Source organism: Nocardia sp. NPDC059236 (assembly GCF_042754085.1).
Lineage (GTDB): Bacteria > Actinomycetota > Actinomycetes > Mycobacteriales > Mycobacteriaceae > Nocardia.
The window spans coordinates 115,343-173,013 of the sequence record NZ_JBHZAF010000019.1 but is presented as its reverse complement, the minus strand read 5'-3'; the positions used below and the strand labels follow the sequence as shown (position 1 = coordinate 173,013).

Here is a 57,671-nt window from a genome sequence, read left to right as displayed (position 1 = left end):
ATCGGCATCGGCCCGACCCAGTCTGCCCAGGTGGTCCGGCGTTGCAACCGTGGGTGCAGTCGGTTCCATGCCAGCGCGGTCGCCGTGCCGTAAAGCCTTGTGTCAGTGCGGGTTGTGACATCTTCAGCACCCCAGGTGGCCGGGTCTTTGAAGATGAACTCCCCGCCATGGCGAGCGGGCCGGCCACCTTGGGGCGGATGCTGATATTTCGGAGCCGGGCGGCGGAACACCCGATCCGAGCGCAGTCGCACCAGGATCTGCACAGGCAGATCCGACAGCAGGTAGGCCAGACGCGGACCCTCGTATCCGGCATCGAGCACGAACAGCATGTCCGGGTCGTTCTCGTGCCACTGCCCCGCGGCGACGAGCCGTTCCACGAGGTCACGGATCTGGGAGGCAGTCACCGCGAGAATATCCGCGCCGGGGCGGAGTCGTTGCGCGTCCAGCGGCGCGGTCCAGGAACTGCGGCCGGTCTCGAGCGCGGCGATGATCGAGTACGGCCGGCCCGGGATCATCCGATGCTCGTTCTTGCCGCGACCATAGGTATGGCAGAACAATCGATCCGGGCACGTCGCGCCATCCGGACGCAACCACGGCGACACATCGACGGCCATCACCAAGCGGCCGTCGGCCGCCCTCGGCAACCGCGCGTCGGCCAAAACAGTTCTCAGACGGTCGATCTCGACACGGCCGCTGTTCACCGCGTCATACAGCGCCCCGTGGCCGCGGCGATGCTCCGGAGCCAGGGACAACCCGACCAGCGACCGCACCGGACCGTCGGTGCACAGCAGAGCTTCGCACAGCTCGAACAAGGCATCCGCCCGCCTGGTCAGGCATTCGTAGAAGCCTTGCCGGAACGCCGCCAGGTCCCCGAGCGCGCCGCCCGACCCGCCATCGGTCATACTTATCACCGCAGCCCTTGTATGAAATTGCTTGTGTCGCAACAGCAATCATCAGACAAGGGCTGCTTGCATGATCAACCGGGGTCACACCACCGGCCGCGGAGGTTAAATTTCAAGCTGAGCCCCTGCGAACCAGCCCACGGGCCGTCCGTTTCCGTTCAAAACCGACGAGGACAGCATTCGCGTCGAACTACTTCGAGACGACTGGTTCGGTGATCGCGCCGTCTACAGCCCGCGCACCACCCGGATCCGGCACCGGTTCTCCAGCACCGCCATCGATGATTGCGCCGGCGCGGTCATCGGCCTTGCCGCGGCAGCGCTGCTGCGTCAGGCGGGTACCGGCGGTCGCGGTTGTGCTGTCCGACCGAGAACAGAACACCCCGGACGGATACTTCTTGCGCACCTTGGGACTGCCCAGGACCACCTGTGGGGCGCTTCGAGGCCGACCCTTCGGTCAGGAGCTTTCGTCGTGGGCGCGCTCCACGACCCATGATGCGACCTGGGCTCGTGAGGTGAATCCGAGTTTGGTGAGGATGTGCTCGACATGCCCCTGCGCGGTGCGTGGTGAGATCGTCAATCGGGCGGCGATTGCGTTGTTGGTGAGGCCCTCAGCGATCAGGCCGGCAACCTGGCGCTCACGCTTGGTCAGTTCCGTCGCAGGACGAGCCGCGGGGGTGGTGGTCTCAGGTTCTTCGTCGAGGCAGAAGCTGATGGCTGCGTCGAAGCTCATGGCGCCTCCTGCATGTAGAGCCGTCTCGAATGCTCGCGTGCCGAGCGTCTCGCGGGCGCGCTGTGTGCATGCCTCGTGGTAGACCAGCAGGTTCGGGAACAGGACAGTCGGGCTGCCCACCGCTCGACTCAGGGTTTCGGCGGCGCCCAGCAATACGGCGGCGCGTCGGACCTCATGTCGCTCGGCGGCAATCCAAGCCAGTGCCTCCGAACTGAGTGCGGCGGTGAGCGGATCGTCCATCGGACGAGCCAGGCGCAGGCTCTCGTTCAACAGTTGCGTGGCGCGCTCGACCTCACCCTGCCGCCACACCTTGATGCCCGTAGACCATAATGCCCACGACCGAAAGACCTTCTCCCCGTGCGCTTCCGCGAGAGTGAGCACCTGCGCATGGCAGGCGAGTCCACGACGGAAATCCCCCTGAAATTCGCAGGCCCATCCGAGGAAAAACAGCGCCGCCAAGTGCAAAGCAAGTTCATCGCATGTTTCGAAGACTTCGGCGGCACCGGTAAGGTGAGCAATCCCGCGAGCCGGATCACCGCACATAAGGGCGATCATGCCCTCGGCGAGATCGGCTAATGCGGCAGTCTTCGAGTCGTCCATCTGCTCGGCCAGTGCGCGAAGCTCCGCCGCCTGGCCGGCCGCCGCCGGTAGGTCACCCTGAAACGCGGCCAAACTACTGGACGAGTAGAGGCCCTTGGCGCGCAATCGGCCCGGCGCATCTACCGAATGAGCCAGCGCACGGTCGGTCCACGTGCGCCCCTCGCTGCCTCGTCCACCCAGGGTCCAGAATAGGTACAGCGCAGCAACGAGCCGCAACTCGCCCTTACTCGCCTCGGACAGCCCGAATTCCAGGGCCTGACGCAGATTCGGCAGCTCTCGCTTCAGCCGGGAAATCCAATCGAGCTGGCGCGGACTGATCCAGTCGGTCTCCGCATCACACGCCAGTCGCTCGTACCAGTCGTGATGCCGGCGACACAGTTCCGGGTATTCACCGGCCTGCTCGAGTGCGTTCCTGCCGTAATCCTGCACCGTCTCGAGCATCCGGAACCGTACCGCGCCATCGGATTCCTCGCGGAGCAGGATCGATTTGTCCACCAGCGCCGACAGAGCATCCAGCAGGTCCGGCCCGGTCAGGTCAGCGCCGCAGACATTCTCAGCGGCATCGAGGTCGAAACTGCCTGCGAACACCGACAGCCGTCCCCACAATCGCTGCTCGGTAGGTGTGCACAGGTCATAGCTCCAGCCGATGCACCATCGCAGCGTCTGTTGCCGGGTCGGCGCGCTGCGGCTGCCGCGGGTCAACAACGCATACCGGTCGTCGAGCCGCAGGAGGATCTGAGTGGCAGACATGGTCCGTAGCCGCGCCGCTGCCAGCTCGATCGCCAACGGCAACCCGTCGAGCCGGGCGCAGATCCGGGCCACGGGCAGCCGGTTGCCCTGGGTCATCTCGAAGCCCGGCACCGCCGCTGTCGCGCGGTCTGCGAACAGTGCCACCGCCTCGCAATGGGCCAGCTCGCGCGGCGTGGGCTCGACTGCAGGGTCCGGAAACTCCAGGGGCGCCACAGGCAGTACCGATTCACCACCGATTCCCAGAGCCTCGCGGCTGGTCGCCAGAATCGACAGGTAAGGGCAGGCCCGCAAAAGCGAGTCGGCCAGCTCCGCGACCGCCTCAACCATGTGCTCGCAGTTGTCGAGCACCAGTAGGAGTCTGCGCGTCGAGAGGAATTCCACCAACGCCTCCGGCATCGGCCTGCCGACCAGGTTGCGTACGCCAACGGCGGCAGCCACCACGTCCGCTAGTAACGCGGCGTCGTGGAGCTCACCCATCTCGACCAGCCGTACCCCGTCGGGGAAGTCCCGTCGCATCTTGCTCGCGGCTCGCAGCGCAAGTCGTGTTTTTCCGACCCCGCCGATCCCTGTCAACGTGACCAGGCGGGAGCCTGACAGCGCGCTTTTCACCTTGGCCAACTGCGTGCGGCGACCGACGAAGCTGGTCAGCTCCAGCGGCAGGTCACCCGCATCTCCTCGGACGACACCGATCTGCGGCACGGCTGCCGGTGCCGCCGCCAGCGCTTGCTGAGCGTGATCCGGTGGGGTGCGGAGTGCCATCGTTTCGACAGGGTAACGATGGTCGATCTGGATCTGCTGCAGCTGTTCGCCCAACCCGGCAGCGGTGGGCCGCTCCGATGGGCTGCGTGCCATTGCTGCCTCGATGGCCGCGCAGACGTTCTCGGCGATACCGCTCTCGCGCAGATTCGGGACCGGTTGTGTGGTGATTCGCAGGAACTGCGCCACCACCTGTTCCCCACTGCGGCGCTCGAATGCGGCGTGCCCGGTGAGTGCACAAAACAGCGTGGCACCAAGCCCATACACGTCCGATGCGGGGGTGGGCGAATCTCCGCCGAGAACCTCCGGCGCGGTAAAGGCCGGCGAACCGGTGATACTGCCGGTCGCGGTTTCGAACCCGCCGGTGATGTGGGCGATGCCGAAGTCGGTCAATGCCGGCTGGTCGTAATCAGTAAGCAAGATATTCGCCGGCTTGACGTCGCGGTGCACAACGTCGGCGCGGTGCGCGGACTCCAACGCACCGGCCATCAGCACGCCGAGGCGCAGTACGTCCCGCACATGCAGAGGGCCATCTCGTCGGATCCGTGCATCCAGCGAACCTCGCTGGTGGTACTCCATCACCAGGTACGGGTGGCCGCCCGAGGTCTGACCGACGTGCAGAACGCCGACGATATTCGGGTGCCCCGTCAACCGGCCCATCGCCCGTTGTTCGCGAAAGAACCGTTCCCGGTTCTCCGCCAAATCGCCGGTCAGCACCTTCACGGCCACCGTGCGGTCCAAGTCGAACTGTGTGCAGCGGTATACGACACCGAATCCGCCACGCCCGATCTCAACGGCATCCTCGAGCCCGACCGCACTCAATTCCGTGACGGCACTACCTCCGATATCACGCTGTGTTTCGAATGGTTCGATCTCGGCCATCGGCTACCCGCAATTCACCCGTCGCCGTACATCAGCCAGAATATCCCCGCCAACCCCTGCGCCGGTTGCTCGCGATTGCTCGACCGTGAGCGGGGAGTCCCTGCCCTATACGCAGTCGACGAGACGCGAGTGCTTGCCAAAAAAAGGGTATGCTCCCGGGCCATTCGATGGTCGCCGGAACACCCCGGATGGAAGACGCTGAAGCGAGATCCATCAGCACCACTCCGAGGAGGTTTCCATGTACCCACCCAACTCAGACCGGGCCGAGAATGCCAGCGCCGACAGTCCACGCGCCGAAGACAGGTTGATGGTCCGGCGGTGCGCGTCCTGCGACGGCCCTGGGATCCTGAAGCTGTCAGCAAGTGCAAAGTAGCTCGGGGTCAGGCTGATTCGTGGTTGATGTACCGGTAGATGGTGGCGCGGGAAACTCCGAGTGCCTTTGCTATCTGGGTGGGGGTTTGGCCGTTGGCTTGGCGGGCGCGGGCGGCGGCGAGGGTGTCGGGGTCCATGACGGTGGGGCGTCCACCGCGGCGGCCTTTGGCGCGGGCGGCTTGCAGGCCGGCCATGGTGCGCTGGTGGATGAGGTGGCGTTCGAGTTCGGCGAAGGCGTCCATCATGGTGAAGAAGATTTTGCCTTCCCCGGTGGGGTGGTAGCTGCCGGCGAGCGTTCCGGCGAGGATTCGGACGCCGATGCCGCGTTCGCACAGGTCTTCGGCGATAGTGAGGACGTCTTTGCCGATCGGCCGAGGCGGTCGAGTTCCACACACAGGGTGTCGCCTGGGCGCAAGTAGTTCAGTGCGGCGGTCAGGCCGGGCCGTTCGGTGGAGCGGGTGGAGACCTTACTCTTCGAAGATGCGGGCGCATCCGGCGTCGGTGAGTGCGTCGCGTTGGAGTTGGAGGTCTTGGGTATCGGTGGAGACGCGGGCCAGTCCGACAAGGTTGTGTTGTGTGGATGCCACGACTCATTGTGTCGCACAACCCGTCTCACAATCCTCGTTCGTTCGGGGAGCGGGTTGTGAGACGGGTTGTGGACGCGAATCCGGCTTCCCTCAAGCCGACCGGACCGGACGAGGGTCTCGAATTCGGTCGTTTATGAGACCCTTCCGTCTCCTCGGATCGGGCCGCGCAGGAGTGAAGGCTCAGCCGATCGTGTCGGGTTTGGGTTGCCAGCGGTGTTCGACCTTGGCCAGTTTCCAGTAGCCGACGGCGATCGCCCAGACGGCCACGAACAGGCCGACGATGATGAAGCCGACGTTGTTGAGGTCGATTTCGGAGACCCACGCGCTGACCGGGTCGGTGAGGTCGAGCTGGTCGTGCAGGATGCTGACGAGTTCGATGCTGCCGATCAGGAACGCGACCGCGATCGAGAGTCCGGTGATGGTGAGGTTGTAGTACACCTTGCGGACGGGGTTGGAGAACGCCCAGTGGTAGGCGAAGTTCATGAAGGTGCCGTCGAGGGTGTCGAACAGGCTCATGCCCGCGGCGAACAGCAGCGGCAGGCAGACGATGGCGTACCAGGGCAGACCGGCCGCGGCGCCGGATCCGGCCATCACCATCAGCGTGACCTCGGTGGCGGTGTCGAAGCCGATGCCGAACAGCAGCCCGATCGGGTACATCTGGCTGGGGCGGGTGATCGAGCGGGTCAGCCGCCCGAGGATCCGGTTGAGGAAGCCCCGGTTGTCCAGGTGCCGCTCGAGTTCGTGCTCGTCGAACTGGCCCGCGCGCATGGCCTTGAATACTCGCCAGATACCGGCAAGGGCGACCAGGTTGAGCGCGGCGATCAGGTAGAGGAACCCGCCCGACACCACAGTCGAGACCACGCGCAAATCCTGGCGGGCGGTTGAGTCGTCGCTGGTGAGGCTGGTGGTCAGTTTCGCGCCGCCTGCGATGCCCGCCGCGAGCAGCACCACCACGGTGGAATGCCCGAGCGCGAACCAGAAGCCCACAGAGACGGGGCGTTTGCCGTCGGCCATGAGTTTGCGGGTGGTGTTGTCGATGGCGGCGATATGGTCGGCGTCGAAGGCGTGGCGCATGCCCAGGGTGTAGGCGGTCACCCCCAGGCCCAGGCCGAAGACCTGGGTGCCGACCGTGTATTGGTGGGGCACGACCAGCGCGATCAGGATACCGAACGCGGCCAAGTGCAGAACGGCGATGACGGCGAACAGGCCGCCGGTGCGCAACCAGTCGCGGCGCTCCCAGCGCAAGGCTGGCATCGCCGATCCAGAGCCGGCGGTTACCGGTGTGGGGGAAGAGTTTTCGGGCAGGGTCATTTCTCGGTCGGCCTTTCCAGCACCTCGTGGACGGGTTCGCAGGTGCCGTGGCCGGTCTCCTGGCTGACGGGTCGAGCGCAGGCAAACCAGACCTTCCAGGACGAGGTGTCCCGTGGCCTTCCCACCCCTGGAGGGCGGGTGTGACGACGTGCCGACTAACCGATCACAGTGGCGAGGGCCGCTCCGGACTTGCACCGGTCTTCCCGAACACCACGGCGAGGGACACCGTAATTCCCCCTCCCGATAACCTGCAAGACTGCGCAGGTATTCACAATTCTTTCGGCAGTAGTCGACCGATCACGGTCACGAGCGGGCAGGATGGAGGCCATGCATCTGGTACCGGCCGATCGGGCTCACCGGCACACCATCGACGCACACACGGTCTGCGATGCTATCGAGGGCATCGGCGACCAGGAACAGGTCGAGTTCTGGGCGCAGCGGTTCTCGTTGCTGTCCGATCCCGGGCGGCTGTCGATGCTGCTCGCCATTCACCGTGCCGGACAGATCGCGGTCACCGATCTGGCGACAGCGACGGGAATCAGCGATACCGCGGTCTCACAGGCCCTGCGGCTGTTGCGCGCCGCCGGCACGGTCGGTGCGGTCAAGACCGGCCGCGTGGTTCGCTACCACCTGTGCGACGACGAGATCGCCCAGCTACTCGACGCCGTTGCCCGCCACGAGGTGAGGTCATCGTCGTGACACGCCGGCGGATCTCAGGCGCTGAGATCGAGGCGGGTGTTCATGTCGAGCCGGAACCGGCCGTAGGGGTTGATGTTGGACCAGAACAATGGGCTCAGCGCGCGGCGTTCGTTATTTCGTTATCCCCGATCAGGTCGTGGAACTGCGGGTCGGGTCTCGGCCGCGAAGGCGGTCGGGAGTTGCAACGTGCGGTAGTGCTCGACCACTGCTCCCTCGACCGCATCGACGGACAGGTACGGAAGGTCGCACAGTTCCTCTTTGCTTCTACGGCATTTGAAGTACGCGTACTTGGTCCCGTTGCGGCTGGTAGACACACTGTAGACGAGCCGTGGATGTCTGCCCATCGCTGTGGCATCGGGAGCAGAACAGGAAGCCTTTGAGGTAGTGACTGTGCACTCGGTCGCGGTTTCCGTTGGCGCTGGGCGCTCGACATGGGAGTGTGCGATGGGCCTGAACCGGACAACGGCACACTGGAAGCGTTCGGCCGGGGGATCCCCGAGGCTTAGGACCGCCGGTGGTAGCCATCGCGCCGCTGATGAGAGCGAGGACCAAATGACGACGTCGGACAAGGAGACTGCAGCCCAGCAGCTCGTCGGCGATTTCCTGCCCAAGATGGTGTCTCTGACCGATGACCTGCTATTCGGTGACATCTGGGCGCGGCCCGAGCTGTCACCGCGGGATCGCAGTCTGATCACCGTGGCGGGGCTGATCGCCGGCGGCCACGGCGAGCAGTTACGCGCGCACCTGGCGTTGGCGAAGCAGAACGGCGTAACCGAGACCGAACTCAAGGAAGTCTTTCTGCACATGGCCTTCTATGCCGGCTGGCCGAGGGCGATGTCCGCGATCACGGTGGCCAAACAGGTCTTCGACACCTAGTCGTCGGAACCTCGCGCATGATCGTCTGGGCGGCAGCGGACTTGGGCTCGATGTGTGACCCGGCGCCGGGACTACGCTCACAAAGCGTGGACCCCAACTGCTCGTCGGCTTTCATCGGCTTGGCCGAGGGCTTGCCGTACGTGCCCAGCGGCGAGCCAGTCGACGATCTCGGTGCGCTTGTCCCGGTGCAACGTCCGGTGCGGCGGGTTGTGTCGCTGGTTCCCTCGCTGACCGAGGCGATCGCAATAACTTGCCCTGATCTCCTGGTCGGCGCCACCGATTGGTGTACGCATCCGCAAGAACTGCGGGTCGAGCGGGTGAGGGGAACCAAGAACCCGAACGTGCGGCGAATCGTCGAGATCGCGCCTGATCTGGTGGTGTGCAACCAGGAGGAGAACCGCCGCATCGATGTCGAGCGACTGCGTAGCGCGGGCATCGCGGTGTGGGTGACCAGGATCCGGACTTTAGAGGAAGCGCTCACATCACTGGCCCGGCTGTTCGCCGTGGCACTCGGTGTCGGAACGCCGGACTGGTTGGGTCATGCTGCGGCGCAGTGGGCCACACCGCCGACCGAAGCGGTTCGTAATGCGGTCATTCCGGTCTGGCGCGATCCTTGGATGGTCGTCGGCCGGGACACCTTCACCGCTGATCTCGCCCAGAAGCTGGGCCTGCGGCTCGTGCACTCAGGCCGGGCGGAACGGTATCCGACAGTGTCTCAGCAGGAACTGCTGACCGGCGTGGACCTCGCCGTGCTCCCCGACGAGCCCTATGTTTTCACCGAAACCGATGGGCCCGAGGTCTTTCCGAATATCGCGGTGGTCTTGGTCGACGGGCGCAGCCTGACCTGGTACGGCCCATCGCTGCTCGGGGCGCGTGCGCTGCTGACCCGTCAACTGGCGCAGCCTTTCCGCGCCTGATCGGCATCGAAGTCGGGCCCGTCGATATCTCGGAACGCGTCGACGTCGGTTGAGGCCCGCGGGTCGGAATAACCATAAGAATGGCCTGAATGCCACGTTAACTCAAATTTGCGATGAGTATCCGGTAATGCTTGACACCCCGTAACGCCACCCATAGCGTCGACGATGCGTTCGGATGTACGCAACGTATTTTTGATTCGGGAACCCGTCTATTGTGTGCCATGGCGGCGCCCGAGAATGGAGTTGCTGTGCCAATACCCAAATCGTCGAAACGGGTGGTCGCTGCCGTCCATGCGGCGCCGGTGTTCATGGACACCGAGGGAACGATCGGAAAAGTCATCGATATTGGCTCTTCACGCGGCGCAAACTAGATCCACACGACTAACGCCAGACTTGGTTCAATTAATTATTTTGGTTAACGGGAGATGAGTGTACTGATGAGGAACAAGACTCGCGCAGTTGCCACCGCGGCAATTGCCATGAGCGCTGTAGCGATGACGGGTGGGACCGCTTTCGCGACGCCCGCCGAACAGGCACCTGCGGTTTCTCCGGCGCCGGTGCCGGACAGGCTCAGTTTCGACCTGCTTCCGGGTGTGCGCTACACCAGTGACACGTCCGATCAATCGGTTTTCATCAGCAGTCCGGTTGGCTCGCTGAGCACGCAGGGCCTCCGATTCGAAGTGAAGGACTCTCAGGGCGGCACTGTCCTCGGTACTCCGTTGGAGGCCGCGGCGCAGGCGAATCAGGATCCGAACAATCCGGCGACCTCGGCTCAGGTGTACAAAGCCCCGCCTACGGCGGAACCAGTTGTGGCGCCGGTCGAGAACATCGACGCTCAAGCTGACTTCAACGCCGCTCTGGGTGTCGCGGCGACACAGTTCGGATTGGCCGTCGGAATAGGCAGTCTGGCCGGCAGCCTCATCGGTGCTCCGGTCGGTTGCCTGGTCGGTGCCACGATCGGTGCCGCCACGTTGCCCGCGTTCTTCATAGCCAGCGGTCCCGCTGGTTGCCTGGTGGGCATGGGGCTGGGCGCGACGATCGGCCCGGTCATCGGTGCTGCCGCGCTCGGCATCCCTGTCGGCATCGCCAGCGCGGTGCAGATGTACAACACACTGAATGCCCCGCAGCAGCAGGCGCCGGAGTCGGGTTCGCCCGGCGTAACAGCAGGCTGATTCACACGGATCCGGTGTTGCCGGGTCGCAGCTCGAGAGCACGGCTCGGCAGCACTGACCGACACATGTGGGATCTACCTGACAACTGAAATTTGCCAAATCGACGACACCGTAATTCGACCACTCAGGAGGTACGCCGATGGACGGCTCACCTACTTCCGAACCGTATCCGTGGCTGAGGCTCGGCCGCGCGTGTTCCCCCGCCGGTGCTAGCCATGGGGGCAAGTTCGATGGATGAGAACCCAACGGTCGGTCGGCCGCGAGTGATCGACTCGGCGTCGGTATTTCCTATGGCGGAAGAATTGTTGGCGGCGATCCACGGTCACGGCATGGCACATCATTCGGTTGTCCGATGGGGTAAGGAACTCGCGGACCTGCACCTGGACGCTCAGGTCGCCGGGGAGGACGAACTCGATGACATCAACCTTCGCCGGAGCGAGCTGATCCACGAGATCGACCTGTGGACTAACCGCAACGTGCCGCAACACCGCAGTGGTGTGCGGATGCATACGGAGACCATCGGCTCGGTTGTCGATAAAATCGCCGAGGCATGTATCCGGCTGGTTCACGGCATGATCACCTGGGATATCGCCGGCGCGGAGGTGCGTGGCGCCTGTAATCATTTGGCCGAAGTCGTCCTCGGATACAGAGATTTGGTCGCTGAGGTTGTCCAGGGGCAGCGGCGGTTGCCGATGCTTGGAGGGCACTGAGATGGCGCTGTCGGACAATGATCGCAGGATCCCCGGAAAGAACGTTCTGTTGGCGGCGTTGAGGGGATGGGAGTCCTTCGATCACTTATTCCTCGATGCCGCCGCCGACCTGGTGGAACTGCACTATCGTCTGCTGACAGACCAGGATCGGTACGGGACCGGCGCTGGTGCGGAGCGGGTTGGATTAGTGCACGATATCGATTGCTGGGTCGTGCTGGCCGCCCCGCTCCCTTATATGGCTGCTCGCTTGCATACCGAGTCCATAGGCGTGGTGATCGATCGGCTGGCCCGGCTGTCCGCTCAGCTGTGGGTTACCGCCGACGATCCATCGGACACCCAGTTCGAGGAGATCTGGATCGAGCTGGATGAACTCGCCACGGCTTACCAGCAGCTCGCTGATGACGTGCTGGCCGGAATATGCCGCCTTCCCGACAACAGTGCGATATCGCAGCCGAACGAGCAGAGCCCCCGCGCATCGCTACTCCTGGATGCGGCGTCTTCCGGACTACCGGCGCTGCCAACCCGCCACCGGACAGCGAACGGTGCGAACAAGACGCCCGTAGGTGCCAACGATCTTCAGCGACGAACTCTGCACAGCTACCTTGCGGTAGCGATCAGCCACGACTGGCGCGTCGAGGCTGTCACCGATTCCACCGCAGTGCTGACCCTCCTCGGGCGTCCCCGCCGCAAGCTCGGCAAACTGGTGAAAGCCGTCCCCGGTTTGAGCATTTTCGGGGTAGGGGCGCTATGGATGGCGCTGACAGCACGAAGGCCTGCGACCGTGACGGTGAGCGTGGATCCCGATGGTCGTAAGAACGTTTGCGTCGCTCCCGAGAGCCTGCCTTGGCCGAGGCGGCCGTCATGATTCCGGGCGCTCGAAGATTCGAATCTACTCGCAGACGATCTATGCGAGCACGCCGCGGCGTCTGCTCGTAGCACTTAAGACAGGTACAGAAATGATCAGAGGGAAATCACGCCAGGGACGGTTCCCGGCAGACGAACGTGCACAGGGTTCGGCCGTGTCGACCGTGGACGACATGGTTTTCGTCCTAGCGGTCAAGTGGTTGCCGTTCGGGGGACCGCCGGCTGAGGATATCTGGATGCAGTTCGGGGTCGCTCCAGGCCAGTTCTGGCTCCGTCTTCTCGACCAACTTACCCGGCACCCGCGCCATCCATCGCTGGCCAACACCGCAGTGGCTGAACTCAGAAAACTGGCTGTTACCAATCTGCGTCACACACAAGAATTCGACTCCGCCGGGCAACATGGTCCTGATCATTCGGCAATGATCGAACGTAATTGACAAACAGTCTTGATGTCGGCAGGCGCATGAGTGGTCGACAGTGAAATGCGATGAGTCAGCTGTTGTCTATATGCGGCACGGAGCGCTAGCGTAATTCGGGTGACAACCTGCGTATCGAGGACCATCGCTCGTCGAGGCTGTTGTCGAACAAGGCGATAAACAGGACCTCGTTATTTGATGCATTTGCGGCACTCGGCCGTATTTGTTTTCAATGCGTACATCTACCAAGCGAAGCCGTGGACGAGTGGCTAATTCGTGCCTGGTTGCGGCGGTGCGAGCACCCCAAAGGAGAGTCATATGGCATCGATACATTCCGCCGATCAGTGTTGAGCGACCCGGTTCGGCGGCTCGCCGCGCATGGGCCGCTGGACCGGGGGGCGTTCACGAACCGTGGCATCGCTGTAGCCGGAAGAACATCGGTCGGCGCAGGCTGCCAGGTAGTACCATTGGAGCGCAATGACACAATCAGATCCCGACGATTCCGACGATCTTGCGCGTCCTGCAGCGAGACGTCGCCGGTTCGATCCACATCGACGCTCTCGGATTGTGCGGGCTGCGATCGATGTGATCGGCGAGGTCGGAGTTGAGCGGCTTACGCTGCGGGGAGTCGCCGCCGTGGCGGACGTGCCGCTTGGGTCGATGACCTACCACTTCGAGAGCGTTGATGAATTACTGGTCAGTGCCCTGGAGATCACAATTCAGGAGAGCATAGAAACGTGGCGAAAATGGGGCGCAGATTTGCCGGCCGGAGCGGATCTACCCGCTGAACTCGCTGCGTTGCTGCAACGTCTCACTACTGGTCAGGCGAGGCGTGTAACTGCCGCAGCGCTCGATCTTTATCTGGCGGCTATACGCCGGCCCCATCTACAGTCTTCGACGAGTTCATGGGCGGGTGTTATTTTTGAAACACTCGCCGAGCGCGTCGACCCGGCGACGGCACGTGCTCTGGCACTAATGGTTAATGGACTTATTCTTGAGGCGCTGGCCAATGATGTACCAGTGAATCAGGAAGACGGAGAAGAGGTATTGCGACGATTGCTGACCTAAGCCTGAATCCGTGGATGGGGGTTGTCCCGTGGTGGGGGGGGGGCCCGCCCCCCCCCCCCCCCCCGGGCGGGGGGGGGGGGGGGGGGGGCGGGGGGGGCCCCCCGCGCCCCCCCCCCCCACCACGGGATTGTGGGTAGGGCGTAGCCGCTGGTCTGCCCAGCTTTTCCACTTTGGTGTCGGCGCGGGCCCGGGTTGGGGGCGGGTGGTCAGGCGGTCAGGGATTGCGGCGGAGCGTGACCGATTGTGTTGCGCCACAGGACAAGCCAGGATTCGGTCCATGGCCAGTGGGTGGGTAGGTGCAGGATCGGGTGGCGTTGCGGGCGCGCGAGCCGGGCGGGAATGTTGACGAATTTGCGGCGCAGAGTGGTGCCGCGGGCGCGGGCGTGCGGGCCGCCGGCGAGAGTGCCGGCGGCGCGCAGCAGGTTGTGGGCGATCGCGGCGCACAACGCCCATGCGGAGTTCGCGGCGAAGCGTCCGGAGGGCATGTGGGCCAGGGGTCCATCGATCAAGTCGGCGAAGACGGTTTCGATGACAGCGTGTTTGCGGTGGGTGATGTCGGCGTCGACGGTGGTCTCGGTGGAGTTGGTGAAGAACGGGTGATACCGCCAGACCGGGAACAGCGCGTCGGGGTAGCGGGCGTCTTTGACGCGGCGCACGATCAACCTTGCGGTGGTGCGATCTTTGGTGGAAGCGAAAGCGGTATAGGAGATTTCGGCGACTTCGGCATCGGAGATCCACTCTCCGGTATCGGGGTCACGAACCGCGCCGGGATATTTCACCGGTGTCCACGCGTCGTCGCCGATCGCGGCGATGGCGGTGTTCACCGAGGTGTTGCGGGTCAATACGAGTGAGAAGTGGGCGCCGGCGCCCACGGCGGCCCGCACGACCTTGCGGGTGCCGTAGGCCGAATCGCCGCGCACCAGGATGGTGCCGGTGGCTCCGGCAGCGCGGGCGGTGCCGATGGTTGCGGTGACCATCGAGGCGGCGCCTTTGCCGGACCCGGTTTTCCCGGCGCGCAAACGCATCCCGGCGACCACCGGTGCGGCCAGGTCGGTGGACAGCGTGGCGGCCAGCGGTGAAAGCCCTTTGCGCAGTACCTGTTTCCCGGCGATCTTGGTGTGTCCATATGAGGCGCCCTGCTTGGCGTGGCCGTAGACCGGGCGCAGCAGCGAGTCGATGTCCACGAACACTCTCGCTGCGGCACCGGGCAGCAGATCGGCTCGCGCGATGAGCGCGAGCAGATGCTGGCGCATCACCGACTCCAGCTGCTTGGCATGTCCGAAAGTGAACTCCCGCAACAGGATACCCACCGTGGAGGGCGCATACACGGCGTCGAACAACTCGCCCATCCCGCCGCTGCGCAGCAGATCGATGTCATCGATGCTGTCGGCTCCGGCAGCCATTCCCGCGATCAACGTGGCCAGCTTCGGTGCCGGGTTGGCCGCCCCGGATTCGATTCGCGGCGAGTCGATCGCGACCTTGTCGGCCAACATGCTGGTCAAGCCGGTCTGCTCGGCCAGCGTCATCACCGGCACCAGCCCGGCCACCGCCACAAGGTTGTCATCGTCGAACCGCGCCGAGTCCCCGGCGAAGGTGTGAAACAATCGCACTGAAAGTGTCTTCCCGAACTTGCCATGGTTGTTGCGTGAGAACACCAATCATCGCAGTTCGGAAGGCACTTTTGCCATTCCGGGGCGACCTACTCACCGGTCACGTCCACGGATCGAGGCTAAGGGATGTCCCGTAAGTGTGGGTCGGTGACGGCGATCGGTCCGCCGACTGGGAATCAGTAGGCGTGGGCGAGGTTGGCCAGAGTCGCCACCCCTGCCATCGCGACACCCACCCCGTCGCCGCGTAAGCGGCAGTCGCGCAGGATCTTCCAGGTCTTCATCCGGGCAAAAGCGTGTTCGATACGGGCACGGACCCTGCGGTGGGATTTGTTGTGAGCCTGTTTCCATTCCGGTAGCTCGGCACCGGGCACCCGGCGGTGCGGGATGATCAGACCGGTGCCCTGGTAACCGCCATCAGCGATCACCACCGCGTTGCGACAGGCGTGGGCGGCACCGGATTCGGTCCAGGCGCGAGGGTCGTTGCGGTTGCCCGGTAACGGCTTTCCGAGCGCGACGACGAGTTCGGTGTCGGCGTCGATCACGACTTGATGGTTGGTGGAGTACCGGTAGTTCTTACTCTGGGCGGCGACCTTGTGATCCCGGGTCGGGACCAGGGTCCCGTCCACGATCAACACCGCGCCACGCGGGAACCGGGCCCGAGGCCGCAGCGCCAGCGCCAACGCCGGTCCAAGGTCGTCGATCACTCGGGCCGCGGCCGACTTCGAGACCCCGAACACCGCCGCGAGTTGACGCATCGTCAGGTTCGTCCGCCAGTAGGTGGCCACCAGTAACACCCGGTCTTCGAAACACAACCCCCACGGTCGGCCCCGCAACGGCCGGTCGATGCCCTCGCGCCGCAACCCGGTGATCAGGCGAGCGAACGTGCGTGGCCGCAGCCCAGAGAACAACTCCACCATCACCGGATCTGTCGCCGAGATCACCACCGGAGAAACGATACCCGTTGCCGCTCAACGACTTACGGGACATACCTTAGCGGTTCGATGTGCTGGGCTGGCCGACCGGGGCAGCAAATTTTCGCCCGGCCGCTGTCTCACGGCCATCCTCTGGGATCTGCGCCCATGGGAACCGATTCGACGCAGGCCTGCGGTGCTGCAACGTTACGGGGCCTCGGATTCCGTGATCGGCCACTGCGCTCCGGCGGGCTTCCTCCACCGCATTGTCGAGTTGGTCCATGAGACCTTGAACGCGCCGGTATAGAATTCCTCCGGCAGTGGTCAATTCAACTTTGCGAGTCGTCCGTTCGAAGAGCTTGACGCCGAGTTGCTTTTCCAGAATACGGATCTGGGTGCTCAGTGCTTGCTGGGTCATATGTAAGCAGGCCGCAGCGCGAGTAAAATGCAATTGTTCTGCGGTCGTAGCGAAAGCGCGGAGATGGCGCATTTCAATATCTGTGGTCATCTTCGTTTCGCTCTCTCATCGAGATCACGCCGACGACCGGTTCTGTTCCCGGTTAACTGCATTTGTTCGACGTGCTGGCTTCGCTGGCTAGACGGCCTCTCGATGTGTGCTCCGGAAGTGCCCTCTCGGCTCGGCGCTGTCGTCGCCGGTTCAGTGAGAGAGCATCGGAGCCTCACGGCCGATGCGTACATGTGAACGCATAGACAAAAGTAGGCGTGTCGGCCTGCTATGTCAACTGTCACATCGAGGTCTCCGCACTGTTACGACAGAGGTGGTTGCCCTCGGCCGTCGACGCTCGAGCGGTGTCTCCGCTCGAGCGTCGGTTGTGGTCGGTGCAGCAGGCGCCGCGTCTGCCCGGGCAGCGGCGGGCACGGCAGGTATCGAAGCTATGTGAGAGTATGTCCGACGAGTTTGACGTCGAGATACTCGTCTATGCCCTGGGGCGCCTCCGCGGCCGATGCCGCTGTCGCCGATCCCGCCGAACGGCGTTGTGGCCGCTGTTGGGTTGGTGTCGTTGATTCCGACGATCCCGAAACGGAGCTCCTCCGATACCCGCACGGCGCGCGAGAGGTAGTTGGTGTAGAGATAAGAAGCCAGGCCGTATGCGGTGTCGTTGGCCTCGCCGTTACCTCTTCTTCGGTGTCGAAGACGATGACGGGCGCGATGGGGCCGAACGTCTCTTCCTGATAGATCGACATATGGGCCGTGACGTCGGTCAAGACCGTCGGGGCAAAGTAGGTATCCACCGTCGAGTCCGTTGTCCGTGAGCCGTTTGCCGCCGGTCAATACCCGAGCGTCCTTTTCGACGGCATCGCTGACCTGGGCTTCCAAGCCGGTAGCGAAAGTGCATCATCGGGTAAGCAGGTGCTGGTATCGCACTCATCAAATATTCGTGTGGATACAAATCCGCGGGGTCGTAGACGATGACGAAGTGCTTTGATAGTTCTATAGAAACTCATCGTGAAAAGGTCTCACGCCGAGAAACGGATATTGCGGTATGACAATCAGCTACATTACGCCCGAGATGGAGGAGTGTGTCGGACGTGTCTTCGAGCGAGTTGTCTCGTTCCCGATCAGCTCCTCCGACATTCGCAGGTGGGCTCTTGCCGTCTACTACCCGGAGCCTCCGCCCCGCGAATTCTGGGACGCCGAGTACGCGTCGAGGACGCGGCACGGCGGAATCGTTGCTCCCCATGAGTTCAATCCATTTGCCTGGATGACAGCCGAACCTCTGGGTCAGCGACGTGTCGCACATGCCGACGCCATCCACCGAACTGAGGCGCTACTAGGTGTTGAACCACCGCCGCTGACACAAGGTTTGAATGGTGCCCTCGAAGTCGAGTATCACGCAAGAATGCGACCGGGCGACGTGATCACGAATGAAACCAAGCTGGTGTCGTACGACGAACGTACCGGCCGACTCGGTCGAATGCTCTTCAGTCGAGTCGGATCGACCTGGACGAATCAAGAAGGCCGACTGGTCAAATCGTCGTACTTCACGCTCATCCGGTACTGAGGACGGAGATTGCAATGACTGAACTGTTGAAGCTCGACGGAGTCGGCATCGGTGGTGATCTCGTGACCTTTACCAGGACAACCGATCTGGCGAACTGGAACCGGTACGCCGCGGTGAACGACGAGTTCGTGGATATGCACATGGACGACGACGCAGGCGTTGCGGCCGGCTACCCTGGTGCCTTTGGAATGGGTAATTTACAGTGGGCGTACCTGCATAATGTACTCCGCACTTGGCTCGGCACAGATGGTGAAATCCGGCAGTTGTCGTGCCAGTTCCGGTCCCCGAATCTCAAGGGGCAGACTGTATCTGCGCGGGCTCGCGTGACTGCTATCGATGTCGTCGCCGATGAAACGTATGTGGCATTGGATGTCTGGACCGAGAACCAGGATGGGGAGAAACTCGCACCCGGCAGCTGTGTCGTTTCATTCCCTTCGTCGGGTTCTTCCAGGCTCTCGGCTCCGTAGTTCGACGCTGGTCTCAAATCTCGTAGGGCCTACGACGCTGTGGGGACGAAGATCTCTGGTCCACCAACGGAAGAGTCGGTACGCACTGGGCTGGCCGAAATCCGTGGTGCCCGTGCGGTTCTCATCGAGTACCGCTTCGAATCGCTCGGCGGCAGCATGGGAGCGGTCGCGGGCGGGAGGATCGTGCGTGCCTTCGCCCGCGCGACGAGTATGCGGTTGCCTGTGGTGGCCGTCATCCGGACGGGCGGTGCCCGGATGCAGGAGGGAATGATCTCGCTCGTTCAGATGGCTCGGACGGCGGACGCGGTAGTCCGCCACTCACGCGCTGGGCTGATGTCTATCGGCGTCCTGAGATCGCCGACCACGGGCGGCGTATTCGCGTCCTGGGCTTCCCTGCTGGACCTCACGATTGCCGAGGCCGGGGCAACGATCGGGTTCGGTGGTCCACGAGTAGTGGAACAGGTGACGGGTCAGGCGCCACCTCCGTCTTCGCACACCGCCGAGTCGGCATTTCAGGCGCGGTTGGTCGATGCGATCGCACTCGGGCCGGCAGAAATAACGGATTGGGTCGCGATGGTGCTCGGCGTGACGTCGCGATGGCTGCCGATGCCCGATGATCGCCCCGGAATCAGTTGCTCGAAACCAGTTCGGCCGACGACAGCGATGGGACGAGTCGAGCGCGCCCGAGCCTCGACGCGTGCCTCGGGGCTGGAATGGGCGGCAGCTCTGACAACATCCTGGGTCGAGATCGGCGGCCGGCCTTCGGCGGTTCGTGCCGGGCTGGCTTCGCTCGGTTGGCAACGAGTCGTGATCATCGCGATGGACAGACACTATGAATCCGGCAGTTCGGCTCTGCTGCAACCGAATGACTTCAGGCTCGCACGGCGTGCGGTCCGGATGGCGGGCCGGTGGAGGCTGCCGATCCTGACCTTTGTCGACACCAATGGTGCGGACCCGGGACCCGATTCGGAGGCCGACGGCATAGCCGGCGAAATCGCACGTTTGTTCAGGGCTTTCGCGGAAGCTCCGGTTCCGACGGTCTCGGTGTGTGTCGGTGAAGGAGGCAGTGGCGGTGCGATGGCCTTCTGCCACACCGATACCTTCCTCATGCTCGCCGACGCGGTTTTCAGCGTCATCAGACCCCGAGGGCGCTGCGGCAATCCTCTTCCGGGACACCGGTAGAGCAGCCGAGGTCGCCGAGCATCTGTGCCTGACCGCAGAGCAGCTGAGCCGGCTAGGGGTGATCGACGGTGTAGTCGACACCCATCATGGTATCAACTATGCCGTGGAATCGATGTCCAGCGCCCTGACCACCGCGGTGATCGGCGACCGATCACGCAGAACGGCTGCCCTCATGGAAATCGCCTTGCGGGGATCAGCAGCAGTCTCGAACCGATCGACCACAGGCTCTCCAGAATAGGAATCCCTCGATGCATCGAATGTTTGAGTTAGTGGCCCGAGTGATGGATCAACAATAATTCGCGATCAATGAATTATTGTCGACTTCCAATGCCTGGCGATAGCGTGTGCGAGGTGACGGATATTGTCAGCGGAACACGACCGCTTCTGGTGGCCATCGTCGGAGCCGGACCGGCGGGGATCTATACGGCCGAAACTCTGGTCGATTCGGGCGTCGACGTGCGGGTGGATATTCTCGAGCGACTGCCCGCACCATACGGTCTGACGCGCTATGGAGTCGCACCCGATCATCCGAGCGTCAAACGTATCGTCGGTGCATTGCACAAGGTGCTCGACAACGGACGGATCCGCCTGCTGGGCAACGTCGAGTTCGGCGTCGATATCGACCTGCCGACGTTGCGCTCGCACTATGACGCCGTGATATTCGCGACCGGCGCCGACCGGGATCGCTCGCTGGATATACCCGGGGTCTCGTTGGCTGGTTCATACGGCGCCGCCGACTTCGTGTCCTGGTACAACGGTCATCCGGATGTCGATCGAACCTGGCCCCTCACCGCACAGAAAATTGCGGTGCTCGGGGTCGGCAACGTGGCGCTGGATGTGTCGCGCGTGCTCGCGAAGGGCTGCGATGAGCTGCTCTCGACGGACATCCCACCGAACGTCTACTCCGGATTACGTGCGAGTACGGCTCTGGAGGTGCACGTATTCGGCCGCCGCGGCCCGGCGCAGGCGAAGTTCACTCCGGTCGAGCTGCGCGAGCTCGATCGCTCGCCAGGTATCGAAGTGATTGTCAGTCCAGACGATATCGACTACGACGACGCGTCGCGGGCTGCGCGCAGCCGATCGAAACAGGTCGACATGGTCGCCAAGGTCCTCGAAGGCTGGGTGGGGAGAGATCCGATCGACCGCCCTCGCAAACTGTTCCTGCACTTCTTCGAGTCCCCGGTGGAAATCATCGGGCGCGACGGCGCCGTGGCCGCCTTGCGGACCGAGCGCACCGAACTCGACGGGACCGGCAATGTCCGGGGTACCGGCCGTTTCCGTGAGTGGGACGTGCAAGCCGTCTACCGTGCGGTCGGCTATCGGCCTCGTCCGATGCCCGGACTGTCTATCGATGAGGCCGACGGCACGATCCTCCACGAAGCCGGGCGCGTGCTCGACCATGCAGGCGAACATATGGCCGGAATCTACGCGACGGGCTGGGCGAAGCGCGGGCCGATCGGCCTGATCGGGCACACCCGCAGCTGTGCCGCCGAGACGGTGGCCAGCCTGATGGACGATCGAGCTTCGGGTGCGCTCGGCACGTCGGTCGGCACCGCACCGGCTGATATCTCGACATACCTGGCGGACAGAGGTGTCGCCGTCACCACCTGGCAAGGCTGGCAGCGACTGGACGCGCACGAGCGCGCGCTGGGCGAGGCCGAGGGCCGTGACCGGATCAAGGTCGTCGAACGCGACGAAATGATCGATATCTCCGCGAGCGCCTGAATTGACCCCGGCACACCGTTACCCGAACCTGTTGTCGGAGACCGTGATCGGGTCGCTCACACTGAAGAACCGCATGATCATGGGTTCGATGCATACCCGCGTCGAGGGTCTCGACAGGACACTGGACCGCGAGATCGCGTTCTATCGGCGACGCGCTGAATCGAACATCGCGTTGATCATCTCCGGTGGTTTCTCCCCGAATCCCGAGGGGCGGATGGAGATCGATGCGCTTGTGATGAGCCCGGCAGCGGACCTCGGATATCAGCGGGAGCTGTGCCGGGAGGTCGCGGCAACGGGAGTTCCGTTCTTCGCTCAGATTCTGCACGCAGGCCGGTATGCCAAGGTGGACAGTTGCGTTGGACCATCCGCCAGGCGGTCGTCGGTGAGCACTCGGAGTCCGCGCCGGATGGGACGCGACGATGTCCGGGCAACGATTCGCGACTACGCGATCGCCGCGGAAACCGCACGTGATGTCGGGTACGCGGGCGTGGAGCTGATGGGCTCGGAAGGGTATCTCATCAATCAATTCCTGGCCGCGCGCACCAATGACCGTGACGACGAGTTCGGCGGCACCGCACGCCGCAGGATGCGGTTCGCGATCGAGGTGGTTCGCGCCGTCCGCGCGGCTGTCGGTCGCGAATTCCCCCTGATCTACAGAATCTCGGCTCTGGAACTCGTCGAGGAGGGCATGTCGCAGTCCGAGATCATCGACCTCGCTCAGTGGCTGGAGTCCGAGGGAGTGGACTGCCTGAACACCGGTATCGGCTGGCATGAGGCGCGCGTTCCGACCGTGGCGTATCCCGTGCCGAGAATAGCGTGGGCCGAAGCAGCTGCGGCGCTCAAGCATTCGGTCGGCATTCCTGTGGTCGCGTCCAACCGCATCAACAATCCGGACGACGCCGAGCACCTCATCGCCACCCACATGTGCGACATGGTGTCGCTCGCTCGTCCGCTGCTGGCAGACCCCGAGTTCGCCAAGAAGGTGGCCGAGGGTGTCCCGGAGGCAATCAATACCTGCATCGCGTGCAATCAATCCTGTATCGACAGGATCTTTCTCGCGCAGTCGGCGTCCTGTGTCGTCAACCCGCGTGCGCTCCACGAGGTCGAGTTCGAACCGGTGTTGCCAGCGAAACAGAAGCGGATCGCGGTGGTCGGCGGTGGCGTCGCCGGCATGACCTTCGCCTTCGAGGCTGCGGCCAGAGGGCACAAGATCACACTGTACGAACGGGATTCCTGCCTGGGCGGTCAGCTGCAGCTCGCCCGCAGGGTGCCGGACAAGTATGAGTTCGACGAGTTTCTTCGATATCTCGAGTACCGGCTGTCCGCTGAAGGTGTCAAAGTTCGTACGAGGTCGACACCCGGCGTCGTGGAGCTGGGCGGGTTCGACGACATCATCATCGCGACTGGAACACGTCCACGGGTGCCTGATATCCCGGGGATCCGCCGGGCCAACGTCACCGGGTATCAAGAGGTACTGAGCGGCAGGGTCGTACCTGGCCAACGCGTCGTCATACTCGGGACCGGCGGAATCGCCTTCGACGTCGCGGAGTATCTGCTGCGCCCGGATCCGCCCAAGCCTGAAGTCGGTCGGTTCCATCGCGAATATGGCGTTGAGATCGGCTCGGTAGCCGCCGGCGGGATCGGCCGGCGCATGAACCAGACTCACGAAGGCGGGCTGCCGAGGACCGTAGTCATGACCCAGCGCTCGGGAGCCAAGCCCGGGCGAAACCTCGGTGTCACCACGATGTGGATCAAGCGCGAGAGGCTCCGTGCCGCCGGGCTCGAGATTCTGACCGGTGTGTCGTACTCGAAGGTGGGGGAGGACGGATTACATATTGAGCAGGGCGGCGTGGATCGGACGATCGAGGCCGACACCGTCATCAACTGCACTGGTCAGGAACCGCGTACCGACCTGGTCGAGATGCTCGCTACGGCTCGTATCCGGTGTTCATTGATCGGTGGTGCGCGTGATTCGTCGGGTGTGGACATCGGACGGGCCGTCGACGAGGCCACACGCCTTGCTGTTCGGATTTAGCGCGGGGTCATGTCTGCGTATTTCCCGTATTTCCGTGCTCCAGGAAGAATACCGCGATCTGCGCTCTGGAATGGAAACCGAGCTTGTTCAGTACGCGCTGCACATGTGATTCGGCCGTGCGTGGAGATATGAAGAGACGTTTCGCGATCTCCTTGTTCGATAGGCCGCTCGTGATCAACTCGCAGATCTCCGTTTCCCGCGGGGTGAGGAGGCTGCTGAGCTGGGAGCTCGTGTTTGCTCCGATGGCGCTGGACTTCCGCGGCAATGCTGCCGGGTCGACTCGAGCCGCAGCGAACGCAATCGAGTCCGGAATCGTCATTTGTGATCCGTAATCGAAGGACCGTCGAAATGTATCTTCTCCCAACATGTGTCGGGCTACTCCGAGAGATTTCTCGCGCAGGGAGCCGAACTGACTGTTTCCGAACAGATCGCGGACGCTGAAAGTTATCCAGTGCCGACTTGCTGCACCCAGCAGGATCGCAGTTCGCTCGGCATCTCCTCTTTCCTGCGCAATCCATGCGGCGGTCTCGATGACCACTGCCATCCCGAGTGGATCTCGGAATACGGACTTGATCTCGAGCGATTTGCGGACGTTCTCGGCCGCAAGATCGATCTCACCGTGGTGAAGATTGATGAGCCCGGTTCCCCACAGCGCATATGAGCGGAGCCAGTCCTCTCCTTTGCCCTCGCATATCGATCGACTGATTTCGTACTGCTCGCGGGCGAGTTCATCGTGACCTGCGAAGAGATACGCCAGGCCCAGTTCGAATCTGAGATTTACCTCGAGGTCGGGCTCCGCGCCGACCTCGAGGTATCGACACAGTGCGCTTTCCATGAGTGCGGTCGCCTCGACCAGTCTGCCGCCGAAAAGCGCGCTGCATCCGAGTTGATGATCGCCCATGGCAGCGACCTTCGTGTCTCCGAGTTCAGCGCCGAGTTCCGCACACTCCCGCGCCCTTGCCGCCGCGTGTTCGTATTGTCCCTGTGTATTGGCGATGAACGCGTTCGTCCAGAGCGCCCGCGCGCGGTCCACGGACGGGCGGTGCGTGAGTGACAGTGCAGTGTCCAGCCATTGGCGGCCCTCCGCGAGAGAACCGAATGCCATCCACAAGAAGTAGGGTCCGGCAAGGCGGAGGCCCGCTTCGTAGGCGCTCGGGGTTCGCCGACAGTAGTTGAAGGCAGCCCGGAGGTTCGGGTGCTCGGCCCGCAGGGTGCTCGACCAGTAGCTTTGCCGAGGACCGAACCAGTCATCGGCGGCCCTTGAAACCAGATCCAGGCACCAGTCCAAGTGCCGTCGCTGTGACTCATCGGCGGCGGCGGGGTCGTCGACGATCAGTTCGCCGTATTGCCGAATCACCTCCAGTATTCGGAAGCGAACCGCGCCGGCGCTCTCTGTGCGAATGAGGATCGATTTGTCGATGAGACCCGTGATGGCGTCGATGATTCCTCGGGAATCCTTCTCATCACAGACTGCTTCGGCCGCGGCCAGAGAGAACGTACCGGCGAACACGGATGCCTTCGACCACAGTGATCGTTCGGCGGGAGTGCAGAGGGAGTAGCTCCAATCGAGTGTCGCCCGGAGGGTCTGATGGCGCTCCTCCGCAGCGCTCGATCCGCCCGTCAGGAGCGAGAAGTTCTTATTCAGACGGCTGGCGAGCTCACCGGTGGACAATATTCGAAGCCGAGCCGCGGCAAGTTCGATCGCGAGCGGTATGCCGTCGAGCTGCCGGCAGATCTGGACGATGTCGACTTCGTTCTGCGATGTCAGCGTGAAGCTGGGCACCACGGCCTTGGCGCGTTCGACGAACAGCGCTACCGCGGCGCTGGACAAGATCGTCTCGGTGTCGTCCTCGCCTTCGTCGGGGACCGGTAGTGGATCGACCATGATGCGGTGTTCGCCTGGAACATTCAGGGCTGTCCGGCTGGTCGCGAGTATTTTCAGCCGAGGCGAGCGCCGGAGCATCTCCGTGGTCAGCCGGGCAATCGAGTCGAGGAGGTGTTCGCAATTATCGAGCACCAGCAACGTATCCCGTTGCGCGACATGGCTGATGATCAGATCCACCTGGGCGCCACTGCTGGGTTCGGGCAGGCCGAGGGTGTCGATGATCGCTTGCAGGACCTGCTGCTCCTCGGTGAGGCTTGCCAGTTCGACGAGCCAGACCCCTCCTTCGAAATCGTCGGATACTGCCGCGGCAACATTGACCGAGAGACGTGACTTTCCCACGCCGCCAACGCCGACGAAGGTCACGAGACGTGCCGTCCGGAGAAGCTCACACCCCTGATGGATTTCCTCGGTCCTCCCCACAAATGTGGTCAGCTCCGACCTTGCTGCCTCGCGAGTTACGAGTGCATCACGTTTGCGCTGAGATTCTTGGCTGTTAGTCATGCCCTGCTGGCCTCTCGAGCGCCGAACCCGGTCGGACAACGACGCGGTTCTACTGATGCATAGCGTTGTATCAAAGACTAGAGACAAGGGCTGCGGGTTGCGGCTTTCCTTGCCGAGTGGCGAAAGAATACACCTCCGTACAAGCTGCCGCTGTCGGTTGAAAATCGCGAAGTGGCCCGGTCGCGGTCAGGTTCGGACGTTGCTGCGGACCGCACGGTTTTGAAGCTGCCGCATTGACACATATGTGTTGTGAATCTTGACTTCCTTGATCGAATGAACGAACGTTCACACCAGATGAACAACCATTCGATTGAGAGGTTCTCTTATGTCTCGGACGTGGCGTGAATCCAAGTGGGAAGACATCAGGTACGAGGTCGACGGCCCCGCTGCGGTGGTGACCATCGCTCGGCCCGAACGGTACAACGCCTTTCGCGGCCAGACCGTCGAAGAGCTGATCGCGGCCTTCCGACTGGCCTGGGCGGACCACAGCGTGCGCGCGGTCATCCTTACCGGCGAGGGCGAGAAGGCGTTCTGCACGGGCGGGGATGTCAAGCAGCGGGCGGAGACCGGTGACTACGGGCCCACCGAGAGCGGCATGTTCGAGATCGGCTATCTGCATCGGCTGATCCGTGAGATCCCCAAGCCGGTCATCGCAGCGGTCAACGGCGTGGCGATCGGTGGCGGTCACGTCCTGCATGTGTTGTGCGACATCACGATTGCGAGCTCGACCGCGCGATTCGGCCAGGCCGGCCCTCGTGTCGGGTCATTCGACGCAGGCTTCGGGTCGGCCTACCTCGCACGAGTTGTCGGGGAGAAGCGCGCCCGCGAGATCTGGTACTTCTGCCAGCAGTACGACGCTGTGACCGCAGAGCGGTGGGGGCTGGTCAACGCGGTCGTCGAACCGGGTGAACTGCTGCCCGAGGCGCTGAAGCGGGTCCACCAGATCGCCGCGATGAGCCCGACGGCGTTGAAGTTCCTCAAGCAGTCGTTCAATGCCGATACCGACCACCACGGTGGCCTGAGCAACCTGGCGATGTCGGCACTGGATCTGTTCACGAGTACGCCTGAAGGACTCGAGGGAGCCGCCGCGTTCGCCGAAAAGCGCAGTCCGGATTTCAACAAATACGTCAAATGATGTCCGCGGATCCGGCGGCCGCCACGAAGCGGCGCTCGGATTCTCGCTGAAAGAAAGTGAATTCGTCTTGAGCAAGCTCAGCACTCCCGTCGTGGTGGTCACCGGCGCAGCCCGAGGAATCGGCAGAGCGATCGCCACCAGCTTCTCCCAGGCCGGAGCAGCAGTCGTCGTGACCGACGTTGATCTGGCCGCCGCTCAGCAGACCGCCATGGATCTGGGTGGCACGACAATCGCCGTCCACACCGACGTCACCTCCCTGGAGTCCGTCGAGAACATGGCCGCCGAAGTCCGAAAGGCGTTCGGCCGCATCGATGTTCTGGTCAACAACGCGGGTTGGGACAAAGTGTCACCCTTCGTGGATTCAGCCCCCAAGGACTGGGACACCGTGATGGCGATCAACCTGCTCGGCGTGCTGCACACCTCGAAGACCGTGCTGCCGATGATGATCGAGCAGGGTGGTGGCCGGGTCGTCAATGTCGCCTCGGACGCGGGACGCGTCGGGTCGTCGGGCGAGGCGGTCTACTCGGCGGCCAAGGGCGGGGTGGTCGCGTTCAGCAAGTCGACGGCCCGCGAGATGGCCAGGCATGGCGTGACCGTGAACTGCGTGTGCCCGGGTCCCACCGATACGGCGCTGCTCGCATCGATCGGTGGTGACGACCCGAAGCTGCGTGACGCGCTCGTGAAGGCGATTCCGCTGCGCCGCCTCGCGCAACCTGCGGATATCGCCAACGCGGTGACGTTCTTCGCGGCCGAGGAGTCCGGCTACATCACCGGTCAGACACTCAGTGTCAGCGGCGGGCTGACGATGAGCTGACCCCCGGTCGGCGTGGCGAATCAAGCAAAGCAAACAAGCCAAGAAAGGAGTGGGTTGGCGTGAGAGACGTGGTGATTTGCGAGCCGGTGCGGACACCGATCGGCCGATATGGCGGTGCATTCAAATCGCTCAGCGCGGTCGACCTCGGAGTGGCCGCACTACAGGGCCTCATCGAACGGACCGGGATCCCTCGGCACCTGATCGAGGACGTGATTGTCGGTCACGGTTATGGCAACAGCGATGCCCCGGCAATCGGGCGAATTATCGCGCTGGACGCAGGCCTGCCGACGGAAGTGCCGGGTATGCACGTCGACAGGCGGTGTGGATCCGGGTTGCAGGCGGTCATCAATGCGGCAATGCAAGTCCAGACCGGGGTGAACGACGTCGTGGTCGCCGGCGGTGCCGAGAGTATGAGCAACGCGGCGTTCTACGCCACGGATATGCGGTGGGGTGTGCGCGACCGCGCGGTTCTCCACGACAGCCTGGTGCGGTCACGCACTACGGCCGGCGGGCGTCACCATCCGGTGGCCGGCGGGATGATCGAAACGGCGGAGAACCTGCGGAGGGAATACGCCATCTCCCGTGGGGACCAGGATGCGCTGGCCCTGCTTTCCCATGAACGCGCGGTTCGAGCACGCGATGACGGGACACTCGCGGAAGAGATTGTTCCGGTGACGGTCGAGCACCGGGGGAGCGCGGTCGTCGTGGATAAGGATGAGCACCCGCGCGCCGATACCACGCTGGAATCGCTGGCTCGGCTGACACCGATCCGGCTGGGCATCGATCCCGAGGCGACCGTGACCGCCGGCAATGCCAGCGGACAAAATGACGCCGCTGCGATGTGCGTGGTCACGACCAAGGAGCGAGCACTCGAACTGGGGCTCCGCCCGCTCGTGAAGTTGGCGGGCTGGGCGGTCAGCGGAGTGGCGCCGGAGTTCATGGGAATCGGACCGGTACCCGCGACCAAACGGGTGCTGACGCGGCTCGGACTGAGCTTGGCCGACATCGACCTGATCGAGCTGAACGAAGCTTTCGCGGCACAAGCCCTCGCCGTTATGACCGCGTGGAAGTTCGGCAAGGACGATCTCGCGCGCACCAATGTCCACGGTTCCGGGATCTCGCTGGGTCATCCTGTCGGCGCGACCGGTGTTCGGATGCTGGCCACTCTCGCACGCGAACTGGATCGTCGGCAGGCCCGATTCGGCCTCGAGACGATGTGCATCGGCGGTGGCCAGGGACTGGCCGCGGTTTTCGAGCGGGTGTCCTGATGAGCGTTGTCACCGCGTCCACCGATCGACCACCGCTGGACGGCATTCGGGTCATCGACATGGGCGGAGTAGGACCCGGTCCTTTCGCCACGATGATGTTGTCGGACCTCGGCGCCGAGGTGACCGCGATCAAGAAGGCGGGCGCCGACGGGGGAATCGTCGGCGCTACCACCCGCTCGATGTCGCGTGGCAAGCAAGAGATTCATCTCGACATCAAGGACGAAGCGGACCGAGCGCAGATTTGGAAACTGCTCGAAGAGGCAGACGTGCTTGTTGAGGGATTCCGCCCAGAAGTCATGGAGCGGTTGGGTTTCGGCCCCGACGAGGTAGGCGCGCGTTGCCCATCATTGATCTACGCACGGGTCACCGGATGGGGTCGAGAGGGGCCCAAAGCGAACGAAGCCGGCCATGACATCAACTACATCGCGTTGACCGGGCTCCTGGATCAGGTCGGACATCCGCGGCAGCCGCCGGTGATCCCCCTCAACGTGGTCGCGGATTTCGCCGGCGGTGGGATGTTCGTCGTCGCGGGAATTCTCGCGGCGCTGGTCGAGCGCTCCCGGTCAGGGAAAGGGCAGGTCGTCGACACCGCGATGATCCACGGGGTCGCTTATCTCCAGGCGATGGTCCTAGGGCTTCGCAAGGAGAATCTGTGGCAAGACCAGCGCGGAACGAATTTCGTCGACGGTTCGCGACCCTTCTACACCACCTACGCCACCGCTGATGGCGGAGCCGTCGCCGTCGGTTGCCTCGAAGACCGGTTCTATGCGGAGTTTCTCCGATTGCTCGGTCTGCCGGCCGCCGACTGGGATCGCAGTGATCCCGCGCGATGGCCGCAACAGCGGTTTGCGCTCGCGGCGATCTTCGCTGCGCACGACCGGACACACTGGGATCAGCTCTTCGCAGGCAGTGATGCGTGTGTGACACCGATTCTCAGTCTCGCCGAGGCCGCTCGGCATCCGCACGTCATCGCCGAGGGCGCATTCATAGGTTCTGCCCCGGACGAGGCGAATGTCGCACCGCGATTTTCACGAACGAGAACAGACGTCGATTCGTCGACCCCCGACACCATGGCTGGGCGCTGAGATGAACACTGCAAACGAGTTGATTCGCGTGACGACCAACGACGTCGGCGTCCGGCGCCTGGAGATCGACAATCCGCCCGCCAACGCAATCAATACCGCTGTGGCACAACGGCTGTCGGAGTCCATCGCCGCAGCGAACGACGATCCTGCCGTCCGCTGCCTCGTGATCGGAAGCGTCGGCAAGCACTATTCCCTCGGCGCGGATATCAAGGCGCTGGCAGTTGCCACAACATCGGAGGGTGCCGAGTTTCTCGGCAGCATTCGTGCGGCTTTCGACGCCGTCGAGTCGGCGAGAGTCCCCACGATCGCTGCCATCGGCGGAATGGCGACGGGGGGTGGCGCCGAACTTGCCCTCGCCTGTGACATCAGGATCGTTTCCCCGGACGCGAGACTCGCGCTGCCCGAAGTGCGCCTCGGGTTGCTGCCGGGCGCCGGCGGTACCCAACGGCTCGTCGACATCGCCGGGATCGGTGTGGCACTCGACCTGATCCTCACCGGGCGAACGATCGATGCGGACGAGGCGCTGAGGCTCGGATTGGTCTCCAGGATCGCCCAGGAGCCGATCACAGCGGCGACCGAACTCGGCCGACAGCTCGCCGGCTACCCGCAGGCGGCAGTGTCGGAGATTCGGCGCGTGTTCACAGCCCGGCGTGTCGAAGGACGGGGCGCCGGATTCCAGGCCGAAGGCGAGGCCATCGGCGACTTGCTTCGCTCGGCCGATGCGCGGTCCGCAATAGAGGAATTCGTCAATCGGTCGACCCAGCGGACCCGCGCGAGCGGGTAGCGCCGATCCGGCGACGACTACAGGTTTGATCAGGAAGCAGGACAGACATGAGTTCCACACCCAACTCTCCGGGCGACGCGTCATTAGTGGATGTCGCACTGAAGGCGCGCGGTGAAACCTGGGAGCAGATGGCAGTCGCCGGGCGATACCGTACGGCGTCCCGGACCATCACCGAACCCGATCTTGCGGCATTCGTGAATCTCGCGGGTCTGACCGAGGGCTTGTTCCTCGACGCCCGATATTCGATCGAAGCCGGATTCGCCGGTCGTCTCGTGCCGGGCATGCTGACCTATTCCTTCGCCGAAGGTCTCGTCATGCAGACCAACGTCCTGCAGGGCACCGCGGTTGCCTTTCTGGGAATGTCGCTCGAAATTCAACAGCCGGTTTTCGTTGGTGACACTATCCACGTCGTCATCGAGGCAACTGATGCGCGGGCGACGAGTAACAGTGACCGGGGGATCGTGACCACACGAAACACCGTGGTGAATCAGCGAGGCGAGCCGGTGCTCACCTACACGCCGATGCGAATGATCAAAAGTCGGTCCGGATCCCAGGAGTAATGCGATGACCTCGGTCCCAGTGGATACCCTCCTCACCGATGTCCGTGAGGGGAGTCGCCGGGCTGTCAGTCGAGCGCTGAGCCGACTCGAGAACGGCGACGCCGAACTCACAGCGGCGGCGTTGCGCTTGTCGCGTTCGAGTGCGTGGGTACTCGGTATTACCGGCGCACCTGGCGTCGGTAAGAGCAGCACGATCAGGCGCCTGATCGAACTGGGGCGGCGCGCTCAGCGTCGCATTGCGATCCTGGCCTTCGATCCGACCAGCATCAACAGTGGTGGCGCCCTCCTGGGTGATCGCCTGCGAATGGCCGAGGTGCTCGACGCCGAGGCGAGCGTCTACATGCGGAGCATGGCGACCCGGCTGCACCTGGGCGGGCTCAGTCGCTCGTGTCCGGCCGCGGTAAATATCCTCGCGTCAGCCGGATTCGACATGATCATCGTCGAGACCGTGGGCGTCGGCCAATCGGAGGTCGACGTCATGCGTCTCGCAGACACGGTGCTCGTGATTGTCGGTCCGAACTCGGGTGACTGGGTCCAGGCCGCCAAAGGTGGCGTGATGGAGATCGGCGATGTAGTCGGTATCTCGAAGTCCGACCTCGACGGTGCCGCCGATACCTTCCGCGACGTTCGGGCGATCATCGGCCATCGTCCCGGATCCGAGGCGATCATTCCGGTCGTTCCTTTCTCCGCTCACCAGAAGAACGGCCTCGACCAGCTATGGCAGGAGTTGCTGGCCTGCGCAAAAGCAGGTTCGCAGGTCACCGACGGGTCCGCGATGCGCACGCTGGTGCACAGCACCATCGATGCCGTCCTCGACGGATTGACCGACAGCGCAATGACGGAATTGATGGCGAGCACATCGTCGTCCGAATTGCTGTGGCACCTGGCCGATCTGGTGACCGCCGAACGCCCGCCTCTTGACGAAAGGAACGAAGGAGCATGATGAACGAAGGTGAAATGGCCGAATTCCGTGAGCATATTCGGCAGTGGCTCCGGACGAACCTCTCGTCCCCCGAGAAGTGGGGCTCGATCTTCACGGTCGAGGGATTGCAGCGCCGGCGCCAGTGGGAGCGACAGCTTTTCGAGGCCGGGTACGCCGTGCTGAGCTGGCCTCCGGAATGGGGTGGCGCGAACGCGGACATCGAGACCGAGAACATCTTCCAAGAGGAGTACCTCGCCGCGGGAGCGCCCGAGCGGCTGAACAAGGTCGCCCTCGGCATGGCCGGTCCCACCGTACTGCGCCACGGATCGCTTGCCCAGCAACAGCGTTGGCTGCCCGGGATGGCCGACTGCGACGAGATCTGGTGCCAGGGCTTCTCCGAGCCGGACGCCGGCAGTGACCTTGCCTCGTTGCGGACCCGCGGCCGGGTCGATGGCGATTCACTGGTGATCACCGGGCAGAAGACGTGGTGCACCCATGGGCCTATCGCGGATTGGATGTTCGCCCTCGTACGGACGAAACCCGACCCTGATCCGCGCGGGAGTCTGACTTTCGTCATGATCCCGATGGACGCCCAGGGGGTGGACGTGCGCCCGATTCGTCAGCTGCACGGCGCACCGGATTTTGCTGACGTCTTCTTCGAGGATGTTCGGGTGCCGATGGAGAACGTCATCGGCGAGGTCGGCCGTGGCTGGGATATCGCGCGAAGCACCTTGCGCCAGGAACGCGCCTCGGGGTTGGCCAGCCACGTCTCGCTCACCATGGAGGCCGACCGGCTTGCCGCCGCGGCCGCAGCGCTCGAGGAACGCGCTGATATTCGGTGCCGGGTAGCGACGGCCTATGCCACCAGCCGTGCATTCTCGGCTTACGTCGCGCAGCGCCGGGCGGATCCGGAGACCGACAGGTCCAGCGTGATCAAGCTGGCTTGGTCGCAGGCGCGCCGAGAAAGCTATGAGGGCCTGATCGAATGCGCCGCGGCAACTCCCGGAGGACCCTCCGCCGAACTCGAACACGCGTACTGGCACGTTCGCGCGGCCGAGATCTACGGCGGTTCGAATGAGGTGCAGCGCAACATCATTGCCCGGAAGCTGCTGAACCTTCCCGCCGGGGCGGGGGCACGATGACCGTCGAACAGATCGCTCCCGCGGAGTTCAGGACCGCCCTTCAGGACATCTTCCGGAAGGAATGGACGCCCGAGTTCGTCCGTGCCCGATGGGACGGCGGGCCGGACCGCGCTCCCGACGCATGGGCGGCTCTGCGCGGCGTCGGCCTCGCCGAGATATTCCTGGCACGCGACGGCGAGCAGCCTGTCGTGTCCGGCGAACTTCGGCTGGTCTTGGCGGAAGAGGTCGCTCGCGTGCTCTTCCCCCTGCCTGTGGCCGAGACGCTCTTGGTTATCGGCCCCATACTGGCAAGGAGCACACAGGGTTTCGCCCGAGATTGGCTCGGCCGCTTGGCCGAGGGGAATGCGTTCGGAGCCCTCATGCTCGAGGACGGCAAGCCGGTCGATGAGGCCGACACCGCCGACTTCATCCTGGCCGTCCGCGACGACCGGTTCGTTCTCGTCGAGCGTGAGCGCTACCGGGTCGAACCGGTGACCACGCAGGATCGGGCCCGCCGGGCGTATCGGGTCGAATTCGCTACCGAGGACGCCCGGGCACTCGATGTCGGTCCGGAACTGATCGACGAGGCGTGGACCTCGATGGTGAAGATTACGGCCGCCCGTCTGCTCGGCGTCGCTGACGTGCTGTTCGAACGGACCGTCGGCTATGTCAGCCAGCGGCAGCAATTCGGGCAACCGGTCGGGGCGTTCCAGAGCATTCAGCATCGCATCGCGGATGTTTTCGTCGCACTCGAACTGGCCAGGGCGCTGGTCTACGAACCAGCAGATGCGGTCAACGCCGGCCGGAGGCCGATCGCGATCAGCGCTTCGGCGGCGAAGGTGCAGGCGGCGACAGCCGAGCGCCTCGCCAACAGGGAGGCGCTGCAGCTGCACGGCGCCATGGGATTCAGCTGGGAGTACGACCTGCATTTCTGGCTCAAGCACGGCAAGGCCCTCGAACAGGAGTACGGCACTGTCAGTGCCCACCTCGAGGTACTCGCCGAATCCTGCTTCGAAGCCGCAAAGACCGAGATTGGTAAGGAGATCTGATGGGTGCACAAGAAAGATATCGGGTATTGGTGGCGAAGCCAGGATTGGATTCGCACGACCGCGGCACCCGCGTGTTGGCGGCTGAGCTCATGCGCAGCGGCTTCGAGGTCATCTACACCGGAGTGTGTCTGTCACCGGAGGCGATTGCGCGAGCCGCGGTCGACGAGGATGTCGAGACTGTTTGTCTCAGCATGCACGTCGGCGCCCACATCGCCATGACCGAGAACGTGATGAAAGAGCTCAGGGCAATCGACGGCCACGACATTCCGGTCATCTGCGGCGGTGTCATCCCGGTGCGAGATCACGACCGGCTCCGAGAGCTCGGCGTCGCGTGGATCGTTCCACCACGGGCATCGCTGCAGGAATCCATCGAAGGAATCTCGCAGTACTGCGGCGCTTATCGCATGGAACGCGACAGCGAGGAACTAGACAGCGCGGAAGGTGTTCGGTAATGGACTTCTCATTGGACGATATCGACCAATACCTGGTCGAGACCACGCGGAAATTCGCGCAGACCGTCTTGCTCCCCAAATACACCGATTGGGATCGGACCAAAACGTTCCCGCGGGAAATGTGGGACCGCATGGCCGATATCGGCCTGCTCGGTCTGCGGGTACCTGAGCAATACGGCGGTACCGACGCGCGATATCTGTCGACCGGCCTGGCCGCCGAGGAGATCGCGGGCGGTGACTTCAACTGCGCCTACGCGGTGATGCTGACCGGGCTGGTGGCGGACGTCCTCGCCAAGAACGCGAGTGTCGAGCTGCAGCGGGAAGTCTTCCCCGAGATTGTCTCCGGGCGGTCGGTCGTGGGGTTGAGCCTGACCGAACCACAGGCCGGGTCGGACGCCGGCGCCATCGGAGCCAGTGCGGTCCGAAGCGGTACCGACTATGTCCTCAACGGTCAGAAGGCGTCGGTCTCGCTGGTCCAGGCGGCGGATGGGCTGATCGTTTTCGCCAGGACGGACAAGGACGCGGGTCACCGCGGTGTTTCGGCATTCTGGATGCCGACGAATCTTCCAGGCGTGACGGCGCAGCCGTACAACGACATGGGACACCGGGCACTGGGGCGGGGCGACCTGTTCCTCGACAACGTCCGTATTCCGGAGCGCTACCGGATCGGCGACGAGGGCCAGGGCTTCTACACGGTGATGCGCGGGTTCGACTATGCCCGCGTGGTGATCTCGCTGATGTGCATTGCCGCAGCGCGGCAGACCATGGCGGAAACCATCACTTATGTGCAGCAGCGCAAGGCATTCGGCAAGGCATTGGGCGAGCACCAAGGCGTCGCCTTCGTGATCGCTGAGAACGCCGCGAAACTCGAATCGGTGAGGTCGCTGTGCTACAAGGCTCTCTCCATGCGTGATGCCGGAGTCGACCATACGACCGAGGCTTCGATGTGCAAGATGCTCGGTCCGCGCTACGCCGTCGACGCGATCCACGAGCTGCTGCTCTTGCACGGGCACTATGGATACACGCAGGATTTCCCTGTCGAGCAGCGACTGCGTGACGTCATCGGCCTCGAGCTGGGGGATGGCCCTGCCCAGATTCAAAAGCTCGTGGTCGCGCGCCGACTTCTCGGCCGGAGCTTCGCGCCATGAGTTCCGAGTATTCCGATCGCCGCCACGAAACCTCCGTGCTGCGCAAAGAGGTTCGTGCGTTCCTCGAAGCCGAGCGGAACGCGGGTGGGTTCATACCCGAAGTCGATTCGTGGCTGGGCGGTTTCGACGCCGGCTTCAGTCGCAAACTCGGTGCCCGTGGGTGGATCGGGATGACATGGCCGGAACGCTTCGGCGGACAAGGTCTGAGTAACGTCCACCGGTTCGTACTGATCGAAGAGCTGCTTGCCGCGGGTGCGCCCGTGGCGGCTCACTGGTTCGCCGACAGGCAAGTCGGTCCGGCGATCATCAGGCTGGGCACGCCCTTCCAGCAGGAGTACTTTCTCCCTCGCATTGTGCGCGGAGAACTCTTCTTCGCGGTCGGGCTCTCGGAGCCGGACTCCGGTTCCGACCTCGCGTCGGTCCAGACCCGCGCGGAGCCGAACTCCGACGGTTGGCGGATCCGAGGCACAAAACTGTGGACGAGTGGGGCCCACGCCTGCCACAACATCGTGGTGTTGTGCCGATCGGAGCGGCGCGGCGCCGACCCGCGCGCGGGACTGAGCCAATTCATCGTCGATCTGACCTCTCCCGGTGTGACTGTCCGGCCGATTCGGTTGCTCAATGGCGAGCACCACTTCAACGAAGTCCAGTTCGACGACGTACAGGTCGGGCCCGAGGCGTTGCTCGGCGAGGTTGGCGCCGGCTGGAGTCAGGTCACCGCAGAACTCGGTTTCGAGCGCAGCGGGCCGGAGCGTTTCTTGAGCACGCTGCCGCTGCTGGAGGCCTACCTGGCAAGTGACCCGTCACCCGAGGACTCCCGAGCTGCGGCGACTGTCGGCTCCGCGGCCGCGGAATTGTGGTCGCTCCGGCAGCTTTCGATCAGCGTCGCCGGCGCGATGGACACCGGTGAGGTGCCTGCGCTCGAGGCCACGATCGTCAAGGACCTCGGCACGCGATACGAACAGCGGCTCGTCGACGACGTCAGGTCGCTCGTAGGAGCGTGCCCGCCCGGGTCGCGCCTGGAGTCTCTCCTGCGTCGTGCGGTCGAACATTCGCCGGGCTTCACCCTGCGCGGCGGAACCAACGAGGTACTCAGAAGCATTGTCGCGAAAGGACTCGGGATATGAGTGACTTGACCGATGTGGTGGCATCACTCGATCCACTGTTCCGCAAATACGCGACACGCGAGCGAGTCCTTGCCGCGGAAGGCGATTGGGATGCCGAGCTCTGGCACCAGTTGGACGAGTCCGGGTTCACCGCGATCGGGGTTCCCGAGGACGAGGGCGGTTCCGGCGGTGACCTCGCCATCGCGTGCGGAGTGGTGCGCGCCGCGGCCCGCTTCACCGCGCCGGTCCCACTCGCCGAGTCGCTGATTCTCGGCTCCTGGTTGCGCAGCCGCTGCGGGCTGGCGCACGAGCCCGGTCCGACCGCCGTCGCGGTCGTCGACCGCCGGGTCAACTACTGGGCTACCTCGAAGGATTTGCTCATCGACATCGACCTTCCGCAGGTGGCGTGGGGTCGTATGAGTAAGCGGGTGCTGGTGGTCATTCTCCGGGCCGACACCACCCACATCCTCGATGTGCCGCGCGACCGGTTTCGTGTCGAGTGCACCCAGAACCTTGCCGGTGAGCCAGTGGACCGTCTCACGGCCACCGGCCTCGATCCGAGTTCCGTGCCGGCCGTCGTTGTCCGTGGCAACCTCGGCGAAGCCATCCGGCAGCGGGGCAGTCTCGCGCGGACGGTCATGATGAGCGGGGCGATCGACGCGCTGATCGAGATGACCTGTTCCTATGCGCGAGAGCGGGAACAGTTCGGCATGCCGATCGCCCGCTTCCAGGTCGTGCGTCATCACCTCGCGGCATTGGCCGCCGAATCCGCTGTGGCAGGTGCGGCAGCGGACGGCGCCGTGGCGGCAGTGGAACGCGGAGCGGATCTGGCCGCGATCGCTGCCCGCGTCCGGGTCAGTCAGGCTGCGGGGACCGCATGCCGGATCGCACATCAAGTCCATGGCGCGATGGGATTTACCCGCGAACATGCTCTGCATCTCGTCACCCGGCGTCTCTGGGCTTGGCGTGACGAGCACGGGAGTCAGTCCGACTGGGAACTCGACCTCGGGCGGCGACTGCTCACCGATGGCCGGGGAGCTCTCTGGGCCATGGCGACAGAGCGAGAGCCAGCGTGATGTATCACGGTCGCGGCCACCAGGCCGATCGCAAGAAACTCAGGTCAGGACAGAACAATGCGCGGTGAACAGCCCAATGCTCCCGATACCGACACCCAGGTAACCTCGCCTGCCGGCTTTCCGGCGCGCACGTTCTACACCGAACCGGGTGAATCCGCACTCGCCGACCCCGGCACCTTTCCGTTCACCCGCGGACTGCATCAGCTCGGCTTCCGGAAGCATTCGTGGGTCAAGAAGCTGATCTCGGGATACGGCACGGCCGAGGAGACCCGCGAACGCCAGATCGAGCTCTGGAACTCAGGGCAGGAGGGCGTCGGAGGAACAAAGCCACTCCACATCGTGGTCGACATTCCGACAGCCGATGGGTACGACAGCGACCATCCCCGTGCCGTCGCTGAAGTCGGACTCTGCGGTGTCGCGATCGACAGTGTCGAGGACGTGAAACGGCTGACGGAGGGCATGCCCCTGGACAAGCTCACCACGACCCTCATCCTGGCAGGACCTGCACCGATGGTGCTGGCGATGTACATCGTCGTCCTCGAGGAAGCTGGCATCGACATCCGGGGGATGGGCGGCCAAGTCTGGAACAACCCGCTCTCGGAGTATGTGACATCGATGTGGCCGACGCTGAGCCCGAAAGCGGCGTCACGAACGATGACCGACACGATGAAATTCTGTGCGACCCGGATGCCCAAATTCCGGGCGGTGAACCTGGATGGCTACAACGTGCGGGAGGCGGGCACCACCGCGGTGCAGGAAGCCGCCTACATGATCGCCGAAGCGGTGGATCTCATCAGAATCGCGTCACGATCAGGAGAGGTCGAGCCTGCTGCTTTGGCGCGGACACTCACAGTCAGCTGGGCCGTGCACAGCGACTTCTTCGAGGAGATCGCCAAGTTCCGGGCAGCACGCCAGGTCTACGCCGAGGTGCTGAAGGAAAAGTTCGCCATCACCGAGATAGATGCGCTGAAGTTGAAAGCCCATGCGCAGACTGCGGGATCGACACTGACCGCGCAGACCCCGCAGACGAACGTCGCTCGGGTCGCTCTCGAGGCGCTTGCCGCGGTACTCGGCGGGTGCCAGAGCATGCACACCTCGTCCTACGACGAAGCCTTGGGGATCCCGACCAGCGAGGCAGCGCAGATCTCCCTGTTCACCCAGCATGTGATCGACAAGGAGTCCGGTGTCACCAGGGTCGCGGACCCGCTGGGTGGTTCCTGGTACCTGGAGGATCTCACTGCGAACATGGCACAGGCGATCCGCGCAGAGGTCGACAGGATCGAAGAGCTCGGTGGATTCACCGCAGCGGTGGATCAGCAGGACCTGCAGCAGCGAGTGGCCGATTCGGCGTACGCGTACGAGCAGAAGGTGAACGCCGGTCAGGTCAAGATCGTCGGAGTCAACTTCCTTCCCACCGTCCCGGAGCCTGTCGACGTGTTCACGGTCAGCCAGGAGTCGCAGCAGAAGCAGATCGCGTTCGTGAAACAGGTTCGCCGAGAGCGGGATAACGCCGTGTGCGAAGCAGCACTCGCGCATGTGCGAGCGGTCGCGGCCGACGAGACCGCATCGGTGATGCCGGCGCTCATCGAGGCGGCCCGAGCACGCGCGACATTGGGGGAGATGGTGCTGGCCATTCAGGACGTTCTCGGTGGTTACCAGCGCGAAACCGTACTCGCACGATGATGATCGGCAGCCTTGGGCTCGCCCGGGGACGGCGGTTCGATGGGGTCACCTGATGATAGTTTTGACTGCGTTCGAGCACTTCGATTGTGCGGGTGGAGGTTGCAGTGTCCTCAGCGTCGTTTGTAGATCCGGACGAAGCGGCCCGCGCCGCGCGTACACGGAGCCGCAACCAGCAGCTGCTCAGCGCGGCGGCCCGGTTGATGGAGCGCGAAGGGTTCAGCAACGTATCGATGCAGGCGCTCGCCACCGAAGCCGGAGTGAGCGTGGGCCTCATCTACCGCTACTTCGGCGGCAAGCACGATCTCCTCCTGGCCACGATTCTCGGCATCGTCGACGACCTGGCGACGCGGATACCCGCTGCAGTCCTGTCCGCCGGTCCCGATCCGGTGGAGCGGCTGGCGGCCGGGTTCCGGGCCTACTGCGAAGTCGTCGACAGCAACCGGCACGCAGCGATGGTGACCTATCGTGAGAGTCGTTCACTCGATGACGAATCCCGCTCGAAGATCAAGCGGCTCGAGATCGAGACGAGCGAGCCGCTGCGAGTCGCAATTTGTGACGGCATTGCCGCAGATTTGATGAAGGTCGCCGACGTCGACCTGGCTGTGTCGAATCTGATGCTCATGGCCCACTCGTGGGCGTTGAAGAACTGGTACCACGAGCGGGAAATCTCCCTTGATGAGTATATCCGTAGTCAGACGGGGTTCGTGCTGCGCGCCATAGTGGAGGATAAGGCGCTCCCCGCGTACACGCATCTGGTCTAGGCCTTCGGCCGCAATTCTCTCCTGTATGGGCGTGTGGTTTCGCGCGCTCGAAATATGATACGCACTAAATGAAGTGAGGACTCATGACCACCCAGCGAACGATGCTGCTTGCTACCTACAACATCAACAAAAATGCGAGCGAAGACGACTATGACAAGTTTCTTCGCGAAGTCGATATGCCGTTCTACAACAGCATCGAGAGTGTGGTCCGATACTCGAACTGGAAAGTAGTCGATCAGAAATTGGGTGAAGTCGGATTCCGCTACATCGATCTCATCGTCGTCGATGGGGATGATCCCTTCGAGTTGTTCAAAAAGAACTCTGACGTGCAGGAGTTCATCAAGATGTGGGAATCGAAGTGGGCAGAGTTCGGTACCGATGAGAAGTATCGCGGTAAGAACTACCAGATCGTGCAGCTCGACGAGATCGCCGCGCCGGACTAACGGGTTATCGTCGCCGGTATGAATTGATAAAACGAGAGCCGGTGGCCTCGGCCGCCGGTCCTCGTTATATTTCTCGGGAGCGTCGACGACGATTTATATCGGTGATACCCTTGGGGCCACGGCGTCTAGAGGTGGTTATATTGGATACGCCCGCGAAAGTCTGCCTTATCGGCCCGTCGGTATGCACCCGTCGGGATTCAGAATCACGCTCGGACCACGGCGCCGCCGCGGATCTCGCAGCCGGGGGCTGAGAGCATCGATGCCCACGTTCGATCCGCTTGCGACGCAGCGTGACGTCACCCCTGCGATCACAGCGGAGCTGGAGGCAGCCGGCTTCGATAATGCGGTGGAGATCGGCCGCGGCGGATTCGGTGTCGTCTACCGATGCGACGAGCCTGCCCTCGATCGCACCGTTGCGGTCAAAGTCCTTGTCTCCGACATTGATTCGGAAACACTAGAGCGTTTCCTCCGCGAGCAGCGGGCAATGGGAAGACTGTCCGGACATCCGAACATTGTCAATATTCATCAGGTAGGTACTACGGGCAGCGGTCGGCCCTACATCGTGATGCAATACCACCCGCTCGGCTCGCTGGAGGCACGGATCCGCCGCGACGGCCCGCTTAGCTGGCAGGAGGCGCTGCGAGTCGGAGTGAAGCTGGGGGGCGCACTCGAGTCGGCGCATCGTATCGGCATCCACCATCGGGACGTGAAACCCGGCAACATCCTGCTGACCGACTACGGTGAACCGCAACTGGCAGACTTCGGCATCGCGCGGATCGCGGGAGCCTTCCAGAGCTCCACGGGCGCAATCGTGGGTTCACCAGCGTTTATAGCCCCGGAAATACTTGAGGGCGATCCCGCGACTGCGGCGTCGGACATCTACAGTCTGGGTGCCACGCTGTTCTGCGCGGTGACCGGCCACGCTGCCTTCGAACGCCGCAAGGGTGAGCAGGTGGTTGCCCAGTTTCTGCGGATCACCACCCAACCGGTCCCCGATCTGCGTGGGGGACGAATTCCGGATGATGTGTGCGCCGCCATCGAACGGGCGATGGCAGGGAGGGCAGGCGACCGTCCGGCCAGTGCTGCCGAGCTCGGCCGCGAGCTTCGAGAGATTCAACGTCGACACGGTTGTACCGTGGACGAAATTCCACTCGCCGCCGAGCCCGGTATGAGCGCCCGGATCGACGACGACTCGAGTTCTGTACGTGTGGTGACCGACCATTCGGAGCGGCGTGCACGAGTCGACGCGCCGCCCACACCGGCAACCAAGTTCCGGCCATCGATGCCCGCCCGTTCGCTGGTTGTGCGGCGTCGACTGCTCGAGATCCTGCGCGGTGGCCAGGAACGGCGGTTGACGGTGATTCACGCGCCGGCCGGCTTCGGTAAGAGCACCCTCGCGGCCCAGTGGCGTGATGTTCTGATCGAGCGGGGGAGTGCGGTCGGCTGGCTGACGGTCGATGACGACGACAACAACGTCGCATGGTTTCTCATGCACCTGATCGAGGCGATACGGCGCGTGCGCCCCGCTCTGGTGAATGGGATCGGCGAGCTGCTCGAGGAGTACGGTGACGACGCCAAGCGCTACGTGCTGACGTCGTTGATCGACGAGATCCATGACCGCGGTGAACATCTGGTCCTGATCATCGACGACTGGCACCGGATTTCGAGTGGTGCGACTGTCGGCGCGATGGAATTTCTGCTCGATAACGGTTGCCACCACCTCCAGGTCGTGGTGACGAGCAGAACTCAGGCCGGGCTTCCGCTGAGCAGGATGCGAGTGCGCGACGAACTGGTCGAGATCGATTCGGTAGCACTGCGATTCAACGATTCGGAGTCCAGATCCTTCCTCGTCGATCTGGCCGGCCTGGCGCTGGAGAATGACGACGTGGTCCATCTGCGGGAATCGACCGACGGATGGGTAGCCGCGCTGCAGTTGGCGTCGCTGTCACTGCGCGGGTGTGAGGACCCGGTCGAGCTGATCGGGAACATGTCGGGCAGACATCACGCCATAGGCGAATATCTGGCCGAGAACGTGCTCGACACACTGGAACCCGAGCTTCTCGATTTCCTGCTGGCGACGTCGATCACCGAACGGATCTGTGGCGATCTCGCGTCGGCGCTGGCCGGGGTGACTCGTGGTCAGGCGATTCTCGAGGCGGTCGAGGATAGAGACCTCTTCCTGCGCCGGATGGATGAGGACGCGGAGTGGTTCCATTTTCACCAGCTCTTCGCGGAGTTTCTGCGTCGCCGGCTCGAGCGCGACGACCCCGATCGGGTTGTCGCACTCCATCGGACGGCCTCGGTGTGGTTCGCCGAGCACGGCCTGCTCAGTGAGGCCGTGGATCATGCTCTTGCAGCAGGAGACCAGGAGCGGGCAGTCGAACTGCTCGAATCGGACGGAACGCGGCTGCTCGAGCACTCGCAAATGTCCACCCTGCTCGCACTGATCGCGAAACTGCCACCGCGACTGGTGGTGTCGAGCCCGCGGCTGCAGCTCGGGGTGGCTTGGGCTCGGGAGGTGCAGCGTCATCCGGCGGCCCAGTCGGCACTCGACCTCGTCCACTCCCTGCTGGACAAGAGCACGCTTCCCGCATCGGAGGTCGCGGATCTCCGGGTCGAGGCAGATGTTGTCCAAGGCGCGATCGAGATCTCCGCCGATCGGATCGACGGCGTGGCCGGGTTGGTGTCGGAATGTCTGGCCAAACCGGAGACTCAGCGCCCCTGGGTTGTGTCCGCCGCGGCGGACATCGCCACGTTCGTCGAGATCTACCGGTTCGACTTCGGCGCGGCACGCCGGAGGCAGGAGTGGGCTACCACCTATCACAGCAGGACGAGCGGCCCGTTCAGCGTGATATACGGATATTGCTTCGCGGGTATCGCCGCGCGGGAGGTACTCGATATTTCGGGGGCGGAGGAGAACTTCCGGAAGGCGCTGGACCTCGCCAGCGAATATGGGGGACGTCATTCGTACTCGGCGCGGCTCGCCGGTGCGCTGCTGGGCGAGATTCTGTACGAACGAAACGACGTCGCCGCCGCCGAGCGTCTTCTGGACGAAAGCTCCGAACTCGGAACAGAAGGCGGCTTGGTCGATTTCATGCTCGCGACGTATGTCATCGGCGCCCGGGTCAAGGCAGCCGGGGGCGACCTCGAATCTGCGGTGCGACGTCTGCGCGACGGGTCGCGGATGGCCGAAGATCTCGCGCTCCCGCGGTTGGCCGCCGGAATCAGTAACGAGGAGATCAGGTCGGGTATATCGTCCGCATCCGAAGCCGGCGCGCGCCCTGGCGGATTGGATCTGCGCGTCTCCGATGCGGGGCTCCGAAGCCGACACGATGGCATCGTGGCGATCACAGCAGAGCTCGACGAGGATTCGGCGATAAGGCTCCTGCTGGCGTCCGGCGAACCCGAAGGGGTCGAGACAGCCTGTGCCCGCGCCGCGGCGCTGGCGGGCTGTCTTGACGACCAGCGGCGGCCACGGGCGTCGCTTCATGCGAGACTTACACTGGCAGCATGCCTTTCGGCGGCGAAGCGGATGGCTGAAGCTGAGAGCGTGTTGGTGCACGTCGCCGCGCAATGCGCCGATCTCGGCCTCATTCGCCCCCTGCTCGACGAAGGCCCACACGTTATTGCCGTTCTTGTCGCCCTCCGGGAGGATCAGCGCAATGGGCACTGGCCTCAGGAGTGGCCGGTTGTGCCCAGTGACTTCGTGGATCGCCTCCTGGCGAGTCGACCTTGTCGGGGTGCGGCACCCTCAACGGGAGGGGTGCTTTGACTCCACAGTGGGGGACTTCTATAGTTCCCTAACAAACGTTGGTTCGAAGGGGTGTGCCCGATGGTGTCCGATGGCTGGTGAGAATGCGACAGCATTGAATGATCCACCGCCTAAGTCGACCTCGGAAATCATCGTTGAAACCGGCTTGAAGCTCTTTTCCGAGATCGGATACGACGGCGCCTCGATGCGTCAGATCGCGTCCATTGTCGGTATACAGCCGGCGAGTCTGTACAACCATTACGCCTCCAAAGAAGAGCTCCTATGGTCCATCGTCGAGGATGCGCTGGTGCGGATCCGCAGCTATCAGCGCCGGGCTTTCACCGAAGAGGCGACAACCGTCGATAGGCTCCGGGCCTTTGTTCGATTGCATGTCCGGTTCCATGCCGAGCACCGGCAGATGGCGCGCGTCGTCAACAACAATATGGAAAGCCTGAGCCCAGCACACTACTCGATCACCGCGCAGCGTCGGGAGGAGTTCGAGCACGGTCTGCGTCAGATTCTCCAGTTCGGGTCCGACGAAGAGCTGTTCCATATCCGCGACATTCGACATACCTCATACGCTGTCCTCGACATGGGTACCGGTGTTTCGAACTGGTACCGTCCTGATGGCTTGGATCCGCTCTCGGACATCCTGGATGCGTATGAGGAGATGGCTCTTCGCATCGTCGGTTACGCGCACCCACTCACTCCCCTTCGCACAGACCCCGAATCCGCCCTGCACCGTTGAGGTCCTCAGTGCGCCCGTGATGTCCGGTGTCAGTCGAGTGCGAGCCGGTAGCCCCGTTTGACGACTGTCTGCACTGCCGTCGGCACTCCCAACGCAGCACGAAGCCGTCCGATCGCGACCTCGACCGCGTGAGGGTCACTTCCGCCACCCGGCAGCGCAGCAAGCAGCACGTCCCGCGGAATCACTCTGCCGGGCCGCGTCCCCAGAACTCGCATCAATGCCATTGCGGAAGGCGGCAATTGGCGCGCCTCCCCATCGACCACGACGTGAGAACCGCTTCGGATGCTCACTTCGTGTCCATCGAGCCGAATACTCTGTGCGCGCCGGGGCAGCTCATCCGCGAGGCGCCATGCCAGCTCGCCGAGCTGCGGGCGTGCCGGCGTTGTCGTCGGAATATCGAGTGGATGAAACGGTGCCGAAGTCACCGGACCCATGCACGCGACCAGCACTCGGTTCCGCAAAGCGTCGACGATCGGCGCGGTGATACCCCTCTCCTTCGCGCGGGCCAGTATCGCCATGGCGGCGGCCGTGCTGGTAAAGGTCACTGCGTCGATGGCGCTGCACGCGATCTGGTCGAGCATTCGATCCAACGGGCCACATTCCTCGGGAGTGGTCGTGCGGTAAACGGGTACCGGGATCACATCCGCTCCGGCACGACCGAGACGATCGCAGAGATCCGGGGCCGCACCGAACCTGCCGGCGCCGTGCAACTGCACGGCGATTCGCTTGCCGACGACACCCTCGGCAACGAGGTGGTCGAGCATCTCGATCGCGGTTCCCGATACCGGCGACCATTGCTCGCGAAGGTCTGCCGCCCGGATTGCACCCTTGGCTTTACGTCCTCGGGCGAGCAGACGCGTAGACGCCAGTGCGTGCCTGAATTCGTCGGCCTGGCCTAGTCCAGCCGCTGCTTCCATCCAACCACGGAAGCCGATGCCCGTGGTGATGAGCACGAACTCCGGTGGGTCGTCGATAATCTGACGCGTCGATCGCCGAAGTTCGGTGTCGTCATGCAGCGGCAATATTCGAATCGCTGGAGCCTGAACGACTGTCCCTCCCAGTCGTGTCAGAAGGGTCGAAAACTCCGTGGCTCGCCGATACGCCGTCACCCCAATGGTGAAACCGGTCAGTGGCTTCGCGTCAGTCATGCCCCGACTTGCTTCACTTGCGAATTCATGTCCTATGCTCCACTGCCGTGCTCGCCGCAGGCCTCTTGTAGCTTCGAGGCTTCAGCGATCGCGTTTCGTCAGCGCATACTAACAACCGATCGTATGCTCGGGCTGATCCAGGCTGATACGGCAGCGATTTACATCAATATTGTTGTGAATCCGCAGGCCAAGCGAATGTACTGTTCCTTGACTCAGCATCCCGGGCAGACATACGATCGGTCGTTAGTTCGACGCGTTGAACCAGACAAACGGACTTGCTACGACTTCGGAGATCATTCATGGCCTACGTCATCGCCCTACCCTGTGTAGATATCAAAGACCGGGCGTGTGTCGAGGAATGCCCCGTAGATTGCATCTACGAGGGTGCTCGCATGCTTTACATCCACCCTGACGAATGTGTCGACTGTGGTGCGTGCGAACCGGTGTGCCCCGTCGAGGCCATCCATTACGAGGATGACCTGCCCGATCAGTGGGCAAACTTCACAACGGCGAACTCCGACTTCTTCGCCGAACTGGGGTCACCGGGTGGTGCGAAGGCGATTGAACAACAGTCGGACCCGGAATTCATTTCTATGCTGCCTGTCGCAACCTTGGACGACCTGTAAGCCGGCATCGATGGACTCTGTGCTGCGTGCCCTGCGTATTTGACGACATCTTCTCGTTCCGGTACGGATATCCGCCTGCGGCGGTAACGGCATTGATCAAGTAATTGTGTGAATGCAACGCGGTGAGGACACAGCGAGTATGACAGACATGGAGCTGCCCGCGGTCGACGGCGACCATTCGGCCGCATTGCAATCGGGAAGTCTATCCATGGCCAAGTCGATGGCCATGGGCGCCGCTTATATCGCGCCGGGCGTCATCATGATATCGACGACGGCGTCCATTGCGCTGACGGCTGGGCGCGGATCTTGGCTCGCCGTTCTCCTGGACATTCCCGTCCTCGTCTGCCTGGCGGCAGCCATCGCGGCATTCGCTCGCAGGTACATCGTCACCGGCTCACTGATGTCCTATCTGGGCGATGCCTTCGGCGAGAAGCTCCGAATTATCTCCGGGTCTCCGCTGATCATCGGGTATCTGGTTTTGACGCCGGTCGCCAGCATCTTCACGCTGATCTTCGCTCAAGGACTACTCCTCGATCTCGACCAATCGTGGGCAGATTCGCCGTCGGCGCAGGTCGGTGTCATCGCCGTGCTGTCACTTCTTGCCGGGTACATCGCCTACCGAGGCGTCGAGCTTTCGGCGCGCTGGGCAACCGGCGCGACGCTGGTGTCCGTTCCGTTCGTGCTCGTCGTCCTCGTCGCGACATTGCTCCATAACAACATCGCCTGGGGTACGGCGCTCTCCTTGCAGGGCGTCCAGTTGTCCGACCTGACAGCGGGTCTCGTCCTCGCCTTCAGCGGACTGGTCGGATTCGAGGGATTCACTGCCCTCGCGCGCGAGACCAAGGATCCCGCTCGAAACATCCCGGGAGTCCTCTACTCCCTGGTCGCGCTCGTTGTATCGCTCATCCTGCTCGGATGCCTGGTATTCGCACCGGTGCTCTTGAACAACCTGGATGCGATCAACGCGGGAGAGTCGCCTTCGGGGATCCTGGCTGATGCCGCAGGGGTCGGTTGGCTCAACGTCCCCTTGGATGCGAGCCTGACTGTGGGAGCGTTCGCCTGCACGATCTCGGTTTTCAATACCGCGTCACGGATCCTCGCAACAGCGGGAACCGACGGCATGCTCCCCTCGTGGCTCGGAAGGATCAGCCCGAAGACGCGCACCCCAGCCCGTGCCGTAGCGATCCTGGGCATCGTTGCGGCCGGCGTACCGGCGGTGTCCCAGTTCGTAGTTCGGCAATCACCCCTGCGCGCCCTGACCGCAACCGCCCCCACGGTCGTGTACCTGTGGCTCTTCCCGTACGCCGCGATATGCCTCGGGCTCATCGCTCTGCAACGTCGAGACGGCCGATCGTTTTCTATGCCGTCCGTGGCCGGCGCGTTCGGATTCGTGTTCATCGCGTGGCTTCTCGTATATAACGTGACACACGCGACAGGGACAATTCAAAAAATTGCCCCGGTTATCGGGATCGGCCTTGCCGCTGTTCTATTGATCGCATCGCTCGGAAGAATGTCGGAACCGTCGCGACGCCGTTCCACTCGAACCCGTACTCAGTAGCTGTCGAGGCTACGTCGCGACTCGACGATGCTCGCCAGGCACGCTTCGGCAATTTGACGGCCTTCCAAGCCGTTCGGCAACTCGCCGCAACCCGAGCATCGCACAGCCGGCTTGCCTCCGGATTCGACTATCGACAGCGACGATGAGTTAACACATCGGCGACACAAGCGATTGCCCATGGTGGCGATGTCATGACCGGTCAGAGTTACGCATTGATGTACCCAACTCTTGTGTATCGGACATGTGAGTCGTGTGTACGCGGAAAGTCCACCGAGTTCCTCGACGATATCTTCTCGTTCCAGCACGCGTGCGAGATGCCAGTCGTTCGAGGTGGCGCTACTTACGGTGACGTCAACCTCGCTGTCGATTGCAGTCCACGACATTGTCATCGCCTCGTCTCGTGTGGTTCAGTATGCGACGCGTTCGAGGGTGACCGAGTTCACTCGAATGCGAAGCAGTAGAATTACTGGTTCGACTACTGATTGAACAGATTAGGTAACCGGCACGCTGGTCCGAGATATGACGCCCAGTCCTCTTGCAGTGCCGGTCGAGCCGCTGGAAGTCGGGCTTCGCGCCCGTGGCGACCGGCGTAATTGATCAATGAATTTTGTGAATTCAGCGGGGCGAGGACGCGGCCAGCAAGCGGTGCTTGGATACGGCAGGAGCCATAGAACCGGCCTATAAGCAAACGCTTGCGGCAGCAATAGGGGTAACTTACGATCGTTCGTAAGCCGAGCATCGTCGGAGTGGCTTCCAGAAGCGCTCCACTGATGCGGGAGTCGGCCCATCGAGAACGAAGTCTCAGGGACTGCTGAGCACCTACGAGAGGTTCGAGGAACCACATGCCTCAGGATTACGACGTAATCGTCATCGGTGCCGGATTTGCCGGTGCCACTACTGCCCGTGAATGTGCGACGCTGGGATTGCGCACTCTGGTACTGGAAGCGCGGGATCGGGTCGGCGGGCGCACATGGACATCGGAGTTGTCCGATGGTGAGCTGATCGAGATCGGTGGCACGTATGTCCATTGGCTGCAGCCGCACACCTGGTCGGAGATCAGCCGGTACGGTCTCGACGCCGCTATCGAGCCCGCTGTGAGAGAAGTGCCCGAACAGTTGTTGGCGCCGTCCGGCGCGAACCTGGTCTGGCACGATTTCGAGGATCACGCAGGTCGGCAGAAGGAGCTCTTCGAGCGGTTCTTCGAACAGTCGATGGAGGTCGTTCCGCGTCCCTACGATCCGCTGTATGCGGGCGACGCGGTGGCAGAGTTCGACAAGCTCTCGATCCGGGACAGGCTCGACCAGTTGAACCTCGCTCCCGATGACTATGCCTATCTCGCCGGCGTATTCGGCGGGGAATCGGGCGTTGATGTGTCCGAGGCCAGCTTTCTGACGATGTTGCGCTGGTGGTCGCTGGCCGGTCACAACCATGGGGCCTTCGAGGAAGCACTGTTCGGGTACAAGTTGACGGGTGGCACCGTAGGCCTGCTCAACGCGATCATCTCCGATGGCGGCGCAGAGCTTCGCCTCAACGAGGTGGTGACCACGGTCGTCAACGGCGACGATGGCGTCACGGTGAGCACCGCGGGCGGGGGCGCCTACTCGGCCAAGGTCGCCGTGGTTGCCACCCCGAGCGGTATCTGGCCGCGCATCGGTTTCGCGCCCGCCCTGGCCGCTGAACGAGTAGAGGCAGCTCGGGAGGGCATGCAGGTTCCGCGTGGTTCGAAGATCATCGCGGTGATCCGCGGCGAGAGCCGTCGCTTCTACGTGCAGCCGCACCCCGGACACCCGATCGGCTTCATGTGGACCAACCATCTGCGGTCGGCCGACGAGCAGGTTGTCACCATCTTCGGCACTCCGGCCTTGAAGGATGCCACCGATCCGGACGAAGTCGCCGCGGCCGTCAAAAGCCTGCTCCCGGACGTTGAAATCGTCGAGGCGGTTACCGGCACATACTTGGATGACGACGAGTTCGCAGGGGGTGGCTGGCCCTTCCCGAAGCGTGGTCAACTTACGCGGTTCGCGCCGTACAAGAAGTTCGCGGAGCCCGAAGGCCGACTCGTCTTCGCTACCTCCGATATCGCGGCCGGATGGTGTGGCTTCATCGACGGCGCCATCGAATCCGGCTACCGGGCCGCGCGCAATGTGCGGACGGTACTTCAAGCCGGTAGCGAGTAACCAGTTCGACATCCGCATCGGCTGATGCGTCGTATGCCCACGCCGGGACGGTCGGCGGCTCGCTGAGCGGGCGACACCGGGGTCGGTCCGGTGGCGGTGGTGACTGCGTAGACCCGGCCGGCCCCTTGGTGCCGGAATCCCTTGATCGTGAACTACGGACAATTCTCGTCAGGCAAAACTAACGAACGTTCGCATGTCGGACCGTCCGCTGGTGCTGATGCCGCGCTTCGCACGGCACGGCCCAACCTGCTAGCCAGCAAAACTCTCGTACTTTGGAGACTCCTCATGACAACTGATGATCAACTGCGCAATGCCGGGCCAGATGAACCCGTACGTGTCGAGACCGGCGCTCTCCCAGCATCAGACCCGCACGGTTCGCCCCCCAAGCTGCGAGGCAACTTGGGGTTGGCCGGCCTGACGGTCAACGTTCTGGCCTATGCCTCCCCCTTGGCGCTCATGTCCGGCTACGTTTCGCTGGTCATCGGCTATGGAAACGGCCTCGGTGCGCCGCTGGCGATTGGTGTGACAACCATCGTTGTGCTCATCTTTTCTGTCGGTTTCGGCGCGATAGCCGGTGCTGTCAAGAAGCCGGGCGGCTTCTATACGTATGTGGCTGCCGGCCTCGGGCGCCCTGTCGGGCTCGGGATAGCATTTCTCGCCATCTATATGTACTGGGTCGTCACCGTCGCGGGTTATTCCTTCATCGGGATCGTCAGCAAGTACATGGTCGAAGGCTTTCTCCACGGTCCAACCTTCCCTTGGTGGGTGTGGGCGGCCGTGATCTGGGTCTGCGCCTCCACGTTGTCCTACTTCAAAATCGACATCTCGGTACGTGTCTTGTCGGTCTTGATTGTGGGAGAGGTCATCTCTGTTCTTGCCTTTGATACCGCGGTGTTCCTGGCCGGCGGAAAACATGGACTGCCCGCCGAACCGTTCACCTTCTCGGCATTTCACTCCGGATCGCCCGCGTTGGCCATCCTGTTCTGCACCGGGCTGTTCATGGGCTTCGAAGCGAGCGTCCTCTACAGTGAGGAAGTGAGAAACCCGGAACGGAACATTCCGTGGTCTATGTACATCTCGGTTGCGTGGCTCGGACTACTGTTCGGAGGCTCGTGTTACATGCTCATCGCTGCCGTAGGTAGCGAGTCTGCTGTCGATGTGGCGCTCGACAACTCTCAAACGATGTTCCCGAACGCCATGGGCACCTACCTGCACTCCGTGGGCACCGATATCGTGTCGATCTTCCTGGTGACCAGCGTCTTTGCGGGACTTACCGCCGGACAAAATATCACCGCTCGATACATCCACTCGCTCGGGGTGGACGGCGTCCTGCTCAAATCGCTCGGTGCTGTGCACCCGCGCCACGGGTCTCCATACCGCGCCGCGATGGCGGTAGCCGCCTTGTTCGCGGTCGGGATTGTCGCCATGGTGCTCAGCGGGCAGGCGCCCAACAAGCTCTACGCGTGGATCAGTGTCGGTGCCTTCTTCTACTTCCTGATGCTGATGGCTTTCAGTAGCCTGGCCGCATTCTTCTACTTCCTTCGACGTCCTGATAATCGCCCGAACGCAGCGGTGTGGATCGCCGCTCCCGTTGTCAGTTTCCTGGCGTTGGTGGCGATTTCGTCCTACGCATTCTTGAACTTCGATCTGGTGACTGGATCCACTATTGTCAGCGACATAAGCCTGATTATGGGATTCGTGGTGCTGGCGCTCGGGATTACGGTCGCGCTATTTCTGAAGGATCGCCGCCCGGAGGTGTACCAGCGAATCGGACGGAATCTCGCGCTCGATGAGGCGCCTCCGCTGCAGGACGGATACTGAAGGCCGATAAGGCCGATAGCGACAGGATCGTGTGGTGTCACGGGGGATCGGTGCTTCTGAGCCCGTCCCCCGGTACCGGTGGCACGCCGCCGGCGTTGGCTGATGATCAGCTGCCGAGGACGAAGTCGCCGCGGCGATCCGGGACATTCTCCCGCACGTCGAGGTGGCCGAGATCGCTGCCGGCACCTATCTGGACGACGACGCTTTTGCTGGTGGTGGCTGGCCGTTCCCGAAACGTGGCCAGGTCACGCGCTTCGCACCGCACCAGAACTTCGCCCGGCCTGAGGGCCGGCTCGTCTTCGCCACCTCGGACATCGCAGGCGGCTGATGCGGATTCATCGATGGCGCGATCGAGTCCGGCATTCGCGCGCGACGGCTGGTACGGGAAATGCACCGCGCCGGCCGCCAGGACGACCACCGATAGCTGAATGTGATGGGCGGGGCATTCTCGAACCCCGCCCGTCGCGAACTTACGAACGTTAGTGGGGAAGAGTGGATCAACCGAAATCCTCCGCGCACGACCTCTCCGAGCGTCTCGCCGGTACCGGTTACCTGGCCGACCCCGGCCTGGCGACCGCCACCTTTCTCGCGGGCAGGATGCACAAGCCGCTGTTCTGCGAGGGCGAACCCGGAACTGGGAAGACTGCCCTGGCCAAGGCTCTTGCCCAGGCACTCGACCTGGAGTTGATCCGGTTGCAGTGTCATGAGGGGATCGATGTCTCGCAGGCGCTCTACGCCTGGGACTTCAGCCGCCAACTCCTGCACCTCCGCGCCCTCGAGGCGGCGAGCTCTGGCGGCGGGTTCGATGCCGATACCGCCGAGAAATCTCTGTACGACGAGCGGTTCCTGCTCGATCGGCCTTTACTGCGCGCGCTGCGGTCGGCACCCTGTGTGCTGCTGATCGACGAGATCGACCGCGCCGACGACGAGTTCGAGGCGTTCCTGCTCCAGATCCTCGACGAATTCGCGGTGACCATCCCGGAATTGGGCGAGGTCAAAGCGAGCACCGCACCACTGGTCGTGCTGACGTCCAACCGGACCCGCGAGGTACATGACGCGCTCAAGCGCCGCTGCCTCTACCACTGGCTGGAACATCCTGATATCGCACGGGAAATCGCTATTTTGCGCAGTCGTATTCCGGAGCTGAGTGAATCCCTCGCGGGCCAGGTTTCCCAGGCGGTGGCCACGCTGCGTGGCATGGCGTTGCTCAAACCGCCAGGTGTCGCGGAGAGCATCGACTGGGCCCGCGCGCTGCTCGCGCTGGACCGGGATGTGCTGGACGCGCATACGGCGGCGGTGACCCTCGGCGCCGTACTGAAGTTCCGCGAGGACACGGACCGCGTCGTCGCGGCGGGCCTGGACTCTCTGCTGGCTGGGTGAGCGGTGGACCCGATGCCCGGCCTGGTCGGGTTCAGCAGGGCACTCGCCGCGGCGGGGCTGGGGGTGAACGTGCACCGCACCGCCACGTTTCTGGCGAGTATCGAGCATGTGGACCTAGCCGATCCACAACAGCTGTACTGGACCGGCCGCGTTGCTCTCTGCGCGGAGAAAGATGACTTTCCGGTCTACGACCGGGTGTTCTCCAGCTGGTTCGGCGCCAACCTTCCGGCTGCTGTGCCGGCTGACAATGACGCAGAAACGCGGACCCGTGACGTCGCGGCTCTCACCGTGGTGCCCGACGAGCAGCAAGAGGGCACCGAGAACGCGCTGCGGGCCTCGGCGCAAGACGCCGAGGTGCTCCGGCACCGCGATCTGACAGTGCTGAACCCGGCCGACCGAGCGCACTTCGAGATGCTGCTGCGTGCGCTGGACGCGCGTCCGCCGCAGCGGCGCAGCCCCAGGTTCCGGGTGTGCCGCCGTGGTGAGATCGATCCGGGCCGCACATTGCGTCAGATGCTGGCCACCGGTGGGGAAACAGCCCAGCTCGCACACCGTGGGAAGCGGCAAAGGCCGCGCACGGTCGTGTTGATGATCGACGTGTCCGGTTCGATGAGCCCCTTCGCGGATGCGCTGTTGCGGCTCGCGCACGTGGTCACCCGCGCCGCCCCCACCACCACGGAGACGTTCACCTTCGGTACCCGGCTGACCAGGGTGAGCCGGGCGCTGCGGAGCAGGGACCCGGAACTCGCCCTCGCCGCCGCCGGCAACGCCGTCCCCGACTGGGCCGGTGGAACCAGGATCGGCGAGACCATCCGGGTGTTTTGTGACCGCTGGGGACAGCGCGGAATGGCCAGGCGCGCAGTCGTTGTGCTGTTTTCCGACGGCTGGGAATGCGGCGACCCCGCGCTCCTCGACGAACAAATGGCACGGCTCAGTCGCCTGGCGCACCGGGTGTTCTGGGTCAACCCGTACGCAGGACGCGACGGTTACCAACCCGTGCAGTCCGGTATCGCCGCAGCTCTGCCGCACCTGCACACCTTGCTTGCCGGGCACAGCCTGCACGCGTTCGAACAACTATTGAACGAGGTACGAGATGCGTGAACTCCTGCACGAGATACTGCGCCGGACCGCACGCGGCGAGACGCTCGGCGTCGCGACCGTGGTAGCAACCTTCAAATCCGCCCCGCGCGAATCCGGTGCGGCGATGCTGGTCGCGGAAGATGGCACAGTGAGTGGAAGCATCTCCGGGGGGTGCGTCGAGGGTGCCGTCTACGAGCTCGCCAGCGAAGTCATCAAGGACGACATTCCTGTGCTGCAGCGTTATGGGGTCAGCGACGAGGACGCGTTCTCCATCGGACTGACCTGCGGCGGGATAGTGGACGTGTTCGTGGAGAAGATCGTCGACTCGCCGTGGCTACGACTGCTCGGTGAATCGGTGGCTGCCGAACGACCGGTCGCGTTGGTGACGGTGATCGAACACCCCGATCCGGCGATGCGCGGAGAACACCTGTTGGTGTGGCAGGACGACCGGATGGGGTCCCTCGGTTCTGTCCACGCCGACGATGCGGTGACCGATGACGTGCGTGGGATACTGGCCACTGGATGCAGCGTCTCGCGGCATTACGGTCCGGACGGCGAGCGCCAGGGTGAGGGTATGTCGGTGTTCGTCGCCTCGTACCAGCCGCAACCGCGGATGCTGGTGTTCGGTGCGATCGACTTCGCGGCCGCGATGGTTCGAATGGGTTCGTTCCTCGACTACCGGGTGACAGTCTGTGACGCGCGGCCGGTGTTCGCTACCCGGAGCCGGTTTCCTGAGGCGGAGGAGGTGGTGGTCGACTGGCCGCACCGGTACCTGGAGAAGGAAGTCCTGGCAGGGAGGGTTGATCGGAGCACGGTAGTCGCGGTGTTCACCCACGACCCGAAGTTCGACGTTCCGCTGTTGTCGGTCGCGCTGCGCGCGGACCTCGGCTACGTGGGAGTGATGGGATCCAGGAGAACCCACGCGGACCGGATGGATCGACTGCGGGAACTGGGTTTCGGATCCTCCGAGCTGGAAGTCCTGTCCTCGCCCATCGGGCTCGACCTGGGCGCGCGCACCCCCGAAGAGACTGCGGTTTCGATTGCCGCGGAGATCATTTCGCTGCGGTGGGGAGGCCAGGGTGTGCGGCTCTCCGCACTCCGGGGGCCGATCCACCGCGACCCTGGCGCTGCCGGCTGAAGCTCGCACTCACGACCGCGTCGAGCGCGATCAGCGACCATGACCAAAGGGCCGTCGTTACCAGAGGTAACGACGGCCCTTCGCAATCAGGCTTCCAGCACGCCAAGCAGTTCCAGGACCCGCGTCGGAGTCATCGGCGTCTCGGCCACCCGACCCCGGCCCACCTGGGCGAGGGCATTGTCGATTGCGCAGAGCAGTGCCGCCGGCGCGAGCACCGTGCCGCCTTCGCCCACGCCACGGGAGCCGATCATCTTGTCTGTTTCGAATTCGAGGTGCACGATCTCGATCTCGGGGACATCCGCGGCCGTGGGCATCAGATAGTCCATGAAGGTCGAGGACAAGTACTGCCCGTCGTCACCATAGGCGGAATTCTCCAACATCATTCCGCCGATTCCCATCGCGATTCCGCCGATGACCTGACCCTCGACGACGGCCGGATTGATGACCCGGCCGCAGTCTTCGACGACGAGATAGCGGGTGATCTCGACCATGCCCGTCTCCTGGTCGATCTCCACCCAGCAGGCGTGGCTGGCCTGGGAGAAGCCACCGTTCTCACCCTCGTAGCTGGAGATGTACTCGAGGTCGGTGTTCGCGCCCGGCGGCATCTGTTCCGGAGCGAGATAACAACCCATGGCGATTTGCGCCATGGGCACCGACGCCCCGGGTGCGCCCTTCACGGACACGATGCCGTTCTCGATCTGCAGGTCGTCCACACTCGCCTCGAGGAAAGCCGACGCGATGTCCAGGATCCGGCGCTTCAGCTCGCGGGAGGCGAGCACGACCGCGCCGCTGGCCATGGTCCCGGCTCGGCTGGCGCCCGTGCCGATCATGCCGAAGGGCGTGGCGTCGGTGTCGCCCGAGACAACGCGGACGTCCTCGAATGCC

The 57,671-nt window shown here is 63.5% G+C and carries 52 protein-coding genes, 2 pseudogenes and 1 riboswitch (2 of these 55 running past the window's edge); of the genes and pseudogenes, 39 read left to right on the top strand and 15 right to left on the bottom strand.

All coding sequences use genetic code 11. From position 1 onward, the window contains the following. The 6 genes and pseudogenes from ACFXIV_RS37040 to ACFXIV_RS37015 form a co-directional block, all read right to left on the bottom strand. Nucleotides 1–902, bottom strand: partial view of an NF041680 family putative transposase gene (locus tag ACFXIV_RS37040; RefSeq protein ID WP_379421397.1) — the 5' portion only. It extends 571 nt beyond the left edge of the window; only the first 902 of its 1,473 coding nucleotides appear in the window; it begins with the start codon at nt 900–902; the stop codon falls past the left edge of the window. Between the two features lie 454 nt (nt 903–1,356). Continuing rightward, nucleotides 1,357–4,620, bottom strand: a complete 3,264-nt coding sequence (locus tag ACFXIV_RS37035; RefSeq protein ID WP_379405267.1) for a protein kinase — start codon at nt 4,618–4,620, stop codon at nt 1,357–1,359. Nucleotides 4,621–5,000: 380 nt separating this feature from the next. Then, nucleotides 5,001–5,186, bottom strand: a complete 186-nt coding sequence (locus tag ACFXIV_RS37030; RefSeq protein ID WP_379421399.1) for a helix-turn-helix domain-containing protein — start codon at nt 5,184–5,186, stop codon at nt 5,001–5,003. A 24-nt stretch (nt 5,187–5,210) separates the two neighbouring features. Further along, nucleotides 5,211–5,407, bottom strand: a pseudogene (locus ACFXIV_RS37025) (recombinase family protein); the annotation flags it as partial. Nucleotides 5,408–5,459: 52 nt separating this feature from the next. Next, a complete protein-coding gene (locus ACFXIV_RS37020) occupies nt 5,460–5,579 on the bottom strand; it encodes a recombinase family protein (RefSeq protein ID WP_379405269.1) in 120 nt (39 codons plus the stop codon). Nucleotides 5,580–5,759: 180 nt separating this feature from the next. After that, the gene (locus ACFXIV_RS37015) at nt 5,760–6,833 is read right to left on the bottom strand and encodes a HoxN/HupN/NixA family nickel/cobalt transporter (RefSeq protein ID WP_379405271.1); all 1,074 of its coding nucleotides are present in this window, start codon (nt 6,831–6,833) and stop codon (nt 5,760–5,762) included. 88 nt (nt 6,834–6,921) lie between these two features. Then, nucleotides 6,922–7,135: riboswitch (cobalamin riboswitch) on the bottom strand. Nucleotides 7,136–7,217: 82 nt separating this feature from the next. On the opposite strand from ACFXIV_RS37015, the gene ACFXIV_RS37010 reads away from it, so the two are divergent. From ACFXIV_RS37010 to ACFXIV_RS36975, 8 genes are all read left to right on the top strand, one after another. Continuing rightward, nucleotides 7,218–7,589, top strand: a complete 372-nt coding sequence (locus ACFXIV_RS37010; RefSeq protein WP_379405273.1) for an ArsR/SmtB family transcription factor — start codon at nt 7,218–7,220, stop codon at nt 7,587–7,589. 552 nt (nt 7,590–8,141) lie between these two features. Then, on the top strand, nt 8,142–8,465 hold the full coding sequence (locus ACFXIV_RS37005) for a carboxymuconolactone decarboxylase family protein (RefSeq protein ID WP_379405275.1): 324 nt from the start codon (nt 8,142–8,144) through the stop codon (nt 8,463–8,465). Between the two features lie 86 nt (nt 8,466–8,551). After that, nucleotides 8,552–9,382, top strand: coding sequence for a helical backbone metal receptor (locus tag ACFXIV_RS37000; protein ID WP_379405277.1), 831 nt, complete (start codon nt 8,552–8,554; stop codon nt 9,380–9,382). Between the two features lie 425 nt (nt 9,383–9,807). Further along, nucleotides 9,808–10,554, top strand: coding sequence for a hypothetical protein (locus ACFXIV_RS36995; RefSeq protein ID WP_379405279.1), 747 nt, complete (start codon nt 9,808–9,810; stop codon nt 10,552–10,554). Nucleotides 10,555–10,844: 290 nt separating this feature from the next. Then, nucleotides 10,845–11,264: a DUF4254 domain-containing protein gene (locus ACFXIV_RS36990; protein ID WP_379421396.1), complete on the top strand. Its 420-nt coding sequence runs from the start codon at nt 10,845–10,847 to the stop codon at nt 11,262–11,264. 1 nt (nt 11,265) lies between these two features. Next, nucleotides 11,266–12,129, top strand: coding sequence for a DUF4254 domain-containing protein (locus ACFXIV_RS36985; protein ID WP_379405282.1), 864 nt, complete (start codon nt 11,266–11,268; stop codon nt 12,127–12,129). Nucleotides 12,130–12,283: 154 nt separating this feature from the next. After that, nucleotides 12,284–12,565: a hypothetical protein gene (locus ACFXIV_RS36980; protein WP_379405284.1), complete on the top strand. Its 282-nt coding sequence runs from the start codon at nt 12,284–12,286 to the stop codon at nt 12,563–12,565. 456 nt (nt 12,566–13,021) lie between these two features. After that, entirely contained in the window at nt 13,022–13,612 is a 591-nt protein-coding gene (locus ACFXIV_RS36975; protein WP_379405286.1) for a TetR/AcrR family transcriptional regulator, read from the top strand. A gap of 206 nt (nt 13,613–13,818) precedes the next feature. Here the strand turns inward: ACFXIV_RS36975 and ACFXIV_RS36970 are convergent, their stop codons facing one another. The 5 genes and pseudogenes from ACFXIV_RS36970 to ACFXIV_RS36950 all read right to left on the bottom strand — a co-directional run. Next, on the bottom strand, nt 13,819–15,222 hold the full coding sequence (locus tag ACFXIV_RS36970) for an IS1380 family transposase (RefSeq protein WP_379421395.1): 1,404 nt from the start codon (nt 15,220–15,222) through the stop codon (nt 13,819–13,821). Nucleotides 15,223–15,398: 176 nt separating this feature from the next. Next, nucleotides 15,399–16,139, bottom strand: coding sequence for a transposase (locus ACFXIV_RS36965; RefSeq protein WP_379401085.1), 741 nt, complete (start codon nt 16,137–16,139; stop codon nt 15,399–15,401). Nucleotides 16,140–16,212: 73 nt separating this feature from the next. Further along, nucleotides 16,213–16,641 carry a LysR family transcriptional regulator gene (locus tag ACFXIV_RS36960; RefSeq protein WP_379401077.1) on the bottom strand — a complete coding sequence of 143 codons (429 nt, stop codon included), beginning with the start codon at nt 16,639–16,641 and terminating at the stop codon, nt 16,213–16,215. 231 nt (nt 16,642–16,872) lie between these two features. After that, complete coding sequence (locus tag ACFXIV_RS36955) at nt 16,873–17,199, bottom strand: aldehyde dehydrogenase family protein (RefSeq protein ID WP_379401075.1); 327 nt, start codon at nt 17,197–17,199, stop codon at nt 16,873–16,875. 125 nt (nt 17,200–17,324) lie between these two features. Further along, nucleotides 17,325–17,387 (bottom strand): annotated as a pseudogene (locus tag ACFXIV_RS36950) (hypothetical protein); the annotation flags it as partial. Nucleotides 17,388–17,638: 251 nt separating this feature from the next. Here ACFXIV_RS36950 and ACFXIV_RS36945 point away from each other — a divergent pair. From ACFXIV_RS36945 to ACFXIV_RS36920, 6 genes are all read left to right on the top strand, one after another. After that, on the top strand, nt 17,639–18,157 hold the full coding sequence (locus ACFXIV_RS36945) for a MaoC family dehydratase N-terminal domain-containing protein (RefSeq protein WP_379401074.1): 519 nt from the start codon (nt 17,639–17,641) through the stop codon (nt 18,155–18,157). A 14-nt stretch (nt 18,158–18,171) separates the two neighbouring features. After that, on the top strand, nt 18,172–18,624 hold the full coding sequence (locus tag ACFXIV_RS36940; protein ID WP_379401073.1) for a hypothetical protein: 453 nt from the start codon (nt 18,172–18,174) through the stop codon (nt 18,622–18,624). Between the two features lie 39 nt (nt 18,625–18,663). Further along, nucleotides 18,664–19,806: a carboxyl transferase domain-containing protein gene (locus ACFXIV_RS36935; protein WP_379401072.1), complete on the top strand. Its 1,143-nt coding sequence runs from the start codon at nt 18,664–18,666 to the stop codon at nt 19,804–19,806. Further along, on the top strand, nt 19,691–20,044 hold the full coding sequence (locus ACFXIV_RS36930; RefSeq protein WP_379401071.1) for a hypothetical protein: 354 nt from the start codon (nt 19,691–19,693) through the stop codon (nt 20,042–20,044). The genes ACFXIV_RS36935 and ACFXIV_RS36930 overlap by 116 nt, the downstream gene beginning before the upstream one ends. 122 nt (nt 20,045–20,166) lie before the next feature. Further along, nucleotides 20,167–21,531, top strand: coding sequence for an FAD-dependent oxidoreductase (locus ACFXIV_RS36925; RefSeq protein ID WP_379401084.1), 1,365 nt, complete (start codon nt 20,167–20,169; stop codon nt 21,529–21,531). A 43-nt stretch (nt 21,532–21,574) separates the two neighbouring features. Then, entirely contained in the window at nt 21,575–23,566 is a 1,992-nt protein-coding gene (locus tag ACFXIV_RS36920) for an FAD-dependent oxidoreductase (RefSeq protein WP_379401083.1), read from the top strand. 7 nt (nt 23,567–23,573) lie between these two features. Here the strand turns inward: ACFXIV_RS36920 and ACFXIV_RS36915 are convergent, their stop codons facing one another. Further along, nucleotides 23,574–25,814: a LuxR C-terminal-related transcriptional regulator gene (locus ACFXIV_RS36915; RefSeq protein WP_379401070.1), complete on the bottom strand. Its 2,241-nt coding sequence runs from the start codon at nt 25,812–25,814 to the stop codon at nt 23,574–23,576. A gap of 463 nt (nt 25,815–26,277) precedes the next feature. Between ACFXIV_RS36915 and ACFXIV_RS36910 the strand changes: the two genes are divergently transcribed. From ACFXIV_RS36910 to ACFXIV_RS36825, 18 genes are all read left to right on the top strand, one after another. Then, the gene (locus tag ACFXIV_RS36910) at nt 26,278–27,087 is read left to right on the top strand and encodes an enoyl-CoA hydratase-related protein (protein WP_379401069.1); all 810 of its coding nucleotides are present in this window, start codon (nt 26,278–26,280) and stop codon (nt 27,085–27,087) included. Between the two features lie 67 nt (nt 27,088–27,154). Then, nucleotides 27,155–27,901 carry an SDR family NAD(P)-dependent oxidoreductase gene (locus tag ACFXIV_RS36905; protein ID WP_379401068.1) on the top strand — a complete coding sequence of 249 codons (747 nt, stop codon included), beginning with the start codon at nt 27,155–27,157 and terminating at the stop codon, nt 27,899–27,901. Nucleotides 27,902–27,960: 59 nt separating this feature from the next. Beyond that, nucleotides 27,961–29,169: an acetyl-CoA C-acetyltransferase gene (locus tag ACFXIV_RS36900; RefSeq protein ID WP_379401067.1), complete on the top strand. Its 1,209-nt coding sequence runs from the start codon at nt 27,961–27,963 to the stop codon at nt 29,167–29,169. Further along, complete coding sequence (locus ACFXIV_RS36895) at nt 29,169–30,254, top strand: CaiB/BaiF CoA transferase family protein (RefSeq protein WP_379401066.1); 1,086 nt, start codon at nt 29,169–29,171, stop codon at nt 30,252–30,254. The genes ACFXIV_RS36900 and ACFXIV_RS36895 overlap by 1 nt, the downstream gene beginning before the upstream one ends. A gap of 28 nt (nt 30,255–30,282) precedes the next feature. After that, nucleotides 30,283–31,038, top strand: coding sequence for an enoyl-CoA hydratase/isomerase family protein (locus ACFXIV_RS36890; protein WP_379421394.1), 756 nt, complete (start codon nt 30,283–30,285; stop codon nt 31,036–31,038). Between the two features lie 47 nt (nt 31,039–31,085). After that, a complete protein-coding gene (locus tag ACFXIV_RS36885) occupies nt 31,086–31,598 on the top strand; it encodes a MaoC family dehydratase (RefSeq protein ID WP_379401064.1) in 513 nt (170 codons plus the stop codon). 4 nt (nt 31,599–31,602) lie between these two features. Then, entirely contained in the window at nt 31,603–32,541 is a 939-nt protein-coding gene (locus ACFXIV_RS36880; protein ID WP_379421393.1) for an ArgK/MeaB family GTPase, read from the top strand. Continuing rightward, the gene (locus tag ACFXIV_RS36875) at nt 32,541–33,662 is read left to right on the top strand and encodes an acyl-CoA dehydrogenase family protein (RefSeq protein WP_379421392.1); all 1,122 of its coding nucleotides are present in this window, start codon (nt 32,541–32,543) and stop codon (nt 33,660–33,662) included. Before ACFXIV_RS36880 ends, ACFXIV_RS36875 begins: the two co-directional genes overlap by 1 nt. After that, on the top strand, nt 33,659–34,690 hold the full coding sequence (locus ACFXIV_RS36870; protein ID WP_379401061.1) for an acyl-CoA dehydrogenase family protein: 1,032 nt from the start codon (nt 33,659–33,661) through the stop codon (nt 34,688–34,690). The genes ACFXIV_RS36875 and ACFXIV_RS36870 overlap by 4 nt, the downstream gene beginning before the upstream one ends. Further along, nucleotides 34,690–35,142, top strand: a complete 453-nt coding sequence (locus ACFXIV_RS36865) for a cobalamin B12-binding domain-containing protein (RefSeq protein ID WP_379401060.1) — start codon at nt 34,690–34,692, stop codon at nt 35,140–35,142. Before ACFXIV_RS36870 ends, ACFXIV_RS36865 begins: the two co-directional genes overlap by 1 nt. After that, nucleotides 35,142–36,290, top strand: a complete 1,149-nt coding sequence (locus ACFXIV_RS36860) for an acyl-CoA dehydrogenase family protein (RefSeq protein ID WP_379401059.1) — start codon at nt 35,142–35,144, stop codon at nt 36,288–36,290. The genes ACFXIV_RS36865 and ACFXIV_RS36860 overlap by 1 nt, the downstream gene beginning before the upstream one ends. Further along, complete coding sequence (locus ACFXIV_RS36855) at nt 36,287–37,417, top strand: acyl-CoA dehydrogenase family protein (protein ID WP_379401058.1); 1,131 nt, start codon at nt 36,287–36,289, stop codon at nt 37,415–37,417. The genes ACFXIV_RS36860 and ACFXIV_RS36855 overlap by 4 nt, the downstream gene beginning before the upstream one ends. Next, nucleotides 37,414–38,472 (top strand): acyl-CoA dehydrogenase family protein, encoded by a 1,059-nt coding sequence (locus tag ACFXIV_RS36850; protein ID WP_379401057.1) that lies wholly within the window; start codon nt 37,414–37,416, stop codon nt 38,470–38,472. Before ACFXIV_RS36855 ends, ACFXIV_RS36850 begins: the two co-directional genes overlap by 4 nt. Nucleotides 38,473–38,529: 57 nt before the next feature. Beyond that, on the top strand, nt 38,530–40,155 hold the full coding sequence (locus ACFXIV_RS36845) for a methylmalonyl-CoA mutase family protein (RefSeq protein WP_379401056.1): 1,626 nt from the start codon (nt 38,530–38,532) through the stop codon (nt 40,153–40,155). A gap of 104 nt (nt 40,156–40,259) precedes the next feature. Then, nucleotides 40,260–40,916, top strand: coding sequence for a TetR/AcrR family transcriptional regulator (locus tag ACFXIV_RS36840; protein ID WP_379401055.1), 657 nt, complete (start codon nt 40,260–40,262; stop codon nt 40,914–40,916). An 83-nt stretch (nt 40,917–40,999) separates the two neighbouring features. After that, entirely contained in the window at nt 41,000–41,359 is a 360-nt protein-coding gene (locus ACFXIV_RS36835) for a hypothetical protein (RefSeq protein WP_379401054.1), read from the top strand. Between the two features lie 259 nt (nt 41,360–41,618). Continuing rightward, the gene (locus tag ACFXIV_RS36830) at nt 41,619–45,131 is read left to right on the top strand and encodes a protein kinase (protein WP_379401053.1); all 3,513 of its coding nucleotides are present in this window, start codon (nt 41,619–41,621) and stop codon (nt 45,129–45,131) included. 70 nt (nt 45,132–45,201) lie between these two features. Further along, nucleotides 45,202–45,858 (top strand): TetR/AcrR family transcriptional regulator, encoded by a 657-nt coding sequence (locus tag ACFXIV_RS36825; protein WP_379401052.1) that lies wholly within the window; start codon nt 45,202–45,204, stop codon nt 45,856–45,858. Nucleotides 45,859–45,887: 29 nt separating this feature from the next. Here ACFXIV_RS36825 and ACFXIV_RS36820 read toward each other — a convergent pair whose 3' ends face one another. Continuing rightward, entirely contained in the window at nt 45,888–47,006 is a 1,119-nt protein-coding gene (locus ACFXIV_RS36820) for a uroporphyrinogen-III synthase (RefSeq protein ID WP_379401051.1), read from the bottom strand. A 299-nt stretch (nt 47,007–47,305) separates the two neighbouring features. On the opposite strand from ACFXIV_RS36820, the gene fdxA reads away from it, so the two are divergent. The 4 genes from fdxA (at nt 47,306) to ACFXIV_RS36800 (ending at nt 53,188) form a co-directional block, all read left to right on the top strand. Then, nucleotides 47,306–47,632: a ferredoxin gene (gene fdxA / locus ACFXIV_RS36815; protein WP_379401050.1), complete on the top strand. Its 327-nt coding sequence runs from the start codon at nt 47,306–47,308 to the stop codon at nt 47,630–47,632. Between the two features lie 148 nt (nt 47,633–47,780). After that, a complete protein-coding gene (locus tag ACFXIV_RS36810) occupies nt 47,781–49,190 on the top strand; it encodes an APC family permease (protein ID WP_379401049.1) in 1,410 nt (469 codons plus the stop codon). A gap of 842 nt (nt 49,191–50,032) precedes the next feature. Then, the gene (locus tag ACFXIV_RS36805) at nt 50,033–51,367 is read left to right on the top strand and encodes a flavin monoamine oxidase family protein (RefSeq protein WP_379401048.1); all 1,335 of its coding nucleotides are present in this window, start codon (nt 50,033–50,035) and stop codon (nt 51,365–51,367) included. Nucleotides 51,368–51,652: 285 nt separating this feature from the next. Further along, nucleotides 51,653–53,188, top strand: a complete 1,536-nt coding sequence (locus tag ACFXIV_RS36800) for an APC family permease (RefSeq protein WP_379401047.1) — start codon at nt 51,653–51,655, stop codon at nt 53,186–53,188. Between the two features lie 106 nt (nt 53,189–53,294). On the opposite strand, the gene ACFXIV_RS36795 is transcribed toward ACFXIV_RS36800, so the two are convergent. Beyond that, nucleotides 53,295–53,606, bottom strand: coding sequence for a hypothetical protein (locus ACFXIV_RS36795; RefSeq protein ID WP_379401046.1), 312 nt, complete (start codon nt 53,604–53,606; stop codon nt 53,295–53,297). A gap of 74 nt (nt 53,607–53,680) precedes the next feature. Here ACFXIV_RS36795 and ACFXIV_RS36790 point away from each other — a divergent pair, with 74 nt between their 5' ends. Genes ACFXIV_RS36790 through ACFXIV_RS36780 form a run of 3 tightly spaced genes read left to right on the top strand, consistent with a single transcriptional unit; the run spans nt 53,681 to nt 56,786 of the window. After that, on the top strand, nt 53,681–54,568 hold the full coding sequence (locus ACFXIV_RS36790; protein WP_379401045.1) for an AAA family ATPase: 888 nt from the start codon (nt 53,681–53,683) through the stop codon (nt 54,566–54,568). 12 nt (nt 54,569–54,580) lie between these two features. Continuing rightward, on the top strand, nt 54,581–55,669 hold the full coding sequence (locus ACFXIV_RS36785; protein ID WP_379401044.1) for a VWA domain-containing protein: 1,089 nt from the start codon (nt 54,581–54,583) through the stop codon (nt 55,667–55,669). Further along, complete coding sequence (locus ACFXIV_RS36780; RefSeq protein ID WP_379401043.1) at nt 55,662–56,786, top strand: XdhC family protein; 1,125 nt, start codon at nt 55,662–55,664, stop codon at nt 56,784–56,786. Before ACFXIV_RS36785 ends, ACFXIV_RS36780 begins: the two co-directional genes overlap by 8 nt. An 86-nt stretch (nt 56,787–56,872) precedes the next feature. Here ACFXIV_RS36780 and ACFXIV_RS36775 read toward each other — a convergent pair whose 3' ends face one another. Then, nucleotides 56,873–57,671 carry the final stretch of a xanthine dehydrogenase family protein molybdopterin-binding subunit gene (locus tag ACFXIV_RS36775; RefSeq protein ID WP_379401042.1) on the bottom strand. Its footprint extends 1,550 nt past the window's final position, so only the last 799 of its 2,349 coding nucleotides appear in the window; its start codon lies beyond the right edge, outside the window; it ends in the stop codon at nt 56,873–56,875.

What these genes read in the sequence shown, in the direction of transcription:
- ACFXIV_RS37035 (WP_379405267.1), bottom strand. Translation starts at nt 4,620, where the DNA reads ATGGCCGAGATCGAACCATTCGAAACACAGCGTGATATCGGAGGTAGT.
- ACFXIV_RS37030 (WP_379421399.1), bottom strand. Translation starts at nt 5,186, where the DNA reads ATGGCCGGCCTGCAAGCCGCCCGCGCCAAAGGCCGCCGCGGTGGACGC.
- ACFXIV_RS37015 (WP_379405271.1), bottom strand. Translation starts at nt 6,833, where the DNA reads ATGCCAGCCTTGCGCTGGGAGCGCCGCGACTGGTTGCGCACCGGCGGC.
- ACFXIV_RS37010 (WP_379405273.1), top strand. Translation starts at nt 7,218, where the DNA reads ATGCATCTGGTACCGGCCGATCGGGCTCACCGGCACACCATCGACGCA.
- ACFXIV_RS37005 (WP_379405275.1), top strand. Translation starts at nt 8,142, where the DNA reads ATGACGACGTCGGACAAGGAGACTGCAGCCCAGCAGCTCGTCGGCGAT.
- ACFXIV_RS36995 (WP_379405279.1), top strand. Translation starts at nt 9,808, where the DNA reads ATGAGTGTACTGATGAGGAACAAGACTCGCGCAGTTGCCACCGCGGCA.
- ACFXIV_RS36990 (WP_379421396.1), top strand. Translation starts at nt 10,845, where the DNA reads ATGGCGGAAGAATTGTTGGCGGCGATCCACGGTCACGGCATGGCACAT.
- ACFXIV_RS36985 (WP_379405282.1), top strand. Translation starts at nt 11,266, where the DNA reads ATGGCGCTGTCGGACAATGATCGCAGGATCCCCGGAAAGAACGTTCTG.
- ACFXIV_RS36975 (WP_379405286.1), top strand. Translation starts at nt 13,022, where the DNA reads ATGACACAATCAGATCCCGACGATTCCGACGATCTTGCGCGTCCTGCA.
- ACFXIV_RS36965 (WP_379401085.1), bottom strand. Translation starts at nt 16,139, where the DNA reads ATGGTGGAGTTGTTCTCTGGGCTGCGGCCACGCACGTTCGCTCGCCTG.
- ACFXIV_RS36960 (WP_379401077.1), bottom strand. Translation starts at nt 16,641, where the DNA reads ATGACCACAGATATTGAAATGCGCCATCTCCGCGCTTTCGCTACGACC.
- ACFXIV_RS36945 (WP_379401074.1), top strand. Translation starts at nt 17,639, where the DNA reads ATGACAATCAGCTACATTACGCCCGAGATGGAGGAGTGTGTCGGACGT.
- ACFXIV_RS36940 (WP_379401073.1), top strand. Translation starts at nt 18,172, where the DNA reads ATGACTGAACTGTTGAAGCTCGACGGAGTCGGCATCGGTGGTGATCTC.
- ACFXIV_RS36910 (WP_379401069.1), top strand. Translation starts at nt 26,278, where the DNA reads ATGTCTCGGACGTGGCGTGAATCCAAGTGGGAAGACATCAGGTACGAG.
- ACFXIV_RS36895 (WP_379401066.1), top strand. Translation starts at nt 29,169, where the DNA reads ATGAGCGTTGTCACCGCGTCCACCGATCGACCACCGCTGGACGGCATT.
- ACFXIV_RS36885 (WP_379401064.1), top strand. Translation starts at nt 31,086, where the DNA reads ATGAGTTCCACACCCAACTCTCCGGGCGACGCGTCATTAGTGGATGTC.
- ACFXIV_RS36880 (WP_379421393.1), top strand. Translation starts at nt 31,603, where the DNA reads ATGACCTCGGTCCCAGTGGATACCCTCCTCACCGATGTCCGTGAGGGG.
- ACFXIV_RS36875 (WP_379421392.1), top strand. Translation starts at nt 32,541, where the DNA reads ATGAACGAAGGTGAAATGGCCGAATTCCGTGAGCATATTCGGCAGTGG.
- ACFXIV_RS36870 (WP_379401061.1), top strand. Translation starts at nt 33,659, where the DNA reads ATGACCGTCGAACAGATCGCTCCCGCGGAGTTCAGGACCGCCCTTCAG.
- ACFXIV_RS36865 (WP_379401060.1), top strand. Translation starts at nt 34,690, where the DNA reads ATGGGTGCACAAGAAAGATATCGGGTATTGGTGGCGAAGCCAGGATTG.
- ACFXIV_RS36860 (WP_379401059.1), top strand. Translation starts at nt 35,142, where the DNA reads ATGGACTTCTCATTGGACGATATCGACCAATACCTGGTCGAGACCACG.
- ACFXIV_RS36855 (WP_379401058.1), top strand. Translation starts at nt 36,287, where the DNA reads ATGAGTTCCGAGTATTCCGATCGCCGCCACGAAACCTCCGTGCTGCGC.
- ACFXIV_RS36850 (WP_379401057.1), top strand. Translation starts at nt 37,414, where the DNA reads ATGAGTGACTTGACCGATGTGGTGGCATCACTCGATCCACTGTTCCGC.
- ACFXIV_RS36845 (WP_379401056.1), top strand. Translation starts at nt 38,530, where the DNA reads ATGCGCGGTGAACAGCCCAATGCTCCCGATACCGACACCCAGGTAACC.
- ACFXIV_RS36835 (WP_379401054.1), top strand. Translation starts at nt 41,000, where the DNA reads ATGACCACCCAGCGAACGATGCTGCTTGCTACCTACAACATCAACAAA.
- ACFXIV_RS36830 (WP_379401053.1), top strand. Translation starts at nt 41,619, where the DNA reads ATGCCCACGTTCGATCCGCTTGCGACGCAGCGTGACGTCACCCCTGCG.
- ACFXIV_RS36825 (WP_379401052.1), top strand. Translation starts at nt 45,202, where the DNA reads ATGGCTGGTGAGAATGCGACAGCATTGAATGATCCACCGCCTAAGTCG.
- ACFXIV_RS36820 (WP_379401051.1), bottom strand. Translation starts at nt 47,006, where the DNA reads ATGACTGACGCGAAGCCACTGACCGGTTTCACCATTGGGGTGACGGCG.
- fdxA (WP_379401050.1), top strand. Translation starts at nt 47,306, where the DNA reads ATGGCCTACGTCATCGCCCTACCCTGTGTAGATATCAAAGACCGGGCG.
- ACFXIV_RS36810 (WP_379401049.1), top strand. Translation starts at nt 47,781, where the DNA reads ATGGAGCTGCCCGCGGTCGACGGCGACCATTCGGCCGCATTGCAATCG.
- ACFXIV_RS36805 (WP_379401048.1), top strand. Translation starts at nt 50,033, where the DNA reads ATGCCTCAGGATTACGACGTAATCGTCATCGGTGCCGGATTTGCCGGT.
- ACFXIV_RS36800 (WP_379401047.1), top strand. Translation starts at nt 51,653, where the DNA reads ATGACAACTGATGATCAACTGCGCAATGCCGGGCCAGATGAACCCGTA.
- ACFXIV_RS36785 (WP_379401044.1), top strand. Translation starts at nt 54,581, where the DNA reads ATGCCCGGCCTGGTCGGGTTCAGCAGGGCACTCGCCGCGGCGGGGCTG.
- ACFXIV_RS36780 (WP_379401043.1), top strand. Translation starts at nt 55,662, where the DNA reads ATGCGTGAACTCCTGCACGAGATACTGCGCCGGACCGCACGCGGCGAG.